This is a genomic window from Lysobacter zhanggongensis, assembly GCF_046638635.1.
GTDB classification, from domain to species: Bacteria; Pseudomonadota; Gammaproteobacteria; order Xanthomonadales; family Xanthomonadaceae; genus Novilysobacter; species Novilysobacter luteus.
In genome coordinates, this window is the sequence record NZ_JBJXHK010000008.1 from 1 (window position 1) to 54367 (window position 54367).

General features: G+C 65.9%; 53 protein-coding genes, 3 tRNA genes and 2 pseudogenes. 44 read left to right on the forward strand and 14 right to left on the reverse strand.

The features are described from left to right. The 4 genes from ACKVMH_RS02640 to ACKVMH_RS02655 all read right to left on the reverse strand — a co-directional run. Positions 1-809, reverse strand: an 809-nt coding sequence (locus ACKVMH_RS02640) for a lipoprotein N-acyltransferase Lnb domain-containing protein (protein WP_412699129.1), incomplete at its 3' end; no start/stop codon positions are given. Between the two features lie 55 nt (positions 810-864). Continuing rightward, complete coding sequence (locus tag ACKVMH_RS02645; protein ID WP_215219832.1) at positions 865-1758, reverse strand: HlyC/CorC family transporter; 894 nt, start codon at positions 1756-1758, stop codon at positions 865-867. Positions 1759-1839: 81 nt separating this feature from the next. Further along, entirely contained in the window at positions 1840-2313 is a 474-nt protein-coding gene (gene ybeY, locus ACKVMH_RS02650; RefSeq protein ID WP_215219833.1) for an rRNA maturation RNase YbeY, read from the reverse strand. A gap of 19 nt (positions 2314-2332) precedes the next feature. After that, entirely contained in the window at positions 2333-3316 is a 984-nt protein-coding gene (locus ACKVMH_RS02655) for a PhoH family protein (RefSeq protein WP_412699130.1), read from the reverse strand. Positions 3317-3404: 88 nt separating this feature from the next. Here ACKVMH_RS02655 and ACKVMH_RS02660 point away from each other — a divergent pair, with 88 nt between their 5' ends. After that, entirely contained in the window at positions 3405-5099 is a 1695-nt protein-coding gene (locus ACKVMH_RS02660; RefSeq protein WP_412699131.1) for an amidohydrolase, read from the forward strand. Positions 5100-5312: 213 nt separating this feature from the next. Here the strand turns inward: ACKVMH_RS02660 and miaB are convergent, their stop codons facing one another. Then, on the reverse strand, positions 5313-6698 hold the full coding sequence (miaB, locus tag ACKVMH_RS02665) for a tRNA (N6-isopentenyl adenosine(37)-C2)-methylthiotransferase MiaB (protein ID WP_412699132.1): 1386 nt from the start codon (positions 6696-6698) through the stop codon (positions 5313-5315). A gap of 157 nt (positions 6699-6855) precedes the next feature. Between miaB and ACKVMH_RS02670 the strand changes: the two genes are divergently transcribed. The 6 genes from ACKVMH_RS02670 (at position 6856) to ACKVMH_RS02695 (ending at position 11967) form a co-directional block, all read left to right on the forward strand. Continuing rightward, positions 6856-7761 carry a lytic transglycosylase domain-containing protein gene (locus ACKVMH_RS02670; RefSeq protein ID WP_215219835.1) on the forward strand — a complete coding sequence of 302 codons (906 nt, stop codon included), beginning with the start codon at positions 6856-6858 and terminating at the stop codon, positions 7759-7761. 163 nt (positions 7762-7924) lie between these two features. After that, positions 7925-8569, forward strand: a complete 645-nt coding sequence (petA, locus tag ACKVMH_RS02675) for a ubiquinol-cytochrome c reductase iron-sulfur subunit (protein ID WP_215219836.1) — start codon at positions 7925-7927, stop codon at positions 8567-8569. Positions 8570-8572: 3 nt separating this feature from the next. Then, complete coding sequence (locus ACKVMH_RS02680) at positions 8573-9832, forward strand: cytochrome b (protein WP_215219837.1); 1260 nt, start codon at positions 8573-8575, stop codon at positions 9830-9832. After that, positions 9825-10586, forward strand: coding sequence for a cytochrome c1 (locus ACKVMH_RS02685; protein ID WP_412699133.1), 762 nt, complete (start codon positions 9825-9827; stop codon positions 10584-10586). Before ACKVMH_RS02680 ends, ACKVMH_RS02685 begins: the two co-directional genes overlap by 8 nt. A gap of 161 nt (positions 10587-10747) precedes the next feature. Beyond that, entirely contained in the window at positions 10748-11383 is a 636-nt protein-coding gene (locus ACKVMH_RS02690) for a glutathione S-transferase N-terminal domain-containing protein (protein WP_412699134.1), read from the forward strand. A 71-nt stretch (positions 11384-11454) separates the two neighbouring features. Then, on the forward strand, positions 11455-11967 hold the full coding sequence (locus ACKVMH_RS02695; RefSeq protein WP_251370657.1) for a ClpXP protease specificity-enhancing factor: 513 nt from the start codon (positions 11455-11457) through the stop codon (positions 11965-11967). A 19-nt stretch (positions 11968-11986) separates the two neighbouring features. On the opposite strand, the gene ACKVMH_RS02700 is transcribed toward ACKVMH_RS02695, so the two are convergent. Genes ACKVMH_RS02700 through ACKVMH_RS02710 form a run of 3 tightly spaced genes read right to left on the reverse strand, consistent with a single transcriptional unit; the run spans position 11987 to position 13447 of the window. Further along, the gene (locus ACKVMH_RS02700; protein WP_215219840.1) at positions 11987-12310 is read right to left on the reverse strand and encodes a DUF3301 domain-containing protein; all 324 of its coding nucleotides are present in this window, start codon (positions 12308-12310) and stop codon (positions 11987-11989) included. Between the two features lie 4 nt (positions 12311-12314). Beyond that, positions 12315-13181 carry a carboxylating nicotinate-nucleotide diphosphorylase gene (nadC, locus tag ACKVMH_RS02705; RefSeq protein WP_412699135.1) on the reverse strand — a complete coding sequence of 289 codons (867 nt, stop codon included), beginning with the start codon at positions 13179-13181 and terminating at the stop codon, positions 12315-12317. Beyond that, the gene (locus ACKVMH_RS02710; protein WP_412699136.1) at positions 13178-13447 is read right to left on the reverse strand and encodes a Trm112 family protein; all 270 of its coding nucleotides are present in this window, start codon (positions 13445-13447) and stop codon (positions 13178-13180) included. Before ACKVMH_RS02710 ends, nadC begins: the two co-directional genes overlap by 4 nt. 75 nt (positions 13448-13522) lie before the next feature. Here ACKVMH_RS02710 and purE point away from each other — a divergent pair, with 75 nt between their 5' ends. Both purE and ACKVMH_RS02720 read left to right on the forward strand, forming a co-directional pair. After that, positions 13523-14026: a 5-(carboxyamino)imidazole ribonucleotide mutase gene (gene purE, locus ACKVMH_RS02715; RefSeq protein WP_215219843.1), complete on the forward strand. Its 504-nt coding sequence runs from the start codon at positions 13523-13525 to the stop codon at positions 14024-14026. Positions 14027-14036: 10 nt separating this feature from the next. Continuing rightward, positions 14037-15191, forward strand: coding sequence for a 5-(carboxyamino)imidazole ribonucleotide synthase (locus ACKVMH_RS02720; protein ID WP_412699137.1), 1155 nt, complete (start codon positions 14037-14039; stop codon positions 15189-15191). A 68-nt stretch (positions 15192-15259) separates the two neighbouring features. Here the strand turns inward: ACKVMH_RS02720 and ACKVMH_RS02725 are convergent, their stop codons facing one another. After that, on the reverse strand, positions 15260-15838 hold the full coding sequence (locus ACKVMH_RS02725; protein ID WP_412699138.1) for a superoxide dismutase: 579 nt from the start codon (positions 15836-15838) through the stop codon (positions 15260-15262). Positions 15839-15996: 158 nt separating this feature from the next. On the opposite strand from ACKVMH_RS02725, the gene grxD reads away from it, so the two are divergent. From grxD to ppnN, 5 genes are all read left to right on the forward strand, one after another. Then, a complete protein-coding gene (grxD, locus tag ACKVMH_RS02730) occupies positions 15997-16317 on the forward strand; it encodes a Grx4 family monothiol glutaredoxin (protein WP_215219846.1) in 321 nt (106 codons plus the stop codon). Beyond that, positions 16314-17063, forward strand: coding sequence for an SDR family NAD(P)-dependent oxidoreductase (locus ACKVMH_RS02735; RefSeq protein WP_412699139.1), 750 nt, complete (start codon positions 16314-16316; stop codon positions 17061-17063). The genes grxD and ACKVMH_RS02735 overlap by 4 nt, the downstream gene beginning before the upstream one ends. A gap of 15 nt (positions 17064-17078) precedes the next feature. Then, the gene (locus ACKVMH_RS02740; protein ID WP_412699140.1) at positions 17079-17678 is read left to right on the forward strand and encodes a YhgN family NAAT transporter; all 600 of its coding nucleotides are present in this window, start codon (positions 17079-17081) and stop codon (positions 17676-17678) included. 186 nt (positions 17679-17864) lie between these two features. Next, a complete protein-coding gene (locus ACKVMH_RS02745) occupies positions 17865-21041 on the forward strand; it encodes a TonB-dependent receptor (RefSeq protein WP_412699141.1) in 3177 nt (1058 codons plus the stop codon). Between the two features lie 109 nt (positions 21042-21150). Further along, positions 21151-22533, forward strand: a complete 1383-nt coding sequence (gene ppnN, locus ACKVMH_RS02750; RefSeq protein WP_412699142.1) for a nucleotide 5'-monophosphate nucleosidase PpnN — start codon at positions 21151-21153, stop codon at positions 22531-22533. Positions 22534-22546: 13 nt separating this feature from the next. Here ppnN and ACKVMH_RS02755 read toward each other — a convergent pair whose 3' ends face one another. Continuing rightward, entirely contained in the window at positions 22547-23566 is a 1020-nt protein-coding gene (locus ACKVMH_RS02755) for a sensor histidine kinase (protein ID WP_412699143.1), read from the reverse strand. Between the two features lie 139 nt (positions 23567-23705). Between ACKVMH_RS02755 and ACKVMH_RS02760 the strand changes: the two genes are divergently transcribed. The 7 genes from ACKVMH_RS02760 (at position 23706) to ACKVMH_RS02790 (ending at position 30190) form a co-directional block, all read left to right on the forward strand. Beyond that, complete coding sequence (locus ACKVMH_RS02760; protein ID WP_412699144.1) at positions 23706-24263, forward strand: GspH/FimT family pseudopilin; 558 nt, start codon at positions 23706-23708, stop codon at positions 24261-24263. Further along, entirely contained in the window at positions 24260-24760 is a 501-nt protein-coding gene (pilV, locus tag ACKVMH_RS02765; RefSeq protein ID WP_412699166.1) for a type IV pilus modification protein PilV, read from the forward strand. The genes ACKVMH_RS02760 and pilV overlap by 4 nt, the downstream gene beginning before the upstream one ends. After that, positions 24757-25731 (forward strand): PilW family protein, encoded by a 975-nt coding sequence (locus tag ACKVMH_RS02770; RefSeq protein WP_412699145.1) that lies wholly within the window; start codon positions 24757-24759, stop codon positions 25729-25731. The genes pilV and ACKVMH_RS02770 overlap by 4 nt, the downstream gene beginning before the upstream one ends. Beyond that, positions 25728-26267 carry a pilus assembly PilX family protein gene (locus ACKVMH_RS02775; protein WP_412699146.1) on the forward strand — a complete coding sequence of 180 codons (540 nt, stop codon included), beginning with the start codon at positions 25728-25730 and terminating at the stop codon, positions 26265-26267. The genes ACKVMH_RS02770 and ACKVMH_RS02775 overlap by 4 nt, the downstream gene beginning before the upstream one ends. 11 nt (positions 26268-26278) lie before the next feature. Continuing rightward, positions 26279-29626, forward strand: a complete 3348-nt coding sequence (locus ACKVMH_RS02780) for a pilus assembly protein (RefSeq protein WP_412699147.1) — start codon at positions 26279-26281, stop codon at positions 29624-29626. A gap of 5 nt (positions 29627-29631) precedes the next feature. Continuing rightward, a complete protein-coding gene (locus ACKVMH_RS02785) occupies positions 29632-30060 on the forward strand; it encodes a type IV pilin protein (protein ID WP_215219855.1) in 429 nt (142 codons plus the stop codon). Positions 30061-30113: 53 nt separating this feature from the next. Further along, positions 30114-30190: transfer RNA gene (locus ACKVMH_RS02790), tRNA-Asn, on the forward strand. 49 nt (positions 30191-30239) lie between these two features. On the opposite strand, the gene ACKVMH_RS02795 is transcribed toward ACKVMH_RS02790, so the two are convergent. Beyond that, the gene (locus ACKVMH_RS02795) at positions 30240-30788 is read right to left on the reverse strand and encodes a GspH/FimT family pseudopilin (protein ID WP_412699148.1); all 549 of its coding nucleotides are present in this window, start codon (positions 30786-30788) and stop codon (positions 30240-30242) included. A 154-nt stretch (positions 30789-30942) separates the two neighbouring features. Here ACKVMH_RS02795 and uvrB point away from each other — a divergent pair, with 154 nt between their 5' ends. The 23 genes and pseudogenes from uvrB (at position 30943) to ACKVMH_RS02910 (ending at position 50313) form a co-directional block, all read left to right on the forward strand. Then, on the forward strand, positions 30943-33018 hold the full coding sequence (gene uvrB, locus ACKVMH_RS02800; RefSeq protein WP_412699149.1) for an excinuclease ABC subunit UvrB: 2076 nt from the start codon (positions 30943-30945) through the stop codon (positions 33016-33018). An 83-nt stretch (positions 33019-33101) separates the two neighbouring features. Next, positions 33102-33176, forward strand: a tRNA-Val gene (locus tag ACKVMH_RS02805). Between the two features lie 293 nt (positions 33177-33469). Beyond that, entirely contained in the window at positions 33470-35371 is a 1902-nt protein-coding gene (thrS, locus tag ACKVMH_RS02810) for a threonine--tRNA ligase (protein WP_412699150.1), read from the forward strand. Positions 35372-35437: 66 nt separating this feature from the next. Continuing rightward, positions 35438-35962 carry a translation initiation factor IF-3 gene (gene infC / locus ACKVMH_RS02815; protein WP_251370689.1) on the forward strand — a complete coding sequence of 175 codons (525 nt, stop codon included), beginning with the start codon at positions 35438-35440 and terminating at the stop codon, positions 35960-35962. Between the two features lie 248 nt (positions 35963-36210). Further along, complete coding sequence (gene rpmI, locus ACKVMH_RS02820; RefSeq protein WP_036207173.1) at positions 36211-36408, forward strand: 50S ribosomal protein L35; 198 nt, start codon at positions 36211-36213, stop codon at positions 36406-36408. 13 nt (positions 36409-36421) lie between these two features. Further along, positions 36422-36781 carry a 50S ribosomal protein L20 gene (gene rplT, locus ACKVMH_RS02825; RefSeq protein WP_215219858.1) on the forward strand — a complete coding sequence of 120 codons (360 nt, stop codon included), beginning with the start codon at positions 36422-36424 and terminating at the stop codon, positions 36779-36781. Between the two features lie 213 nt (positions 36782-36994). Further along, positions 36995-38005 carry a phenylalanine--tRNA ligase subunit alpha gene (pheS, locus tag ACKVMH_RS02830; RefSeq protein WP_412699151.1) on the forward strand — a complete coding sequence of 337 codons (1011 nt, stop codon included), beginning with the start codon at positions 36995-36997 and terminating at the stop codon, positions 38003-38005. 24 nt (positions 38006-38029) lie between these two features. After that, a pseudogene (gene pheT / locus ACKVMH_RS02835) lies at positions 38030-39450 on the forward strand (phenylalanine--tRNA ligase subunit beta); the annotation flags it as partial. Between the two features lie 6 nt (positions 39451-39456). Next, positions 39457-40566 (forward strand): annotated as a pseudogene (locus tag ACKVMH_RS02840) (phenylalanine--tRNA ligase subunit beta); the annotation flags it as partial. A gap of 30 nt (positions 40567-40596) precedes the next feature. Continuing rightward, positions 40597-40902, forward strand: a complete 306-nt coding sequence (locus ACKVMH_RS02845; RefSeq protein WP_215219861.1) for an integration host factor subunit alpha — start codon at positions 40597-40599, stop codon at positions 40900-40902. Next, positions 40895-41251, forward strand: coding sequence for a MerR family transcriptional regulator (locus ACKVMH_RS02850; RefSeq protein ID WP_215219862.1), 357 nt, complete (start codon positions 40895-40897; stop codon positions 41249-41251). Before ACKVMH_RS02845 ends, ACKVMH_RS02850 begins: the two co-directional genes overlap by 8 nt. 71 nt (positions 41252-41322) lie before the next feature. Further along, a tRNA-Pro gene (locus ACKVMH_RS02855) sits at positions 41323-41399 on the forward strand. Positions 41400-41576: 177 nt separating this feature from the next. Then, complete coding sequence (locus ACKVMH_RS02860; protein ID WP_412699152.1) at positions 41577-42821, forward strand: tyrosine-type recombinase/integrase; 1245 nt, start codon at positions 41577-41579, stop codon at positions 42819-42821. A gap of 78 nt (positions 42822-42899) precedes the next feature. Continuing rightward, positions 42900-43679, forward strand: a complete 780-nt coding sequence (locus tag ACKVMH_RS02865; protein WP_412699153.1) for a hypothetical protein — start codon at positions 42900-42902, stop codon at positions 43677-43679. A gap of 93 nt (positions 43680-43772) precedes the next feature. Continuing rightward, on the forward strand, positions 43773-43982 hold the full coding sequence (locus ACKVMH_RS02870) for a helix-turn-helix transcriptional regulator (RefSeq protein WP_412699154.1): 210 nt from the start codon (positions 43773-43775) through the stop codon (positions 43980-43982). After that, a complete protein-coding gene (locus ACKVMH_RS02875) occupies positions 43979-44266 on the forward strand; it encodes a hypothetical protein (RefSeq protein WP_412699155.1) in 288 nt (95 codons plus the stop codon). Before ACKVMH_RS02870 ends, ACKVMH_RS02875 begins: the two co-directional genes overlap by 4 nt. Further along, positions 44263-44661, forward strand: coding sequence for a hypothetical protein (locus ACKVMH_RS02880; RefSeq protein ID WP_412699156.1), 399 nt, complete (start codon positions 44263-44265; stop codon positions 44659-44661). Before ACKVMH_RS02875 ends, ACKVMH_RS02880 begins: the two co-directional genes overlap by 4 nt. 19 nt (positions 44662-44680) lie before the next feature. Then, on the forward strand, positions 44681-45415 hold the full coding sequence (locus tag ACKVMH_RS02885) for a hypothetical protein (protein WP_412699157.1): 735 nt from the start codon (positions 44681-44683) through the stop codon (positions 45413-45415). 44 nt (positions 45416-45459) lie between these two features. Further along, the gene (locus ACKVMH_RS02890) at positions 45460-46770 is read left to right on the forward strand and encodes a replicative DNA helicase (RefSeq protein WP_412699158.1); all 1311 of its coding nucleotides are present in this window, start codon (positions 45460-45462) and stop codon (positions 46768-46770) included. A gap of 19 nt (positions 46771-46789) precedes the next feature. Then, positions 46790-47443, forward strand: a complete 654-nt coding sequence (locus tag ACKVMH_RS02895; RefSeq protein WP_412699159.1) for a helix-turn-helix domain-containing protein — start codon at positions 46790-46792, stop codon at positions 47441-47443. Between the two features lie 319 nt (positions 47444-47762). Continuing rightward, entirely contained in the window at positions 47763-48050 is a 288-nt protein-coding gene (locus tag ACKVMH_RS02900) for a hypothetical protein (RefSeq protein WP_412699160.1), read from the forward strand. 17 nt (positions 48051-48067) lie between these two features. Further along, entirely contained in the window at positions 48068-48619 is a 552-nt protein-coding gene (locus ACKVMH_RS02905; RefSeq protein WP_412699161.1) for a helix-turn-helix domain-containing protein, read from the forward strand. A gap of 905 nt (positions 48620-49524) precedes the next feature. After that, positions 49525-50313, forward strand: a complete 789-nt coding sequence (locus ACKVMH_RS02910; RefSeq protein ID WP_412699162.1) for a single-stranded DNA-binding protein — start codon at positions 49525-49527, stop codon at positions 50311-50313. Between the two features lie 263 nt (positions 50314-50576). Here ACKVMH_RS02910 and ACKVMH_RS02915 read toward each other — a convergent pair whose 3' ends face one another. The 3 genes from ACKVMH_RS02915 to ACKVMH_RS02925 all read right to left on the reverse strand — a co-directional run. Continuing rightward, positions 50577-52946 (reverse strand): N-6 DNA methylase, encoded by a 2370-nt coding sequence (locus ACKVMH_RS02915; RefSeq protein ID WP_412699163.1) that lies wholly within the window; start codon positions 52944-52946, stop codon positions 50577-50579. Next, entirely contained in the window at positions 52939-53706 is a 768-nt protein-coding gene (locus ACKVMH_RS02920; protein WP_412699164.1) for an IS1595 family transposase, read from the reverse strand. Before ACKVMH_RS02920 ends, ACKVMH_RS02915 begins: the two co-directional genes overlap by 8 nt. 253 nt (positions 53707-53959) lie before the next feature. Next, positions 53960-54367 (reverse strand): transketolase C-terminal domain-containing protein (locus tag ACKVMH_RS02925; protein ID WP_412699165.1); only part of this gene is annotated, 408 nt, incomplete at its 5' end.

A 54367-nucleotide genomic window follows, 5' to 3' on the forward strand; every position in this document is an offset into this window, starting at 1 on the left:
CGCGGCGCCCGCGCGCCGAGCCAGGCCAGCCCGGCGGCAACCAGCAGGCCGGCCAATGCCCAGCGCGGCCACCGTGCGGGAACGGTCTGTGGTTCCGGTGCAAGACGATGCGGCAGGATCTGCTGCTCACTGGCGACCAGCGGCCGGCCGTCGGGCAAGCGGGTCTCTCGCAGTGCGGCGGCGAGCCGCATCGGCACGAACGCCTCGGCCCAGCGTGACAGCGGCCGGTCGGCAGACGGCCCGAGCCCGATGTCGAAGCCCAGCCACATGGCCGGCTCCGGCGACGCCAGCCGCACGGCTTCCGTGCGGTAGGTGCTGCCTTGCGAGCGTCCCTCCATCTGCCGGCGCAGCGCACCACCGAGCGCGCCGTCGATCGCGTCGCGTACGCGCGTCGAGCAGTTGTCCAGGAAGTAGTCGTAGCCGTAGTGCGCGTTCTCGGGCAGCGCGTTCACCGCAAGCGAATCGGCCAGCTCCCGCGCGACGTCCGGGTCCAGGTCGAGCCACTGGATGTCGACCCCGCGCCCTTCGTCGCGGTAGATCGCCATGTCCTGCTCGAAGGGCAGGGCGGCCAACCGGTAGCGTGGTTCGCCACGGATGAACCGGCTGGCGAAATCGGGTTCGGTCGGGTCGAAGAAACCGTAGTTGTACGAGGTCGCCTCCCCACTGGCGGGATCGACCACCACCAGCGCGTTGTGGCCGAACCGCTCCCAGAAGATCTCGCCGGGTTGCATCGTGGCGACGCCGATGCGGGGCGCTGCCATCGTGGTGCCGACCAACAACGCCAAGACCACCAGTAGGCCTGCCTGCATCCATCGCCGGATGCGCGCTGCTCGCCGAAGGTGCGCACCCGCGCCCGCCATGCCGTCAGGCATCGCCGAGCACGCTCACGTGGAAGGCGTGCACCCGCCGCGCATCCGCGCTGGCGACCCGGAACACGAAGCGATCAAGCGTCAGCTCCTCGCCCGCTTCGGGCAGGTGGCCGATGGCGGCGATGACCAGGCCGCCGATGGTGTCGTATTCGTCGTCGTCGAAGTCGGCCCGGAAGCGCTCGTTGAAGTCCTCGATCGGGGTCAGGGCGTCGACCACGAACTGGCCGTCGGCCTGTGCGGCGATCAGCGCGTTCGGGTCCTCGGCGTCGTCGTGCTCGTCGTCGATCTCGCCGACGATCTGCTCCAGTACGTCCTCGATCGTGAGCAGGCCGGCGACGCCGCCGTGCTCGTCGATCACGATCGCCATGTGGTTGCGCGACTGGCGGAATTCGCGCAGCAGGATGTCCAGCCGCTTGGATTCGGGGATCAGCACCGCCGGGCGCAACAGCGCGTGGATGCTCGCCGGGCCGTCGTCGGCAACCACGCCGCGCAACAGGTCCTTGGCCAGCAGGATGCCGAGGATTTCGTCCTTGTCGTCGCCATGCACCGGGAAGCGCGAGTGGCCGGACTCGACCACCAGCTTCATCAGTTCCAGAAACGGCGCCTCGGCCGGCAAGGCGACCATCTGCGAGCGCGGGATCATCACGTCGCCCACGGTGAGGTCGGACACGGCAATCGCGCCCTCCATCATCGTCAGGGTGTCGGCCTCGATCAGCCCGTCGGCCTGCGCATCGCGCAGCAGCTCGACCAGGTCCTCACGGGTGGTGGGCTCGCCGGACAGCGCGGAGCTGATCCGGTCCAGCCATGAGCGACGCTTGTCACCGCCCCGGTGGTCGGGCGCATCGGTCGCTTGGGGATGGGCGTGGGTACTACTGTCGTCCTCGGACATTGAATGTGTTCATGAATACGCCCGGGGGATGGGCGTCTGGGCGAGTCTATCGCATCGGCCTTGCCGCCGAGGCCGCGCAGCTCACTCGGCGACGAGGTAGGGGTCGTCGATGCCGAGCGTGGCGAGGATCTCGCGCTCAAGCTGCTCCATGCATTCGGCCTCGCGCTCGTCCTCGTGGTCCCAGCCCAGCAGGTGCAGGGCGCCGTGGACCGTTAGGTGGGCGTAGTGGTCGGCCAGGCGCTTGCCCTGTTCACGCGCTTCGCGGGCGACCACCGGGGCGCAGATGACCAGGTCGCCCAGCACCGGCAGTTCGACGCCTTCGGGCAACTCTGCGGGGAAGCTCAACACGTTGGTGGCGTAGTCCTTGCCGCGGTAGTGGCGGTTGAAGGCGCGGCCTTCCTTGGCGTCGACCAATCGGATGGCCAGGTCGGCGCGCCGGATCCGTCCGTCCAGCGCTGCGGCCACCCAGCGACGGAAGCTGACCGCCGACGGGATGCCGGCCCGCGGCACGCCGTAGCTGATGGATACGTCCAGGAGGGTAGCGGGCTGGCTCATGGGGCGTCCTGCGAACCGTTCAGGCAGGGCCGGACTGCGCGTCCTGCGCATCGCGGGCGTCATAGGCGTTGACGATGCGTGCCACCAGCGGATGGCGCACCACGTCGCGCGATTCGAAGAAGGTGAAGCTGACCCCGTCGACCTCGCGCAGCACGTCGAGGGCGTCGCGCAGGCCTGACTTCTGGTGCTTGGGCAGGTCGATCTGGGTGAGGTCGCCAGTCACCACCGCCGTGCTTCCGTAGCCGATACGGGTGAGGAACATCTTCATCTGCTCGATCGTGGTGTTCTGCGCCTCGTCGAGGATCACATACGCGTCGTTAAGCGTGCGTCCGCGCATGTAGGCCAGCGGCGCGATCTCGATGACGTTCTTCTCCAGCAGCTTGACCACCTTCTCGACGCCGAGCATCTCGTACAGCGCGTCGTACAGCGGCCGCAGGTACGGGTCGACCTTCTGGGTGAGGTCGCCGGGCAGGAACCCGAGCTTCTCGCCCGCCTCGACGGCCGGGCGTACCAGCACCAGTCGCTGGACCCGCGATCCGTTCAAGGCCTCGACCGCACTGGCGACCGCGAGGAATGTCTTGCCGGTGCCCGCCGGACCGATGCCGAAGTTGATGTCGTGGGTGGCGATCGCGTGCAGGTACTTTGCCTGGTTGGCGCCGCGACCGCGGATCGTGCCGCGCTTGACCCGGATGGTGACTTCCTGCGGCTCGATATCGTCGTTGACCAGGGCATCGGCATCGATCGCCGCCAGTGCAAGGTGCACCGCCGGCTCGTCCAGCGCGTCCCCGGCCGCGTCTTCCCACAACCCGCGCAGCAGGGCCTCGGTCTTGCGGACCATCGCCTTGGGGCCGGTCAACCGGTAGACGTTGCCGCGGCTGGCGACCTCCACCCCGGTGCGCAGCTCGATCATGCGCAGATGGCCGTCGAACGGTCCGTTGAGGTTGGCCAGGCGCTCGGCGTCGGGCGGGTCGAGGGTGAATTCGGCAGTCGTGCGTGCAGCCATCGCAGTGGGGGTCTTCAATGGGCATCCCAGCTTGCGCCCGCTCGGGGTATTTCGCAAAGTGCGAGGGACTTCGACGCGGGGAACGGGCATGCGCAATACACGGGGACAGGCGCCGGCGGTGCTGCTGGCCGGCTTGATGTCGGTGGCGCTTGCCGCGCCGGTGTTGGCTAACGACGGCGTGACGTTGCTCAGCGCCGCGCGCATCCACACGATGGATCCCGCCCGGCCGCAGGCCGGGGCGATGGCCTATGACCGCGACGGCACGATCGTCGCGGTCGGCACGCGTGAGGACCTGCTGGCGCGCTACCCGGCGGCGACGCAGATCGACGCGGGCAACGCGACCGTGATACCCGGCCTGATCGACGCTCACGGGCATGTCGCCGGCCTCGGCCAATCGCAGATGCAGGCGGACCTGGTGGGTGCCGGCAGCAAGGAAGAGGTGCTCCGCCGGCTCCGCGCGTTTGCCGTGGACCTACCGGACGGCGCGTGGCTGCTGGGCCGTGGCTGGGACCAGAACGACTGGCCGGAACGTACGTTCCCTACCGCCGCCGATCTCGATGCCGCCTTCCCCGGACGCCCGGTCTGGCTGAGCCGTATCGACGGCCATGCCGGATGGGCCAACAGCGCCGCGATCGCCGCCGCCGAAGCCGCCGGTGGGCGCGACCTGTCCGGTGACTGGCAGCCCGACGGTGGTCGCATCGTCCGCGACGCCAACGGCCAGCCCAGCGGGATCTTCGTCGACGCCGCCATGGCGCAGGTCGATTCGGCACTGCCGGGCACTGATGCGGAGGCGGCCGAGCGTGCGCTTGCCGTGGGCATGCAACTGGCGGTCGAACACGGCCTGACCGGCGTCCACGACGCAGGGGTGTCATTGCAGCAGTTGCGCGCCTACCAGGCCCTGGCCGACCGCGGCGAGATGCCGCTGCGGGTGTATGCGATGGCCGACGGCGATGGCGAGGCGCTGGCATGGCTGTGCAGCAACGGCCCGTATGAGCACCCGGATGGCCGCCTGCAGATGCGCGCGGTCAAACTTTACGTGGATGGAGCGCTCGGCAGCCGCGGCGCGGCGCTGATCGAGGACTACAGCGACGACGCCGGCAATGACGGCCTGCTGCTGATGACCCCCGACCAGCTGGTCGATACCGCCGCGCGCGCCAAGGGGTGTGGCGTTCAGGTCGCAACCCACGCGATCGGCGACCGCGGCAACCGCGTGGTGCTCGATGCGTTCGAGCAGGTGCTTGGCCGCGACTCCGGCACCGATCACCGCTGGCGGGTGGAGCACGCACAGATCCTGACTGCCGCCGACATCCCGCGTTTCGCCGCGCTGGGCGTGGTCGCCTCCATGCAGCCGACCCATGCCACCTCGGACATGCCGTGGGCGGCCGACCGCGTCGGCCCGGATCGCATCCAGTGGGCGTACGCCTGGCGCAAGCTGCGTGATGCCGGCGCGCGGCTGGCGTTGGGCTCCGACTTCCCGGTGGAGTCGGTCGATCCGCGCCTGGGCCTGCATGCCGCGGTCACCCGCAGCAATGCGCAGGAGGCGCCGGCGGGCGGCTGGATGCCGCAGGAGAAACTCACCGCCTGGGAAGCCATGCGCGGCTTCACCCGTGATGCGGCGCACGCCGGGTTTGCCGAGGACCACGTCGGCAGCCTCGCGGTCGGGCAGCGTGCCGACTTCGTCCTGCTTGCGCAGGACCCGCTGGCGGTCGAACCGCGCCAACTGGACGAGCTCGAGGTGCTGGCAACCTACGTCGATGGCGAGGCGGTGTACCGGCGCCCGTAACCGTCCGATCCGCCCGGCGTCAACGGCGCCGGGCGCGGACCAGCAGGACCACGCCCACGCATGCCAGCACGCAGCTCCCGGCGAGCCAGACCCAGGCCACCGCCGTCGGGTCGAATACCCGGCCCTCGAAGGCGCGCATCCGGAACTGCAGCAGCCCGAGCGCGGCAATCGCGCAGAACCAGAGCCCGAGGGCGTAGCGGCGGAGCGGGCGGCTCAGGATTCGACGCCCGCGACCCGACCACGCAGCGAGTTGCTGAGCGCCTCGGTGATCACCACGTCGACGAACCGGCCGACCAGCCGCGGGTGCCCGGCGAAGTTCACCGACCGCATGTTCTCGGTCTTGCCGGTGAGCTCGTTCGGGTCCTTGCGCGACGGACCTTCGACCAGCACCTTCTGCACGCTGCCGACCATAGCCCCGGAGATCCGCCGGGCGTTGTCGTTGATCGCCGCCTGCAACCGCGACAGCCGTGCATGCTTTTCCCCGCTGCCGGTCGTGTCTTCCAGGTCTGCCGCCGGCGTGCCGGGGCGACGGGAGTAGATGAACGAGAAGCTCTGGTCGAAGCCCACGTCGGCGATCAGCTTCATGGTCTTCTCGAAATCGGCGTCGGTCTCGCCCGGGAAGCCGACGATGAAGTCCGAGCTGATCGAGATATCCGGCCGCACCTCGCGCAGCTTGCGGACCTTCTGCTTGAACTCCAGCGCGGTGTAGCCGCGCTTCATCGCGCTGAGCACGCGGTCCGAGCCGGACTGAACCGGCAGGTGCAGGTAGTTGGCCAGCTCCGGGACATCGCGGTAGGCCTCCACCAGCGAGTCGGAGAACTCCAGCGGGTGCGAGGTGGTGAAGCGGATGCGGTCGACCCCGTCGATCTCCGCGATGGTCCGGATCAGCAGGCCCAGGTCGGCGGTGTCGCCGTCGCCGAGCGGGCCGCGGTAGGCGTTGACGTTCTGGCCCAGCAGGTTGATCTCGCGCACGCCCTGGGCCGCCAGTTGCGCGACCTCCACGAGTACGTCCTCGAAAGGCCGGCTCACTTCCTCGCCGCGGGTGTAGGGCACCACGCAGAAGGAGCAGTACTTCGAGCAGCCCTCCATGATCGACACGAACGCGCTGGGGCCGTCGGCACGGGGCTCGGGCAGGCGGTCGAACTTCTCGATCTCGGGGAAGCTGATGTCCACCTGCGGCTGCCCGGAGGCGCGGCGGTCGCGGATCAGCTCCGGCAGGCGGTGCAGCGTCTGGGGTCCGAACACGAGGTCCACGTACGGGGCGCGCTTGACGATCGCCTCGCCCTCCTGGCTCGCCACGCAGCCGCCCACGCCGATCAGCACCGGCTTGTCACCGGCCTTGAGGGACTTCCAGCGGCCAAGCTGGCTGAAGACCTTCTCCTGGGCTTTTTCGCGGATCGAGCAGGTATTGACCAGGATCACGTCGGCTTCTTCGACGTTCGTGGTCAATTCGAGGCCTTCTGCGGCGGCCAGCACGTCGGCCATCTTGGCCGAGTCGTACTCGTTCATCTGACACCCGTGGGTCTGGATGAAGAGCTTGCCGGTAGGACGGGCCACGGCTTCGGCGGCCGGGAAGAGGGGGGCGGTGGATTCGGTCATGGGGCGGTCCGGGAGGGGCGGTGGTTATTCCGCGCCGGAGGTGGCTGACTGGGAACCCAACAGTCTAGCGCGCGACAACGGCCATCCCGCGCAGTCCGTCGCGTTTTGCGGAATGAGGGGGTTGGCAACGCCCGGGCGAAGGGGGAGACTCGCGGCCATGAGGGGGAGCATTGTGTTTCTGGGGCTCGCATGCCTGCTGGTCGCCACGCCTGTGGCCGCCGGCACCGTGTACCGGTGCGACAGCGCCGACGGGGGTCGCAGCTATGTCAGCAAGCGCATCCCCGGCGCCAGTTGCAGTGCCATCAGCAGCTACACCGCCAGCAAGTCGCCTCCGCCCCCGTCCCGTCCTGCGCCCTCCGCGGCCGTGGGCAGCGCTTCGCCGGCCAGCACCACCGCCGGTTCGCCGGTTTCGGTGGGCACGGCCGCCGGCACGTCCATGACCAATGCCGCGCCGGTGAAGTCCGTCCAGCCGGGTGCGAGCGGCTCACGGCTGGTCCAGGGGCAGGTGTACTCCTATATCAAGGACGGCGTCCGCCACTACACCAGCAGCCGTCCCAAGGGCGCCGTCGCCCGGGCGAGTTCGGTACGGACGATCAGCTACAGCTTCCTCGAGACCTGCTATGCCTGCGCCGCCAAGCCGGGGGTCAACTTCGGCAACGTACGGCTCAACACCGCGGCCTACCGCGACGAGATCGCCGCGGCTGCGAAGAAGCACGGCGTCGATGAAGCGATCGTGCGCGCGATCATCCACGCCGAGTCCGCGTTCAATCCCAATGCCCTGTCCCGGGTCGGCGCGCAGGGCCTGATGCAGCTGATGCCCGCCACCGCGAGGCGGTTCGGCGTGGGCAATGCGTTCGACGCCGCACAGAACATCCACGGCGGGGTCGAGTACCTGGCCTGGCTGCTCAAGCGCTTCGACGGCAACCTGACCCTGGCCGCCGCCGGCTACAACGCGGGCGAGGGCAACGTCGACAAGTACAAGGGAGTGCCGCCCTTCAGCGAGACGCAGCGCTACGTGCAGCGCGTCGGGGTGCTGGCCGAGCGGTACCGCGCCGCCCAGTAGCGTGGTGGGGGCGTCGTGGCGCCGGTCGCGGCGCGATGGCGTGCAACCGGATTGTCGGTTCGTTAACCGTTCCGTTACACTTCCCCGTCTTTTGAGCCGCCAGCCGTCGCCAGTGGTGCAGGCCGTGCGGTGAACGTCGAATTCAAGATTTGCGGAGTGCCGGATGGCCAACCAAGGGATCCATGATCCTCGCAGCGAGCACGCGGGCGAGCCCGTCAACCACGGTCGCCGCAGGTTCCTGACTGCGACCACCGCCGTGGTCGGCGCCGTAGGCGCGGGCTTCGTCGCGGTGCCCTTCATCAAGTCGTGGAACCCCAGCGAGCGCGCCAAGCTCGCCGGTGCGCCGGTCAGTGCCGACATCAGCACGCTCGAGGTCGGCCAGCGGCTGGTTTTGGAATGGCGCGGCCAGCCGATCTGGATCGTGCGTCGCTCGCCGGAGATCCTGCAGGCGCTGCCGACCCTCGACGACCAACTGCGCGACCCGATGTCGGAGAACCCCGAGCAGCAGCCCGAGTACGTGCTGGAAGGCGACGCGCACCTGCGCTCGATCAAGCCGGAAGTCTCCGTGCTGGTCGGCCTGTGCACCCACCTGGGCTGCTCGCCGGAAATGAAGGCAGAGATCCGGCCCGAGCCGTTCGACACGAACTGGAAGGGCGGCTACTTCTGCCCGTGCCACAAGTCCAAGTTCGACATGGCCGGCCGCGTCTACGCGGGTGTGCCCGCGCCGACCAACCTGGTCGTTCCGCCGCACCACTACGAAAACGACACCACCCTCGTCATCGGTGTCGACCCGCAGGGAGCCGCATAAGCCATGGCCAACATCTTCACCCGCAGCGCCAATGGCGTGATGGACTGGGTCAACGAACGCGCGCCCGCGCTTGCGCCGATGTACCGCAAGCACATGAGCGAGTACTACGCGCCCAAGAACTTCAACATCTGGTACATCTTCGGCGTGCTGTCGCTGGTGGCTCTGGTCAACCAGATCCTCACCGGCATCTTCCTGACGATGCACTTCAAGCCGAGCGCGGCGGAAGCCTTCGCCTCGGTCGAATACATCATGCGCGACGTGGAGTGGGGCTGGCTGATCCGCTACATGCACTCCACCGGTGCGTCGCTGTTCTTCGTGGTTGTCTATATCCACATGTTCCGCGGGCTGATGTACGGCTCGTACCGCAAGCCGCGCGAGCTGGTGTGGGTGCTCGGCATGCTCATCTACCTCGTCCTGATGGCCGAGGCGTTCATGGGCTACGTGCTGCCGTGGGGCCAGATGTCCTTCTGGGGCGCCAAGGTCATCATCTCGCTGTTCGGTGCCATCCCGGTCATCGGCAACGGCCTGACCGAGTGGATCATGGGCGACTACCTGCCCGGCGACGCGACCCTCAACCGGTTCTTCGCCCTGCACGTCATCGCCGTGCCGCTGGTGCTGCTGCTGCTGGTGGTCCTGCACCTGGGCGCGCTGCACGAGGTCGGTTCCAACAATCCCGATGGCGTCGAAATCAAGAAGGGCCCGAAGGGCAACCGCTGGTCGCCGACCGCGCCGACCGACGGCATCCCGTTCCACCCGTACTACACGGTCAAGGACACGGTGTTCGTCGGCTTCTTCCTGATGCTCGCGGCGTTCATCATCTTCTTCGCGCCGGCATTCGGGGGCTGGTTCCTCGAGCACGACAACTTCACCGAGGCCAACCGCCTGGTGACGCCCGCGCACATCAAGCCGGTCTGGTACTACACGCCTTACTACGCCATGTTGCGCGTCATCCCCGACAAGCTCGGCGGTGTGATGGTGATGTTCGGCGCGATCGCCATCCTGTTCGCTGTGCCGTGGCTTGACCGCAGCAAGGTGCACTCGGTGCGCTACCGCGGCTGGATCTCCAAGGCCATGCTGGCGCTGCTCGCGGTCTGCTTCGTGTGGCTGGGCAAGATCGGCGCCGGCCCGGGTACCGACCCGGTGGAGACGCAGATCGGCCGTGTCCTGACCTTCCTTTACTTCGCCTTCTTCATCACGATGCCGCTGTGGACCAAGATCGACAAGACCAAGCCGGTGCCGGAACGGGTGACGACGCATGACTAAGTCCAAGCGCTTCCGCAACCGCCTGTTTGCCTGTTTCACCACCGTCGTCGCCGGCGTCCTGGTGTCGGCCTCGGCGATGGCCGCCACCGGCGGCGACCTACAGCAGTCGGGCGTTGACCTGGGCGACCAGGCGTCCCTGCAGCGCGGCGCCCAGCTGTACATGAACTACTGCTCGGGCTGCCACTCCCTCAAGTACCTGCGTTACTCGCGCATTGCCGAGGACCTGGGCCTGACCGAAGAGCAGGTCATGGACAACCTGAACTTCACCGGCGCCAAGTTCGGCGAGCAGGTGATGGTCTCGATGCCGGAGGCCAACGCCACCGAATGGTTCGGCAAGATGCCGCCGGACCTGAGCCTCATCTCGCGCGTGCGCGGCAGCGACTGGATCTACACCTACCTCAAGTCGTTCTACCTGGACGAGTCGAGCACGCTGGGCTGGAACAACAAGCTGTTCCCGGCGGTGTCGATGCCGAACCCGCTGTGGGAGCTCCAGGGCCTGCAGCACGCGGAGTTCGGCGAGCCTGACGCAACCGGCGAGCGCCCGGTGACCGGCCTCAAGGTCACCCAGCCCGGCTCGCTGGACCCGCAGGCGTTCGACCAGTCCGTCCGGGACATCACCGCATTCCTCGAGTACGCCGGCGAACCGGCCGCCCTCAAGCGCCAGAGCATGGGCGTCTGGGTGATCCTGTTCCTCGCCGCGTTCACGTTCCTCGCCTGGCTGTTGAAGAAGGAATACTGGCGAGACGTGCACTAGGCGATCCCGGTGCAACGACCCGCACGCATGTGCGGGCTTTGCCATGCGGACCCGGTTGTCCCGGTGCCGTCGGGGCGACCAACTCGAGGCCGTGACGACCGCCCGCGCTGGGTGGGCGGCGTCTTGCGACCGGCGGATTCCGGTTGCTGGAGAGGTCGATGATGGCGGCGAGTCCACGCATGCGTAATGCCCTTACCCTGTTCTCCTCGAACGATTGCGTCCTGTGCCACCGCGTGCGGCTGGTGCTGGCCGCCAAGGGCGTCACCTACGACCTGATCCCGGTCGACCCGCAGAATCCGCCGGAAGACCTGGTCGACCTCAATCCGTACCACTCGGTGCCGACTTTGGTCGAGCGCGACCTGGTGCTGTACGCCGCCAGCGTGGTCAGCGAATACCTCGACGAGCGCTATCCGCACCCGCCGCTGATGCCGGTCGACCCGCTGTCGCGTGCCCGCCTGCGGCTGGCGATGCTGCGGCTCGAGCACGACTGGGTGCCGCAGGTGCAGGCGATCCAGCTGGGCAACAAGGCCCAGGCCGATGCCGGTCGCAAGCGCCTGAAGGAACTGCTCACCGCCTCGGTTCCGCTGTTCAAGGCGTTCAAGTTCTTCCTCAACACCGAAATGAGCCTGGCCGACTGCGCCATGGCGCCCATTGTGTGGCGCCTGCCGGCACTGGGCGTACCGCTGCCCAAGGACGGCAAGGCGATCGAGGACTACGGCAACCGGATCTTCCGGAACCCCGGCTTTACCCGCAGCCTGACCGAGCAGGAGCGCCGCCTGCGCGATCTGCCCGCGTAGGGCCTCGGGGTGGGCCGCGGTCCCGGCTCGGAAGCCGTCGCGCACGCGCGCGACTGCACTAGACTGCACGCATGAATGACAGCGCCACCCCGATGACCAGCCATCGCCCGTACCTGCTGCGGGCGCTGTACGAATGGATCGCCGACAACGACATGACCCCGCACCTGCTGGTCGATGCGACCCGGCCGAGCGTGCAGGTGCCGGCGCACGCGGTGAATGACGGCCGGATCGTGTTGAACATCGCCGAGCGCGCCGTGTCCGGCCTGCAGATGGACAACGAGCTGATCCGCTTCAGCGCCCGGTTCGGCGGGGTCAGCCAGTCGATCTCGGTGCCGGTGGGTGCAGTGCTGGCGATCTATGCACGCGAAACCGGGCAGGGCATGGCGTTGCCCGAAGAGGCCGAGGACGGTGACGGTCGCCATTCCGTCCAGGACGAGGGTGCCCGGCCGATCCTGAGCGCGGTCCCAAGCGAGCCGGGCGACCCGCAGTCCCCAGCGCAGGATCCTGACGTTGATGGTCCTGACGATCCGGACAGCGGGGGCCCCGGCCCGCGCCGCGGATCGCACCTGCGCGTGGTGAAGTAGTCCGCGCGCCAGCGCGACCCTACTGCAGGCGCGCCGGTTGCGGCGCCAGCGGCCCGGTGAAGGACACGAGGCGGTCCCCGCGCAGCACCAGCCGGCCGGCATGGCGGTCTTCACCGTTGCGGGAATAGTCGAAGCGGAACGTGCGCTCCCAGCCGAGCCAGCCGCTGTCCAGCCGGCACAGTTTCAGCCCGATCGCGTGCACGCTCTCGTCGAGCCACTGCACGCCGGCGGCACGGCAGGCGTCTCGGCCGACTGCTTCGGCCCGCTCGGCCGCGGCCCGGCCGGCGCTCCAGAACCCGAACGCGGCGGCACCCGCAATCATCAACAGCAGGAGCGTCGGCATCGGCTCAGGGTCCGGTCGGCGGCGGGCCGAGCTTGAGGGACAGGTCGATCGCGCGGACGTGCTTGGTCAGGCCGCCGATCGAGATGAAGTCGACCCCGTCGGCAGCAATCGCGCGCAGGCCGGGCAGGTCGACACCGCCGGACACCTCGAGCGGGACCGGGCGCGGATGGGCAGCCACTACCGCCACGGCCTCGCGTCGCGTCGCCGCATCGAAATCATCAATCAGGATGCGGTCGCAACCGACGGCCAGCGCTTCGCGCAGCTGGTCGAGCGTCTCGACCTCGACGATCAGCGGCAGGCCGGGCTGGGCGGCGCGCGCCGCTCGGATCGCCGCGGTGAGCGACCCCGCTGCGCGGACGTGGTTTTCCTTCAGCATCACCGCGTCGTAGAGGCCCATGCGATGGTTGCACCCCCCACCGACGCGGACCGCATACTTCTGCGCCTGGCGCAGGCCGGGGATGGTCTTGCGGGTATCGAGGATCCGCGCGCCGGTGCCGTCCACGGCGGCCACGTGCTCGGCCGTTGTAGTGGCGGTGGCGGACAGGGTTTGCATGAAGTTCAGCGACGCGCGCTCGGCGCTGACCAGGGCGCGGGCCCGTCCCTCGAGGGTGGCGAGTACGGTGCCGGCGGCGACTTGCGTGCCCTCTTCGACGCGCCAATCGATGCGCACGTTCGGGTCGAGTGCAAGGTGACAGGCGTCGAACCACGGCCGGCCACAGACCACGGCGTCCTCCTTGCAAAGCAGGTAGGCGCAGTCCGGCCCGTCGGCCAGCAGGGCGGCGGTGACGTCGCCGCTGCCAATGTCCTCGGCCAGCGCGGCGGCCACGTCGGCGGCAACCGCCTCCCCGGGGATCGCGAAAGCGGCCGTCATGTGGCGGGGAAGCCGTCGACCCCGGTGGTCACGATGGCCTCCTCGGCGAGCAGCACCGGGATACCGTCGTCGACCCGGTAGACGCGCTTGCGGTCCCGGGTGACCAGCGCCTCGCGCACTGCGGTCGCCTGGGGGCTGCCGTCCCCGCGGACGACGCTGCCGCCGGCAATGGCCTGGTTGAGCGCCTCCAGCCCCCGGCTGTCGAGCAGCGCCACGGGCTGGCGGGTGGCGGGGCAGACGAGCAGGTCGAGCAATTTGCGGTCCACGTGGGTGGCTCCTTGCGTGGCGGTGAAGCACCGGCGGAAGGTCGGTAGAATACCGTTTTGCCGCAGGCCTGGACCATGACAGACACCGCGCACGCGCCGCTCGTCGGCCTCGTGATGGGCTCCCGCTCGGACTGGGAGACGATGCAGCACGCGGCCGCGAGGCTGGAGGCGATGGGGGTGCCGCACGAGGTCCGCGTGGTTTCGGCCCACCGCACGCCCGACGTGCTTTTCGACTACGCCGCCAGCGCCGCCGGGCGGGGCTTGCGCGCGATCATCGCCGGGGCCGGCGGCGCCGCCCACCTTCCGGGCATGCTGGCGGCCAAGACCGCGGTGCCGGTGCTGGGCGTGCCAGTGCAGTCCAAGGCGCTCAACGGGATGGATTCGCTGCTGTCGATCGTGCAGATGCCGGCCGGCGTGCCGGTGGCGACGTTCGCCATCGGACAGGCGGGTGCGGCGAACGCAGCGCTGTTCGCGGCCGCGATGCTCGCCCCCGAATATCCCGCGGTTCGTGACGCGCTCGACGCCTTCCGCATCCGGCAGACCGAAGACGTGGCCGACAACGATGATCCCCGCAAATGACCCGCGCACGATGAGCACCGTAGGCATCCTCGGCGGCGGCCAGTTGGCCCGCATGCTCGCGCTGGAAGGTGCGCCGCTGGGCGTGCGCTTCCTGGTGATGGACGCGGTTGCGGACGCCTGCGCGGGTCAGTTCGCCCCAATGGTGGTGGGCGACTACACCAACCAGACCGCGCTTGCCGAGTTCGCTTCGCGTATCGACGTGGCCACTTTCGACTTCGAAAACGTGCCCGCCGCGTCCGCCCGCTGGCTGACGGAACGGGTCGCGGTCTACCCCAATCCGCGCGCGCTGGGGACCGCGCAGGACCGTTTGGCCGAAAAGACCTTGTTCCGGGAACTCGGTATTCCGGTGCCGCCGTTCGCCACGATCGACAACCGTGCGCAACTTGATGCCGCGATCGCCGAGGCGGGCACGCCGTGCATCCTCAAGACCCGTCGGCTCGGCTATGACGGCAAGGGCCAATTCCGTATCCGTTCGTCGGCCGACGCCGACGCCGCGTGGGACGCACTGGGTGCGCAGGCCGACAAGGTCGGGTTGATCCTCGAAGGTTTCGTCGCGTTCCAGCGCGAACTGTCCGTCGTGGCCGTGCGCGGACGCGACGGCGAGTTCCGTACCTGGCCGTTGACCGAGAACTGGCACGTCGACGGCGTGCTGTCGGCGAGCCTGGCTCCGGCGGTCCTTCCGCCGGCACTTGCGGAGACGGCATGCGCCTACGCCCGGCAACTGGCGCAGGCACTCGATTACGTGGGTGTCTTCGCACTGGAGCTGTTCTGCCGGGACGGCGAGTTGCTCGCCAACGAGCTGGCGCCACGCGTGCACAACTCCGGGCACTGGACGATCGAGGGCGCCGAGACCAGTCAGTTCCAGAACCATCTGCGCGCCGTGCTCGGCCTGCCCCTGGGCTCCACCCGGATGGTGGGCCACGCCTGCATGTTGAACTGGGTCGGAGCGATGCCCGATGCCGCGCCGGTGCTGGCCGAACCGGGTGGCCACTGGCACGACTACGGCAAGGAACCCCGTGAAGGCCGCAAGGTTGGCCACGCGACGCTGCGTGCGGAGTCGGTTGACGCCTTGTCCACCGCCTTGGAGCGGGTCGGAAATGCGCTCGGCCGCGAAGCGCAGGTCGCGCCGGTCATCACGCGCCTGCAGGACGCGACACCCGTCTAGGCGGGGCCGGCACAACGGAAAACGGCCGGGTCGCCCCGGCCGTTTCGTATCAGTCAACGCGGCTGCGATCACTTCATGTTCGAAGCGACGAACTCCCAGTTGACCAGGTTCCAGAACGACTCGACGTACTTCGGACGCGCGTTGCGGTAGTCGATGTAGTACGCGTGCTCCCAGACGTCGCAGGTCAGCAGCGGGGTGTCCTCGCCGGTCAGCGGGGTGTTGGCGTTGGAGGTGCTGACCAGTGCAACCGTGCCGTCGGGACGCTGAACCAGCCACGCCCAGCCCGAGCCGAAGGTCTTGATCGCGGTTTCGCTGAACTGCTCCTTGAACTTCGCGAAATCCCCGAACGCCTTGGTGATGGCGTCGGCGACCTTACCGGTCGGCTCGCCGCCGCCATTGGGCGACATGCAGTTCCAGAAGAAGGTGTGGTTCCAGACCTGCGCAGCGTTGTTGAACATCCCGCCCTGCGACTTGCGGATGATCTCCACCAGGTCCATGTCGGCGAACTCGGTGCCCTCGATCATCCTGTTGAGGTTGTCGACGTAGGCCTTGTGGTGCTTGCCGTGGTGGTAGTCGAGCGTCTCGGCGGAGATGTGCGGCTCGAGCGCGGCGCGGTCGTAGGGCAGGGGAGGCAGTTCAATGGCCATGGGCGGACTCCTTGTTGAGGCTGGCGGTGCCGGCCGGACCCGCGCAAGCGTCTGGCGATCGCGTGGGCCGGTCCGGCGGCTTACAATCCCCATTCTATCCCCACGCCTTGTTGGCTGGCCGCGAACGGCTGGTACAGCGCATCCCAGGAGCTACCCCAATGTCCGTGATTGAGCGGATCCAGGCCGAGGTCGAAGGCCACCCGATCGTGTTGTTCATGAAGGGCAACGCGCAGTTTCCGATGTGCGGCTTCTCCAGCCGCGCAGTGCAGGCACTGCAGACCGCCGGTGCAACGTCCCTGCACACCGTCAACGTGCTGGAAGACCCGGAGATCCGCGCCAACCTGCCGCGTTTTTCCAACTGGCCGACGTTTCCGCAATTGTTTATCCATGGCGAGCTGATCGGGGGCTGCGACATCACCATGGAGCTGTTCGAGTCGGGCGAACTTGCCCGCATGATCAGCGAAACCCAGAGCCAGTGACGCCCGGATCCAACGGCGCCGGTTCAGCCCTGGACGGGCGCGTCGTGCTGGTCAGCGGCGCCGCCGGTGGGCTCGGCTCGGCCGCCGCCCGGGCCTGCGCGCGGGCCGGAGCGACGGTGGTGCTGCTCGGGCGCAAGGTGCCGCGGCTCAACCGCGTGTACGACGCGGTGGCGGCCGAAGGGCCGGAGCCGATGCTGTACCCGCTGGACCTGGAGGGCGCCGGCCCCGACGACTACACCGAACTGGCGACGCGCCTGGAGGCCGAGCTGGGCCGCCTCGACGGCATGCTCCACTGCGCGGCCGAGTTCCGCGGCCTGACCCCGCTGTTGCAGACCGACCCGGCTGCGTTCGCGCGCGCGATCCACGTCAACCTGACGGCGCCGTGGTGGCTGAGCCAGGCCTGCCTGCCGCTGATGTTGCGCAGTGCCGACGCCGCGCTGGTGTTCGTGCTGGACGACACGGCACGGGTAGGCAAGGCCAACTGGGGCGGCTATGGCGTCGCCCACCACGGGCTCGCCGGACTGGTGGGGATGCTCCATGCCGAGTTGGCCAACTCGACGGTGCGGGTGTCGGGGCTGCGACCGGGTCCGATGCGGACCGGCCTGCGCGCCCGTGCCTACGTGGAGCAGAACGACCGCGTTGCCCGCGATCCGGCCGCGGCCGCGCAGGCCTGCGTGACCCTGCTGTCGGCCGCCGGGGCCGGGCATCGTGGCCAGGTGTGGTCACCCGCCGGGTCGGCGGACTGAATGGAAGGCACTGGAATGACGATCGCCTCGGCCGCCCTGCTGCTGTTCCTGATCCTGGACCCGCTGGGCAACATCCCGGTATTCCTGAGCCTCTTGCGGACGCTGCCGCCACAGCGCCAGCGGATCGTGCTGGCGCGCGAGTTGCTGATCGCGCTCGGTGTGCTGATGGCGTTCCTGTGGGGTGGCAAGTACTTCCTCGAGGTGATGCACCTGCGGCAGGAGTCGGTATCGATCGCCGGCGGCATCGTCCTGTTCCTGATCGGCATCCGGATGATCTTCCCGCCGCCGGAGGGGCTGATGGGCGAGTTGCCCGACGGCGAGCCCTTCATCGTGCCGATGGCCATCCCGCTGGTGGCCGGGCCGTCCGGCATGGCGGCGGTGATGCTGATGGGCAGCAACGAGCCCCACCGGCTGGGCGAATGGAGCCTGGCCCTGCTGATCGCCTGGGGCGCCACCGCGGCGATCCTGTTCTCGGCGACGGTGCTTTACAAATGGCTGGGCCGACGCGCGCTGACCGCGGTGGAGCGCCTGATGGGCATGCTGCTGGTGGCGATCTCGGTCCAGATGTTCCTGGACGGGCTCGGTGCCTACCTGCAGATCACCCCCGCCGTATGACAGCTGGAAGGCGACTGTCATGAAACCGTCAACCATTCGCACTAGTATCCCGCCGTGTTAAACTCACGTTAACCGGCGCCGACGCCGGTTTGTCGTGTCTGACGTGCCCGGCGGTCGTCCGAAGACCCCGGGGTCAAGTACCACTTCCCATCCCGAGGCCCACCCGCCATGAACCACCCCGCCCGCATGTCCAGGCTCACGCTCGGCCTGCTTGTCGCCCTTGCCACCGCTCCCGCATTCGCCCAGAGCACCTCTGCCGGTGTTGGCGGCCAGGTCGTCGGTAGCGACGGTCAGCCCGTCGTGGGCGCCGAGGTGACCATCGTCCACACCGAGTCGGGCACGGTCAGCCGCGCGGTCACGGACGCCGAGGGTCGCTACAACGCGCGCGGCCTGCGCGTCGGTGGCCCGTACTCCATCACGGTCACCAAGGAAGGCGTCGGCACGGACACCGAGGACGGGGTGTTCCTCTCGCTCAACCAGATCAGCAACATCGACGCGCAGCTCGCGTCCGGTGATGCCACCACGCTGGGCACGGTCGCCGTCACCGGCAGCCGCCTGCTGGCCACCTTCAATGCCGACAACAAGGGCATGGGCACCTCCGTCGCTGGCCGCCAGCTTGAGCTGGCGCCGCAGAGCAGCCGCTCGGTGGACGACATCGCCCGCCTCGACCCGCGCATCCAGGTGACCGACCAGGCGTCGGGCTCGATCTCCGTGGCCGGCATCAACAACCGCTTCAACACCATCTCCGTCGACGGCCTGTCGCAGGGCGACCCGTTCGGCCTCAACTCCAACGGCATGCCGTACACCGGTTCGCCGATCTCGGTCGACACCATCGCCGCCTACGACCTCAAGGTCTCGGACTTCGACGTCGCTTCCGACACCGTTGGCGCGACCGTCAACGCCGTCACCAAGTCCGGCACCAACGAGTTCCATGGCTCGGCGTACTACGTCTACAAGGACGCCGGCAGCATGGTCGGCGAGCGCGATGGCGAGGAGTACGCGCTGTTCGACACCGACACCACCGCCGGCGTGACCCTCGGTGGCCCGATCATCAAGGACAAGCTGTTCTTCTTCGGTTCGTACGAAGAGCAGACCATCAAGAACTTCGGCGGCTCGGCCAGCTCCGACGGCGTGGCCAACGGCGATGTCACCACGGCCGACGTCGAGCAGGCGATCGCCATCGCCAACGACCTGGGCCTGCAGCCGGGCACCTACGGCTCGACCGGCGTCAACCTGGACAACAAGCGCTACCTGGGCAAGATCGACTGGAACATCAGCGACAACCACCGCGCCAGCCTGACCTACCAGCAGACCGAGGAATTCCGCCCGTCGCCGTATGACGACCGCGCCGACTCGGTGGTCCTGACCAGCCACTGGTACGACATCGACAACGTTACCAAGAACACCTCGCTGCAGTTGTTCAGCGACTGGACGATGGACTTCTCCACCGAGGTGAAGCTGAGCCACCAGACGTTCGACCAGATCAACGGCAACGCGGTCAACCAGCCCGAGGTCGAGGTCGAGACTGCCAACGGTGGCTCGATCTTCATCGGCGAGGACAACAACCGCCACGAGAACCAGATCAACACCGAGCGCCTGGCCGCCACGATCTCCGGTACTTATTATGCCGGCGACCATGTCATCAAGGGTGGCGTCGACTACCTGCGCCACGACGTCTACAACCTGTACGGCCGCGACCTGCATGGCTCATACCGGTTTGCCAGCCTCGAGGATTTCGCTGCCGGCAACTACTACCAGTACGACCTGCGCACCCCGGCCCCGGGCTACGAGATCGACGACATCGCCGCCGCGCTGGTGTACACCCAGATCAGCCCGTTCCTGCAGGACACCTGGCAGGTCAACGACCAGCTGTCGCTGACCTACGGCGTGCGCGTCAACATCCCGAAGGCCGACAAGGCGCCGGAAGAGGCCGCGGGCTTCGAGGAAGCGTTCGGCTACTCCAACGCCTACCAGCTGGGCTCGGACAACCGCGTCATCCTGCCGCGCGTATCGTTCAACTACAGCTTCGATACCGAGCGCTACTCGCAGCTGCGCGGTGGCATCGGTGCATTCCAGAGCGTCCCGCCGTTCGTGTGGCTGGCCAACCCGTACCAGAACAACGGTGTCACCCTGCTGTCGTACCGCGAGGATGACCCGACGGCCGCGCCGTTCAGCCCGGATCCGTACAACCAGAACGTGCCCGCCGGCGGCCGTGGCTTCGCGATCGACACCATCGATCCCGACTTCAAGCTGCCGACCGTGTGGAAGATCAGCCTCGGCTACGACCACGAACTGCCGTGGTACGGCGTGATCGGCTCGGTCGAGCTGCAGTCCATTCGCGCCCGTGACGCCGCGTTCTACCAGGCAATCAACATCGGTGCCTATAACCCGGAGACCGGCCTGTACGACGCGCCGACCAGCCAGATGGCCGACGGCCGTGGCAGCTACTGGTGCTCGTTCGGCTCGATGTCGAGCTCGAACAAGAACTGCGGCCGCAACCCCGGCTTCAGCAACCAGTCGACCGTCCTGGGCAACACCGACGAGGGCTACTCCAACTCGCTGACCCTGTCGTTGAACAAGCCGCTGGCCAACAACTGGTACGGCAGCCTGAGCTACACCTATACCGACGCCGAGGAAGTCGGGTCCGACGCCAGCTCGCAGGCCTGGTCCAGCTATCAGTACGTCTCGCGGGTCAACCCGAACCAGGAGATCGCCACCCCCGCGAGCCGTGCGATCGAGAACTCGATCAAGGCTTCGCTGGGTTGGGAGTACGCGTTCTTCGGCGACTACAAGACCAGCATCACCGCGTACTACAACGGTCGTGACGGCCTGCCGTACACCTGGCTGGTCGACGGCGACATGAACGGCGACGGCATCTGGCAGGATCCGGCCTACGTGCCGCTGCTCAACGATCCGAACGTGAGCTATGGCTCGGCCACCCCGGAGCAGATCGCGGCGTTCCACGAGTTCATCTCCAACAACCCGTACCTGCAGTCGCAGCGTGGCCAGATCGCCGGCCGCAACGCCGACAACATGCCGTGGATCAACCAGCTTGACCTGGGCTTCCAGCAGGAGCTGCCCGGCCTGATGGATGGCCACAAGTCGATCGTCCGCCTGGACATTTACAACTTCCTCAACCTGCTCAACGACGACTGGGGCCACACCATGCAGATCGACGGGTTCGACACCCGTTACCTGGCGGCCCTCGATGGCATCAACCCGGACGGCAGCTACGTGTACGACCTGGGCAGCGACAGCAACCCGTCGTGGGATGAGCTGAACGTGTACGACGCCGACTCGCGCAATCCGTCGCGCCCGGTGTCGCGCTGGGCGGCGATGCTGACCCTGCGTTACGAGTTCTGATCCATCGCACCTGTGCAACACCGAAGACGGCCGGGGCAACCCGGCCGTTTTCTTTTGCCGGCCGCCGCTCTAGAGTCGTCCGGATAACAACGAGAAGAACGAGAGCCGAATGACTGAAACCGCCAACGCCACCCTGCCCACCGTCGACGCGCGCATCCACCCGCGCGGGGGGCTGGACATCCTTTCCCGCGCTGAAGTCGCCGAACTCGCGGACGCCTCCGCCGGTGGCATGCACGACCTGCTGCGCCGCTGCGCACTGGCCGTGCTCACCAGCGGCAGCCAGTCCGACGACCCGCGCGCGGCGCAGGAGCTCTATCCCGACTTCGACATCCAGGTGCACCAGCTCGACCGCGGGGTGCGGATCGACCTGCACAAGGCCCCGGCGATGGCCTTCGTCGACGGCGACATCATCCGCGGCGTCGCCGAACTGCTGGCGGCGACGGTACGCGACCTGGCCTACCGGGCGATCGAGCTGGACGAGGAGGGCGGACGCGACCTCGACACCAGCGAGGGCATCACCGACGCGGTGTTCGGCCTGCTGCGCAACGCGCGCGTGCTGCAGCCTTCCGACCCGAACCTGGTCGTCTGCTGGGGTGGGCACTCGATCAACCGCGAGGAGTACATGTACACCAAGGAGGTCGGCTATCAGCTCGGCCTGCGCGAACTCGACATCTGCACCGGCTGCGGCCCGGGCGCGATGAAGGGGCCGATGAAGGGCGCGACCATCGCCCACGCCAAGCAGCGCCGTCGCCGTGGCCGCTACATCGGCGTGACCGAGCCGGGCATCATCGCGGCCGAGTCGCCCAACCCGATCGTCAACCACCTGGTGATCATGCCGGACATCGAAAAGCGCCTGGAGGCGTTCGTCCGGCTCGGCCACGGCATCGTGGTGTTCCCCGGTGGCGTCGGCACGGCCGAGGAGATCCTGTATCTGCTGGGCATCCTTCTGCGCGAGGAGAATGCTGGCGTGCCGTTCCCGCTCATCCTGACCGGCCCGACCTCGTCGGCGCCGTACTTCGAGCAGATCGACCGGTTCATCCGGCTCACGCTGGGCGATGCGGCGACGGAGCGCTACGAGATCATCATCGGCGACCCCGCCGCGGTCGCGAAGCGGATGGCGGCGGGCGTGCGCAAGGTGCGCGAGCACCGGCTGGCCCAGCGTGACTCGTTCTTCTTCAACTGGTCGCTCAACGTGCCGCTGGAATTCCAGCGGCCCTTCGTGCCAAGCCACGAGGCGATGGCGGCGCTGGACCTGCACCACGGCCGCAAGCCGTTCGAGCTGGCGGCTGACCTGCGCCGCGCGTTCTCCGGCATCGTCGCCGGCAACGTCAAGGAAGACGGCATGCGGCGGATCGAACAGCACGGCCCGTTCCTGATCCACGGCGACACCGACATGATGCAGTCGCTGGATGCGTTGCTGCGGGCGTTCGTTGAACAGCGCCGGATGAAGATCGCCGGAGAATACCGGCCGTGCTACCGCGTGGTGGCGTAGCCGGTCCCGGGACTCAGGCCGGCCCGACCGGCAACCGCACCGTCGCCACGTAGCGTCCGCCGATTGTCTCGGTGCGGACGCTGCCGCGCCCGCCGGTCAGCGCCTCGATCCTCACCTGCGAGGCGTTGAGTCCCACCCGGTGCCCCGGCACGGCGGTCCCGCCGGCCTCCGGAAGGGGGTTGCTGATGCGCACGACGACCGTGTCCGGTGTCGTCGAGACGGCCACCTCCACATCGCCGCGCGCCATGCGCTCGGCGCCGTGGCGGATCGCGTTCTCGACCAGCGGCTGGATCGACAGCGCCGGCACGGTCACCCCGGGCAGCACCCGCGGCAGCTCCCAGCGGACCTGCAACCGCTCGCCGAAGCGCAGCGCCTCGATCTCGAGATAGCGCCGGGCGAGGGAGAGCTCGTCCTCCAGCAGGATCTGCCGCGGCCCGGCCAGTGCCGCCCGGAACAGGTCCGCCAGGTCCAGCAGAAGCCGCTCCGCCTCCTCCGGCCGCTGGTGCACCAGCGCCGCCCCGGTGTTGAGCGTGTTGAACAGGAAGTGCGGCCGGATGCGCGCCTGCAGCGCCTGCAGCTCCGACTGCTTGGCCCGCACCGCATGCAGCCGCCCGCGCCAGTGATTCTGGAAGGCCGCCAGGCCGAGGAAGCCGACGGCGAGGGCGATGCCGGTGAGGCGGGCAACCAATGCCGGCCAGCCGTCCGCGGCGACGGGCCATGCGTCACCCATGAGCCACCACGCCAGCCACGCCACCAGCCACGTATTGACCAGCAGCATGCCCACGGCCAGCCAGGCCAGCCGGAGGGGCCGAAGCCCGGTGAGCAGGTTGCGCGTCAGGTAAAGCGTGCCCAGCGTCAGCAACGCCACCCACTGAACGACCAGCGAGGCCAGTCCGAAATAGATCCAGCGGCTGCCGCTAATGCCGGGGGCGAGGGCCAGGATGCCGGCGAGGCATTCGCCGGCCAGCAGGACCCAGATGATCGCCGGTGCCTGCCAGAGGGCGTCAAGCGGGTGGGGCGGGTGCTCGCGCATAGTCGCCGCATGATGCACGATCGCGGCGGATCGTTGCCCATCACCGCTCGTCCCGTCTGTCGCACCATCCATCGGCGGCGGCTGGCTAGACATCGGCGGGTTGGCTAACTTGGCATCCGGAGCACCCTGGGGAGGGGCAATGCAATCCATTGATTCCAGTATTGGCATGCCTGCGAGCGGCCGGCGGCTTTCCGGCGGATTCACGCTGGTCGAACTGATGGTAACGGTGGCCGTCGCGGCCATCCTGCTGGCCATCGCCACGCCGAGTTTCACCTCGATCATCAACAGCAATCGGCTGGCGAGTGCGGCCAACGAGCTGGTCGCCACGCTCCAGTCGGCACGCATGGAGGCCGTGCGCAGCAATCGGCGGGTCAATGTGTGCCGCGGGTGCGATGGCAACGCCGGCTCACTGGTTGCGTTCGTCGACGCCAACGCGAACAAGGCCGCCGACGCCGGCGAGGTGATCCGTGCGGGTTTCCCGAACCCGTCGGTGGAGTTCTCGGGAGACCTTGATGTCGTCTTCGGCTCGGACGGTTTCGGCCGTGACGGCGACGCCCCGAACGGCGCATTGCTCGCGGCGTCCTATCGCTTCTGCATACCCACCACCTCGCCGGCGCAAAACGTGCGGGTGGTTTCAATCGGCGCAGGCAGCCGGATTTCCACGGACCCCGAGAACGGTGGCGGAGCATGCCAATGATCACTTTCCCGGCCGCCCGTCACAGGCGGTTTTCGCGCTCCCGCGGCCCGCGTAGCGCCGCGCGTGGCGTTGGCCTCATCGAGGTGCTGATCGCGGTGCTCGTCATGGCGATCGGTCTGCTGGGCATTGCCGCGATGCAGGCCACCGCGTTGCGCAACAGCCAGAGTTCGCTCGAGCGCAGCCAGGCGGTCATCCAGAGCTACGGCATCCTCGATGCGATGCGGGCAAACCTGGATGTCGCGCGCGCAGGTACCTACAACACCGCCGACTTCGTCTGTGATCCGCCTGCCGCTGCGGGCTCGCTGGTCGCGGCGGACCAGGCGCGCTGGCTGGCCTCGATCGAGGAAAGCATGGGCGAGGATGCCTGCGGACGGATCCAGTGCGACGTCATCGCCGGCAGCCAGTCCCGCAACTGCACCATCACCGTCCGCTGGGACGACACGCGCGGCACCGAAGGTGCGGAAGAACAGCAGATCCAGACGGTGACCCGCCTATGAAGACCATCCGTGATGTCCACATGCGCCATCTCCAGGCTGGCCTGAGCCTCATCGAGTTGATGATCTCGATGGTGCTGGGATTGCTGGTTGTCGGCGGGGCCATCGGCGTGTTCGTGTCGAACCAGCAGACCTATCGCACGACCGAGAGCCTGGCCCGCCTGCAGGAAAATGGACGGGTCGCCTTCGAGTTGATGGCGAGGGAGGTCCGGGAAGCGGCGGGCAACCCGTGCGCCGCTAATCTCCCGACCGCCAATGTGTTGGAGAGTCCTGGTGGTCTGTGGTGGGCCAACTGGGCCGCTGGGATACTCGGGTATGACAACGGGGCACTCGCGGGTACTGCCGCGGGGACGGATGCCATCGAGCTGATGTCAGGGACGTCGGGGGGCGTTACGGTCGTCGGGCATGACAAGAACTCAGCACAGTTCAAGGTCAATACCAACGACCACGGCATCGAGAATTTCGACATCCTGATGGTATGCGACTACGGCCAGGCTTCCATCTTCCAGGCCACCAACGTCAATGCGTCCAACGTCACGATCGTCCACAACACCGGCAACGTGTCGAGTGGCCCGGGGAACTGCACCAAGGGCCTGGGCTTGCCGGTGGAGTGCACCGCGAACGGCACGTTCAAGGAATATGGTGCCAAGTCGATCGTGGTGAAACTGCACGCCGCGCGCTGGTTCGTGGCGGACAACGGCCGCGGTGGTCGCTCCTTGTACCGGCAGCCGATGGACAAGGGTGTGGATGGCGCACGCGAGGAAGTCTCCGAAGGCATCCAGGACATGCAGATCCAGTTCCTGGTCGACGGCGCGCCCGACTACGTCGACGCGGCCGCCGGACTGGCATGGCAAAACGTCACCGCAGTGCGCATCACGCTCACCGTCCAGGGACGCGAGAACGTCGGTACCGACGGGGGCCAGCTGACCCGTGACATTTCCCACGTCGTCAACCTCCGGAACCGTACGTCATGAGCCGATTCCCGAACCCTGGCGCCCCGCGGCAAGAGCGCGGCGCCGCCCTGATCGTGGTGTTGATCCTGCTGCTGGTGATGACCCTGCTCGGACTCGCCAGCCTGCGCGGAACGCTCATGGAAGAACGCATGAGCGCAAACATGTATGACCGCAGCATCGGGTTCCAGGCCGCCGAGGCGGCGCTGCGCGAGGCGGAGACGCGGCTGCTGCAGCCCGGCACGCTCGCGGCGTTCCCGACCCTGGCCGATACCTGCAACCAGGGCCTCTGCGCGACGCCGGTTCCGGCCGAGAACAAGCCCGAGCGCGCGGACGATCCCAACTTCAATGGATGGGTCGACGCCACCCAGGTCAGCGTGCTCGGCGGCACCCCGCAGTACTTCGTCGAGTACATGGACGAGGCCCCCGGCTGGCCGCTGTGCGATCGCGAGATTCCGCGCCATCCCAGCTGCATGCGTCCCCGCTATCGCATCACCGCGCGCAGCACCGCGGAAGGACGGGCCACCGTCATCCTCCAGGCGAGCTTCGCCGGCTCATGAGCAGGACCCCCATGAAGACCAATGCCCGACGCCAACATCCGTCCCGCTGGAGCGCGCCGCTTGTCGCCGCACTCGCCACCTTCGTGGCCCTGCCCGCATCGGCCGGGCTGACGCTGCCCTCGACCCCACCGGGAGCCGGAAACGGGATCCCGCCGAACATCCTGTTCATCCTCGACGACTCCGGCTCGATGGTGTTCGATGCGATGCCGGGCGATTCGATCAGCGATTGGAAAGACCGGACATACGTCCACAACTCCGTCTACTACAACCCTGCGACCACCTACCTGCCTTGGAAGGGTGCCGACGGAAATCGTCTGACCGGTGGTACCACTTACGCCGCCGCATATGCAGATCTCAGTCGCGCCTCCGGCGGGACGATCAACCTGGCGAGTAGCGATAGTTGCGAATGGGTCGACCGGAACGGCGCAAACCGTGAAGTGTGTGGTGGCACCCAGACGTTCTATGTTCCAAAGGACCCGTCCAGCACGGATGCCACCTATCTCGCATCGCAGCGGAACTATTACCGGTATCAGTTACGCACTGGTGGGACCACGCGACGTTCCGAGCTCGTGCAACAGTGGGACGGTGACTGGGAATGGGGCAATCACACTGCCACAACGCCAACCAACCGGTCTGACACTGACGAACGCGGCAACTACGCGGTCTGGTTTTCATATCACCGCACCCGCATGAAGGCTGCGAAAGCTGGTGCCAGTGAAGCTTTTTCGGGCCTGGATGGGGAGAAATACCGGGTCGGTTTCACGACCATCTGGGGTCCCAACGGGGACGGATATGACAACGCGGAGTTCCTCATTCCGGTAGCGACGGACAACGGTCTGTTTCGCGGCAACAACCGGACGACCTGGTTCAGCCGGCTGTTCGAAGCACGCGGATACAACGGCACCCCGCTGCTTCCGGCGCTGCAGCGCGCGGGCAACTATTTCAGCCAGACCGGTGATACCGGTCCTTATGGCGGCACGAAGGACTCGTCCGGCAAGCAGTTCCAGTGCCGGCAGAACTTCTCGATCCTGACCACCGACGGTTACTGGAACTCAGGGACTTCCGGCGTCGGCAATGCGGACGCCAGCGCCGGGACGAAGATCTCCGCGCCGGCCAACGCTGATGGCTCGCCCGGCAAGACCTACACCTACGACCCCGTTGCGCCCTACAAGGGCAGTGCCTCGACGACGCTGGCGGACGTTGCGATGCACTACTGGAAGACCGACCTCCGGACCGATCTGAACAACATCGTTCCCACCTCGGCTCTCAACCCTGCGTTCTGGCAACACATGGTCACCTTCGGCATCTCGATCGGCCTGACCGGCACGGTGGACCAGTCGTCGGTCAAGCAGGTGATCGACAAGGGCGGTGTCAGCCGGAACGGCGCCGACCTGACCGACTGGCCCGATCCGACCGACACCGAGAACGACGAACGCATCGACGACCTCCTGCATGCGGCCGTCAACGGTCACGGCGAATTCGTAGCCGCGACCGACCCCAGCGCCTTTGCAAAGGCACTGGAAAGCGCCCTCGCCACGATCGGTGAGCGCGTCGGCTCCCGGTCCAACGTTTCGGCCAGCAGCACGTCCATCAGCACCGAGACCAAGCTGTTCCAGGCGAAGTACATCAGCGAGAGCTGGAGCGGCGACATCATCGCCTACCCGGTTACCGTGAGCGGGGTGAACGAGAACAGCCCCGTCTGGAAGGCCTCCGAGGAGTTTCCTGCATGGGCGTTGCGGAGGATCGTCACGACCGACGCCGCCGGTACCCGCGGCACCTTCCCAACGGCGGCCCAGGCGACTGCGCTGGGTACCAGCGCAGAGGGTTTCAGCATCGCCGACTACCTGCGTGGCGACGACTCGGGCGAGGAAGCCAATGGCGGCGACCTCAGGAACCGCCCGCATCTGCTGGGTGACGTGATCCACAGCTCGCCGTTCTATTCAAAGGATGCCGACACTCTCTATGTCGGTGCCAATGACGGCATGCTGCATGCCTTCAACGGGGCGACCGGCGCGGAAGTGTTCGCGTACGTGCCGCGTGGGGTGCAGATGGCCCAGCTCAAGGAGCTGAGTGCTCGCAGCTACACGCACCGCTATTTCGTCGATGGTCCGATCACGGTGTCCGATCGCAACATGACCCGGACGGTTACGTATCCGAACGGCAGGAACATCCTCGCGGGCACGCTGGGTCATGGCGGCAAGGGCGTCTTTGCCCTGGACGTGACCAATCCGGCCTCGTTCACCGCGACCAACGTCAAGTTCGACATCGCGGGTGACGCGGACATGGGCCTGGTGATGGGCGAACCGATCGTTGCCCGTCTCAACAACGGTTCCGTCAGCGTCATTTTCGGTAACGGCGTCAACAGCACCAATGACCGCTCGGTCCTCTGGATTGTCGATGTCGACTCCGGGGCGGTCACCAAGTTGCAGACCAGCACGGCCACCAACAATGGCCTTTCCGGCCCGCGTGGCTGGGACTCGGACGGCAACGGCACCGTGGATCTCGTGTATGCCGGCGACCAGCAGGGCAACGTCTGGAAGTTCAGCCTCGAGGGCACCACGGCATCCGACTGGGGCGTCGCAGGTGGGAACAACGCGAACCAGATCAACAACGCCAACAGCAACCACCACGCTCCGCTGTTCATTGCGACGGATGCCAGCGGCAACCGCCAGCCGATCAGCGGTGCGGTGTCGCTGGGCATCGATCCGGTCAACTACAAGCGCTGGGTGTTCTTCGGAACGGGCCGTCTGCTGACCAACGAGGACCTTTCGAGCAAGGCTGTGCAGAGCATGTACGGCATCATCGACGGAGACTCCATCGGAACTCGGGCAGCCAACGATGGTGCGAACGGCCTGCTGGTGGAGCGCACGATCACCGAAAGCGGGTCGATCGGCGGCAAGCCGGTCCGGGCGTTCGAGTCCTCCAGTGTCACGATGCCCGCCGGAAAGCGCGGCTGGCTGGTGGACCTGTTGACTCCGCCGAACCAGCTCGCCGAGGGTGAACGGATCATCGGCGATGCGCAGGTCGTGGGCCCGGTGTTCATCACCTCCAGCATCATTCCCAGCAGCGACCCTTGCACACCGGGTGGCCGTGGTTACATCAACGCGATCAATGCGTTCACCGGTGGCAGCGTTGGCGAGCACTTCTTCGACGTCGATGGAGACGGCTCGTTCAGCGACGACGAGATCAACGGCAAGGCGGTCGGTTCGATCGACCTCGGCGTGGGCATGAACACCGACAGCGTGCTGATCGACAAGCTGCTGAGCGCCGGCGGCTCCTCCGGCGGTACCGGCTCGGTCCGCATCAACCCGGACTCCTCGTCCGGCCGGGTTTCCTGGCGTGAAGTCCTGAGGAAGTGAATCAGATGATCAAGAGTTTTCGCACTCCGCGCCGCGCAGTCGCGGGCTTTACCCTCATCGAGCTGATGATCGTGGTGGCGATCATCGCGATCCTGGCGGGCATCGCGTATGCCAGCTACGACTTCGCGATGATCAAGAGCCGTCGAAACGCGGCAGCCGGTTGTGCGTTGGAGGGCGCGCAGTTCATGGAGCGCTACTACACCACGAACCTGACCTACGTCGGTGCCGCGCTCCCGGCCAGCGACTGCCAGAACGAGCTGCAGGGGCACTACGCCATTGCGCTCGCAGCGTCGGCGGCGCGGACCTACAGCATTACGGCGACCCCGCAGAACCACCAGGCCACCAAGGACACCAAGTGCGGGACCCTGTCGCTGGACCAGACCGGGACCCGTGGGATCACCGGCACGGCCGGATCGGCCTCCGAATGCTGGTAAGTCCACCCCGTCGGACTTGACCCGGACCACAGGCGCATTACAATGCGCGTCCCGCCCGAATAGCTCAGCTGGTTAGAGCACTTGACTGTTAATCAGGGGGTCGTTGGTTCGAGTCCAACTTCGGGCGCCAAGTTCTTCCAGAAGGCTCGCAGCGATGCGGGCCTTTTGCGTATGGGGCCTCAGAGCAGGTAAGGGCAGGGTTCTCCCGCGCCATAGCGCTCGCTCCGCGGCCGCCCCGCATTGTTCACCACCACCTTCCCCAGCAGCCGGCTCCCCTCGAGCCCGCACAGCCGCACGCTCAGGTTGCGGCCGTAGGACCAGCCGTCTGGGGTGAAGCGGACCCGTGTGCGCCCACTCGTGCTTCGCAGGGCCAATCCGGGGCCGATGCCTTCGACGTGCTGGAGTACCGCTCGGGCATCCCGCGGCTGGCCCTCGTCGCCCGGGTCGCTGTAGACGATCCAGCCACCTTCCCAGACCGCGTCGCCCCGACAGCGGGCGCCGTCGGGGCTCGGGCACACGGACACGGCGGTCCCGTCCTTCACCGCGGCGATCCGGGCGGCGGCCAAGGAGGCTGTCAGCAGGTGGTAGGCGTTCGCCTCCCGGGCGCGCTGGATGACGCCCGCAAACGCGGGCACGCCAATCGTCAGCGTCACCGCGAGCACCGCCAGCGTCACCATCAGTTCGACCAGGGTGTACCCGCCGGTACGTATGTGCGCTTCGTGCGCCATCGCCTCGCTCCATCCGTAAGCAAGGCGCCATCGTCAGGCGACAGCAGCTGAACCGCAGTCGGCGCCCGGCAATCGTCGGGGTAGGGAAACCCCGTGTCCGCCCCCATCCGGACGAGGTCCTACACTGGGCGTTTCGTCCCCCATTCCACGAGCGATGACCGACTCTTCGATCGACATCCCCGCCACGACAAGCCCGTCGCCGGACGCGCCGGCGCGCGAGGGTGTGTTCCAGCTCGTCTCGCCTTACCAGCCTGCCGGCGACCAGCCGCAGGCCATCGAGAAGCTGTCGGCCGGCTTCGAGGCGGGCCTGGCCCACCAGACCCTGCTCGGGGTCACGGGGTCCGGCAAGACGTACACGATCGCCAACGTGATCCAGCGGGTGCAGAAGCCGACCCTGGTCATGGCGCCCAACAAGACCCTAGCGGCGCAACTGTACGGCGAGTTCAAGCAGTTCTTCCCGCACAACGCGGTCGAGTACTTCGTCAGCTATTACGACTACTACCAGCCCGAGGCCTACGTGGCGTCATCGGACACCTTCATCGAGAAGGACAGTTCGGTGAACGAGCACATCGAGCAGATGCGGCTGTCGGCGACCAAGGCGCTGCTGGAGCGGCGCGACTGCATCATCGTCTGCACCGTTTCGGCGATCTACGGGCTCGGCGATCCCAACGAATACTTCCGGATGGTGCTGCATATGGTCCGCGGCGAGCGGATCGACCAGCGCGAACTGATCCGGCGCCTGACCGAGATGCAGTACTCGCGAAACGACACCGAGCTGCGCCGCGGCACCTACCGCGTCCGGGGCGAGGTGATCGACGTGCACCCGGCCGAGTCGGAGATGGAGGCCGTGCGGATCGAGCTGTTCGACGGCGAGATCGAGAATGTCACCGCGTTCGACCCCCTCACGGGCGAGACGCTGCGCAAGCTCCAGCGCTACACGATCTATCCCAAGTCCCATTACGTGACCACGCGCCGCACGGTGCTCGACGCCGTCGATGCGATCAAGGACGAGCTCCGGGTGCGGCTGGAGCAGCTGTATGCGCAGAACAAGCTCGTCGAGGCGCAGCGGCTGGCCCAGCGCACCCAGTTCGACCTGGAGATGCTGGCCGAGGTTGGCTACTGCAACGGTGTCGAGAACTACAGCCGCCACCTGACCGGCCACATGCCCGGCGAGCCGCCGCCGTGCCTGTTCGACTACCTCCCACCGGACGCGCTGCTGGTCTGCGACGAGTCGCACGTGACCGTTCCCCAGGTCGGTGCGATGTACAAGGGCGACCGCTCGCGCAAGGAGACGCTGGTGGAGTTCGGGTTCCGGTTGCCGTCGGCGCTGGACAACCGGCCGTTGAAGTTCGAGGAATGGGAGGGGCGCTCGCCCCGGGCGATCTTCGTGTCCGCCACGCCGGGGAAGTACGAACTGGAGCACTCCGCAGGCGAGGTCACCGAGCTGGTCGTGCGGCCCACCGGGCTGATCGACCCCGAGGTGGAGATCAGGCCCGTCGCGACCCAGGTCGACGACGTGCTCGGTGAAATCACCAAGCGCACCGCGATGGGCGACCGCGTGTTGATTACCACGCTCACCAAGCGCATGGCCGAGAACCTGACCGAATACCTCGGCGAGCATGGCGTCCGGGTGCGCTACCTGCACTCGGATATCGACACGGTCGAGCGCGTCGAGATCATCCGCGACCTGCGGCTCGGCAAGTTCGACGTGCTGGTCGGCATCAACCTGTTGCGCGAGGGCCTGGACATGCCCGAGGTGTCGCTGGTGGCGATCCTCGACGCCGACAAGGAAGGCTTCCTGCGCTCGACCGGCTCGCTGATCCAGACCATCGGCCGTGCCGCCCGCAACGTCCGCGGCAAGGCGATCCTGTACGCCGACCGGATGACCGACTCGATGAAGCGGGCGATCGAAGAGACCGACCGCCGTCGCGCCAAGCAGGTCGAATACAACGCAGAACACGGCATCACGCCGCAGTCGGTGAGCCGCCCGGTCGTCGATGTGATGGAGGGTGCGCGGGTCGATCCGGACTCGCTGAAAGGGCGTAACCGTGCCCGCAAGGCGGCGGAAGAGGCTGCAGAGTACGCGGCGCTCAGCCCCGGCCAGCTGGCCGCACGCATCAGGAAGCTCGAGCAGCAGATGTACCAGCACGCCCGCGACCTGGAGTTCGAGCAGGCGGCATCGGTCCGCGACGAACTGCACCGGCTCAAGGAGCAGGGTTTCGCCGCATAGTGGGCCGGCGTGCTCGCGGCTATTGCCGACGGTCCCGCCGCGGGCTAAACTGCGCGCCCTCTCGCCGGGTTGTTCAAGGCGAAGGGCGGTTAGCTCAGCGGTAGAGCACTACCTTGACATGGTAGGGGTCACAGGTTCGAACCCTGTACCGCCCACCAGAATGTTGCGAAAACGGCCGGGTCTGCCCCGGCCGTGGTTGTTTTCGCGTTTCGGTGCAAGCAAACGGCCACCTTGCCGCCGTTGACTTGCCGCGCCCCGTTCCGGACTATTGCGGGGTGCGGCCGGCCCGGTCGCCCCGACCGAGGTGGCCCGCGCCGACGCGCCGGCCGAGCGTGCGACATGGACACTACCACCGGCCAACGCTGACACGCCCCGAGGCTTCCGCATCCGCAGGCGCCCTCGTGGCGCTTTTTGTTTGCCCGCTCCTACAGAAGCCCGAACCCTGATCCCCATGATTGCAATCACGCTCCCCGACGGTTCCCGCCGCGAATTCGACCACCCCGTTTCCGTCGCCGACGTCGCCGGCTCGATCGGCCCCGGCCTGGCCAAGGCCGCGCTGGCCGGCAAGGTCGACGGCAAGCTGGTCGACACCGGCTTCCGGATCGACCACGACGCCGCGCTCGAGATCGTTACCGACAGGCACCCCGACGCGCTCGAGGTGCTGCGCCATTCCACCGCGCACCTGCTGGCCCAGGCCGTGCAGCGCCTGTTCCCGGGCGCGCAGGTGACCATCGGCCCGGTCATCGACAACGGGTTCTACTACGACTTCGCCTACGAGCGCCCGTTCACGCCCGAGGACCTGCCGGCCATCGAGGCCGAGATGCAGAAGATCGTGAAAGAGGCGCAGCCGGTCAGCCGCAGCGTCAAGTCGCGCGACGAGGCGGTTGCGTTCTTCAAGGGCATCGGCGAGCACTACAAGGCCGAGATCATCGAGTCGATCCCGGCCGACCAGGACCTTTCGCTCTACAGCCAGGGCGAATTCACCGACCTGTGCCGCGGCCCGCACGTGCCCGGCACCGACAAGCTGCGCAGCTTCAAGCTGATGAAGGTCGCCGGCGCCTACTGGCGCGGTGACCACAACAACCAGATGCTCAGCCGCATCTACGGCACCGCCTGGCTCAACGACAAGGATCTCAAGGCCTACCTGCACCAGCTGGAGGAAGCCGAGAAGCGCGACCACCGCAGGATCGCCAGGCAGCAGGACCTGTTCCATCTGCAGGAAGAGGCGCCCGGGCTGATCTTCTGGCACCCCAAGGGCTGGTCGATCTGGCAGGTGGTCGAGCAGTACATGCGCAAGGTGTACCGGGATTCCGGTTACGACGAAGTGCGCTGCCCGCAGATCCTCGACGTGTCGCTGTGGCAGAAGTCCGGCCACTGGGACAACTACCAGGAAAACATGTTCTTTACCGAGTCGGAGAAGCGTACCTACGCGCTGAAGCCGATGAACTGCCCGGGCCACGTGCAGGTGTTCAACCACGGCCTGCACAGCTATCGCGACCTCCCGATCCGTTATGGCGAGTTCGGCGCCTGCCACCGCAACGAGCCGTCGGGTGCGCTCCACGGCATCCTGCGCGTGCGCGGGTTCACCCAGGACGACGGCCACGTGTTCTGCACCGAGGGGCAGATCGAGTCCGAGGTGACCGCGTTCCACCGCCAGGCGATGGCGGTCTACGCCGATTTCGGCTTCACCGACGTGCAGGTCAAGCTCGCCCTGCGTCCGGAACCGCGCTTGGGCGACGACGCGACCTGGGACAAGGCCGAGGACGCGCTGCGCTCGGCGCTGCGTTCGGCCGGGGTGGAATGGGAGGAGCTGCCCGGCGAGGGCGCGTTCTACGGCCCGAAGATCGAGTACCACCTGCGTGACGCGATCGGCCGCACCTGGCAGCTGGGCACGATGCAGGTCGACTTCATGATGCCGGGCCGCCTGGGCGCCGAGTACGTCGACGAGCACAGCCAGAAGCGCCACCCGGTCATGCTGCACCGCGCAATCGTGGGGTCGATGGAGCGTTTCATCGGCATCCTGATCGAGCACCATGCAGGCCAGTTCCCGGCCTGGCTGGCACCGGTCCAGGCGGTCGTGATGAACATTACCGATGCCCAGGCCGACCACGTCGAGGAGGTCCGGAAATCCCTTGCAAATCAAGGGTTCCGGGTCCAAAGCGATTTGCGCAACGAGAAAATCGGCTATAAGATTCGCGAGCACACGCTGCAGCGCGTGCCGTACCTGCTGGTGGTCGGGGACCGCGAGAAGGAGAACGGCATGGTTGCGGTGCGGACCCGCGGGGGGGAGGATTTGGGGTCGATGACCACCGCCGAGTTCGCCGCGCGTTTACATGACGAGGACGCCGGCTGAGGCAGCGTCCACCAGAGACCCGGCCGCACCGATGCGGCCGGCACGATTGATACCGGAGATTGCAATATCAGTACCCCCGACAAGCGGAACCGCAAGAACCAGGAGATCCGCGTCCCGAAAGTGCGCGTGATCGGCAGCGACGGCGAGATGGTTGGCGTGCTCTCGCGCGACGAAGCCCTGAGCCTTGCCCAGGAAGAAGGACTCGACCTGGTCGAAATCCAGCCGCACGGCGACCCGCCGGTCTGCCGCGTGATGGATTTCGGCAAGTTCATGTTCGACCTGCAGAAGAAGGCCAACGCGGCCAAGAAGAAGCAGAAGCAGGTCGAGATCAAGGAGGTCAAGTTCCGCCCCGTGACCGACGAGGGCGACTACCAGATCAAGCTGCGCAAGATGCGCGGGTTCCTGGAGGAAGGGGACAAGATCAAGGTCAACATCCGCTTCCGTGGCCGCGAGATGAGCCACCAGGAGCTCGGCCGCGAGATGGCCGCCCGGATCGAGGCCGACCTCGGCGAGGACATCGTGATCGAATCGCGCCCGAGGCTCGAAGGGCGTCAGATGGTCATGATGATCGCGCCCAAGAAGAAGGTCTGAGGTCCGCGCTCCGGGCTGGCGCCCGAAGCGACTGATTTCGAAGAAGTATTTGCAACCCCGGCAGGCGGACGGCATAATGGCCGGCCCGGTTCGCCGGGGTTTGTTGTGTGTTTGAAGTTGAAATGCAGCCAGGACCTGTCGTGGATCCCTTTCGGATCAACGACTTACAAGCCGGTGTTGGGCAGGAAGGAAAGCGTGGCGCGAGCCACCGCCCAGGCCAGTGACAAGAACCCGTAAGGACATTCGCAATGCCCAAGATCAAGACCCACCGCGGGGCGGCCAAGCGTTTTCGCAAGACCGCGTCCGGCAAGTTCAAGTGCGGCCACGCCAACCGTAGCCACATCCTCACCAAGAAGGCGACCAAGCGGAAGCGCAACCTGCGGCAGACGAACCACGTCCGCGCCGAGGATGCCGGTCGTATCACCCGCATGTTGCCGTACGCCTGAGGAGGACTGAGAAATGGCACGAGTCAAACGTGGTGTCCAGGCGCGTCGTCGCCACAAGAAGATCCTCAAGCAGGCCAAGGGCTACTACCACGCCCGCCGCAAGGTCTTCCGCGTCGCCAAGCAGGCGGTCACCAAGGCGTTGCAGTACGCCTACATCGGCCGCAAGCAGAAGAAGCGCAATTTCCGTTCGCTGTGGATCACCCGCATCAATGCGGCGTCCCGCGCCAACGGCATGAGCTACAGCCGCTTCATGAATGGTCTCCTGAAGGCCGGCATCACCCTCGACCGCAAGGTGCTGGCGGACATCGCCGTGCACGACGCGGCGGGTTTTGCCGCGCTGACCGAGAAGGCCAAGGGCGCGCTCGCAGCGTAAGTGTGTCGCCCGCCGGCAGGGGGCCATGTGGTCCTGTAGGCGGACGTACATCGCAGTAAACGCATGGGGAAGGGCGCAAGTCCTTCCCCATGTTCGTTTTTGGAATGGGCTCCCCGTAGGAGCGATGCCAGTCGCGACCTGCCTCAAGCGTTCGGCGGGTGGCGACAGATGTCGCTCCTGAGACGGAATGGTCCGGTGACATCGGGATTGCGCATGAGTGAGATCGAAACCCTGACCCGCCAGGCGCTGGCGGACATCGCCGCGGCCCATTCGCCGGCCGCCATCGAGGCCTTGCGGGTCGCGCTGGTCGGCAAGTCCGGCACCATCACCGGCCAGCTCAAGCAGCTGGGCAAGCTGCCGGCGGAGGAGCGCAAGGCGGCCGGCGCCGCGATCAACGAGGCGCGCGACACCGTGTCTGCGGCGCTGGGCGAGCGCAAACAGGCGCTCGAGTCCGCCGCGTTGGATGCCCGGCTCGCCGACGAAACCATCGACGTCACCCTGCCGGGCATCGACTCCGGCCGCGGCGGGCTGCATCCGGTGAGCCGAACGCTCGAGCGCATCGCCGACATCTTCGGGCGGCTCGGCTTCGAGCTGTCCGACGGCCCCGAGATCGAAGACGACTGGCACAACTTCGAGGCACTCAATTTCCCGCCACACCATCCGGCGCGGGCGATGCACGACACCTTCTACTTCGATGACGGGCGGCTGCTGCGTACCCACACCTCGGGTGTGCAGGTGCGCTACATGCAGGACCTGCTGGCAACCGGCGGCCAGCCGCCGCTGCGGATGATCGCCGCGGGCAAGGTGTATCGCAGCGACAGCGACCAGACCCACACGCCGATGTTCCACCAGGTCGAAGGCCTGCTGGTCGACGAGCACGCCAGCTTCGCCGACCTCAAGGGCACCCTGGCCGAGTTCGTGCGTGCGTTCTTCGAACGCGATTTCAAGATGCGGTTCCGCCCGAGCTATTTCCCCTTCACCGAGCCGTCGGCCGAGGTCGACATCGCCTGGCAGCAGCCGGACGGGTCCACGCGGTGGCTGGAGGTGCTGGGCTGCGGGATGGTCCACCCGAACGTACTCCGCAACGTCGGCATCGACCCGGAGAAGTACACCGGCTACGCCTTCGGACTGGGTGTCGAGCGCTTCGCGATGCTGCGCTACGGGGTCGACGACCTGCGCAGCTTCTTCGAGAACGACGTGCGCTTCCTGCGCCAGTTCGCCTGACGCCACCGGGAAAGGACGACAACCATGAAGTTTTCCGAGAATTGGCTGCGCCAGCACGTGCCCACCACCGCCAGCCGCGAGCAACTGGTCGCGACGTTGACCGCGATCGGGCTGGAGGTCGAAGAGGTGACCGACCTCGGCGGGGCGCTGGACGGGGTGGTGGTGGCCGAGATCGTGAGTGCCGAGAAGCACCCCGAAGCCGACCGGCTGCAGGTGTGCACGGTCGACGCGGGTGGCGGCGAAAGCGTGCAGATCGTCTGCGGCGCGCCCAACGCCCGTGCCGGGCTCAAGGCCCCACTCGCGAAGGTCGGCGCGGTGCTCCCCGGCGGCATGGCGATCACGCCGGCCAAGCTGCGCGGTGTCGAGTCCTTCGGGATGCTGTGCTCGGCAAAGGAGCTGGGGACAGACGTCGATGCCTCCGGTCTGCTCGAGTTGCCCGCCGATGCGTTGGTGGGCCAGCCTATGGCTACCCTGCTGGGCCTGCCCGACGCCAGCATCGAGATCAAACTGACGCCCAATCGCGCCGACTGTTTCGGCGTGCGCGGAATCGCGTTCGACGTCGCCGCCGCGTCCGGCAGCGAAGTCGCTTCGTTCGAACTCGAACCGGTGCCGGCCGTGTCGCAGGCCAGCCTGCCGATCGAGCTGCAAGCCGGCGCCGACGCCCCGCGCTATTGCGGTCGCGTGATCGAAGGCGTCGACGCGTCCGCGCCGACCCCGTGGCGCATCGCCGAGCGCCTGCGCCGCAGCGGCGTCCGCCCGGTCTCGCTGCTGGTCGACGTGACCCAGTACGTGATGCTGGAACTCGGCCAGCCGATGCACGCGTTCGACCGCGACACGCTGACCGGTCCGGTGGGTGTACGCCGGGCACGCGCGGGCGAATCCCTGAAACTGCTCGATGGACGCGACGCCCAGCTGGATGCCGAGTTCCTGCTCGTCACCGACGCCGACCGGCCGGTCGCGCTGGCCGGGGTGATGGGTGGTTTCGACACCCGCGTGACCGAGGCCAGCCGCAACGTGTTCCTCGAGTCGGCGCACTTTGCACCCGAGGCGATCATCGGCCGCAGCCGCAAGCTCGGCCTGCACACCGACGCGGCGCACCGGTTCGAACGCGGTGTCGACCCGGAGCTGCCCCGGATCGCGCTCGAGTACGCCACCCGGTTGATCCTTGACGCGGCCGGCGGCGTGCCCGGGCCGGTGGTCGAGGCCGCGCTCGAGGCGCATCTGGCGCCGCCGCGACCGATCCTGCTTCGGCGTGACCGGCTCGCACGGGTGCTCGGCCTCACCGTTGCCGACGGCGAGGTGGCGCGCATCCTCGGGGCGCTGGGCCTGGCGGTGGAGTCGGATCCGCTGGGCTGGCGGGTGACGCCGCCAAGCCGCCGCTTCGATCTTGCGATCGAGGAGGACCTGATCGAAGAGGTGGCGCGGATCCACGGCTACGACGCCATCNGGCGCGCATCCTCGGGGCGCTGGGCCTGGCGGTGGAGTCGGATCCGCTGGGCTGGCGGGTGACGCCGCCAAGCCGCCGCTTCGATCTTGCGATCGAGGAGGACCTGATCGAAGAGGTGGCGCGGATCCACGGCTACGACGCCATCCCGACCACCTTACCGTCGGGTGCCGCGCGGCTGGTCGCGCCGAGCGAGACCCGCGTCGACGGCGGGGTGGTGCGCCGCCAGCTCGCGGCACGGGACTTCCTGGAAGCGATCAACTACGCCTTCGTCGATGCCAGCCTGCTGCAGGCGTGGGGGTCAACCGGGCAAAGCGTCGCGCTCGCCAATCCGCTCAGCGCGGAGCTGGGCGTCATGCGCACTTCGCTGCTGCCGGGACTGGTGTCGGCGCTGGGGCGCAATACCGCGCGCCAGCAGTCGCGCGTGCGGATGTTCGAGATCGGCAACGTGTTCACCGCCCAGGCCGGCGCCGCCCCGTTGCATACGCTCCGTGTCGCCGCTGTCGCCTGTGGCAACGCCGGCGCCGAGCAGTGGGGCGCGCCCTCCCGACCGGTCGGCTTCCATGACCTGAAGGGTGACCTGGAGAGTCTGGCGGCCCTGTCCGGTGCGCGGCTCGAGTTCCGTCCCTCAACGCCCGACTGGGCCCATCCGGGACGTTCAGCCGACGTGTTCCGCCACGACAGCAACGGCGAGTCGACGCGGCTGGGCTGGGTCGGCCAGGTCCATCCGCGGCTGGCGCGCGCGCTGGAAATCGATGTCGACGTGGTCGGGTTCGAACTCGACCTCGAGCCGCTGGTGACCCGGCCGCTGCCGAAGTCCGGCGCCCGCTCGCGGTTCCCCTCGGTCCGCCGCGACCTCGCCTTCGTGGTGCCCCAGGACGTCACTTGGCAGGCCTTGTCGGCAAGCGTCCGGGAAGCGGCCGGAAGGGTCCTGCGCGACCTCGTGCTGTTCGATGTCTACCAGGGCAAGGGCGTGGAATCTGGATGCAAGAGTCTCGCTATGGGCTTGATTCTGCAGGAAGAATCACGCACCCTGACCGACCAGGACGTGGACGCGGCGGTTGCCGCGGTGACCACGCGGTTGCAACAGGCGCACGCGGCCACGATTCGCGGCTGACGGTTAGGCAGGCAGGGCAGGAACCACACGATGGCATTGACCAAGGCTGAAATGGCCGAGCGCCTCTTCGACGAGGTCGGCCTCAACAAGCGCGAAGCGAAGGAATTCGTCGACGCGTTTTTCGACAGCCTGCGCCAGGCGCTCGAAAGCGGCCGCCAGGTCAAGCTGTCGGGCTTCGGCAACTTCGACCTGCGCCGCAAGAACCAGCGTCCGGGCCGCAACCCGAAGACCGGCGAGGAGATTCCGATCTCCGCACGCACCGTCGTGACCTTCAAGCCCGGCCAGAAGCTCAAGGAACGCGTCGAAGCGTATGGCGGGGGCGTGACCCATGCTTGACCCCGGCAGCAACCGCGAACTTCCGCCGATCCCGGCCAAGCGGTATTTCACCATCGGCGAGGTCAGCGAGCTGTGCGACGTCAAGCCGCACGTGCTGCGCTACTGGGAAACCGAGTTTCCGTCGCTTAACCCGGTCAAGCGCCGCGGCAACCGCCGTTACTACCAGCGGCATGAAGTGCTGATGGTGCGGCAGATCCGCGGGCTGCTGTACGAACAGGGGTACACGATCGGCGGCGCCCGGCTGCGGCTGGAGGGCGAGGCGGCGAAGGACGAATCCGCGTTGAGCTCGCAGATCATCCGGCAGGTCCGGATGGAGCTGGAAGAAGTCCTGCAGTTGCTGCGTCGCTGACGCGAAAGCCGTGGCGGTGGCAGGCAACTCGGCTATAATCACCGGCCGCCTGCTGGCGGATGCAAGACACTCGGGGCGTAGCGCAGCCTGGTAGCGCACCTGTCTGGGGGACAGGTGGTCGTCGGTTCAAATCCGGCCGTCCCGACCAATTAGACACTCGGGAACTTCCCGAAAAGTCCCTGAAACCCCGTTCTTACGGGGTTTTTTTCTTGTCTGGCGTCCTGTGACGTACCGGCTGATATCTGGAAGTCCCCCAAGTTTGGCGGTAGCTTTGGCGGTACAGGGGGCTCGAGAGCACCCCGTACCGCAAACCGGATACCGCCAAATGCCGAAACGCATCGCACCTCTGACAGCCAGCCAAATCCAGAACGCCAAGGCGACGGACAAGCCGTACAAGCTGCGCGACGGCGGCGGTCTCTTCCTGCTAGTGAACCCGGACGGGGCAAAGCTCTGGCGCTGGGACTACCGGCGCCCTGCCATCGGCAGACAAAACACCATCGGGTTCGGGGCATTCCCCGCCGTGAAGCTGGCGGAGGCGCGGGAGCGGGTGCGTAAGGCGCGCGAACTGCTGGCCGCCGGGATCGACCCGGGCGAGCAGCGTAAGGCGGAGAAAGCGGCCACGGTGGAGCGGGTGGCCAACACCTTCGAGGCGGTGGCTGAAGAGTGGTGGCTTCGGCGGATGAAGGACATCGTGGCCGGTACGGCGAAGCGTGAGCGGCGAATGCTGGAGAAGCGCCTGTTGCCGTACATCGGGCAGTTGCCCGTTGGCGAAGTTACGGCGCCGCAACTGCTGGCCGCACTGCGTAAGCCGGAGGCGGAGGGCAAGATCGAGACGGCCCATCGCGCCCGTTCGCTGGCAGGGCAAGTGTTCCGATATGCGATTGCGACGGGCCGTGCTGAGCGAAACCCTGCGGCTGATCTGGCCGGCGCGTTGGAGACGCCGAAGGGAGAGCACTTCGCCTCCGTGACCGAGCCGAGCCAAATCGGGCCGTTGCTGCGCTCGCTATACGGCTACGACGGCTCGCCGATGGTGGCTGCGGCGTTGAAGCTCGCGCCGTTGGTGTTCGTCCGCCCGGGCGAGCTGCGTCATGCACGCTGGGCCGACATCGACCTCGAAGCAGCGGAATGGCGCTACGTGGCGAGTAAAACCGGGCAGGCGCACATCGTGCCCTTGTCCATGCAGGCGGTTGCCATCTTGCAGGAGCTGCAGCCGCTTACCGACCGTGGTGGAGCGGGGTACGTCTTCCCAAGCCATCGCGGCGGGGGGCGCCCCATGAGTGATGCCGCGATGGTGGCAGCGATGCGGCGTATGGGGATTGCGGGCGACACCATGACGGCGCACGGCTTCCGGGCAATGGCGCGTACGGTATTGGACGAAGTGCTGGGCTACCGGCCGGACTACATCGAACACCAACTGGCGCACGCTGTCCGCGACCCGAACGGCAGGGCATACAACCGGACGGCGCATCTGGTGGAGCGCCGGAAGATGATGCAGTCGTGGAGCGATTACCTCGACAACCTGCGCGAGGGCGGCAACGTTGTGGCGATCAACGCGCGCCGGAGTGCGTGAGGGGGCGTCATGGCCGGGAAGGTTCTATTCGAGGAAGGCCCTCACGCTTCGCGAACCGGGTATCGCGGGGAGGTCACCGTGGCCGACTGGCAGCGGCTAAGGGAGGCGGCACCTGCCAGCGTGCCGGACGATGCCCTTGTCGAGTTGGTCGAAAAAATAGTTTTTGCTGGATCGGACGCCATGCGCTGCGCGTCCCACGTCCCCGCGCGCGACCAGCTTGCGCAGCTCAAAAAGCTCAAGCGCCGCGCGAAGCAAGCGATCCGTGGCGGTGATGTCGTCATCGACGCCGACGGTCGCGAACATCGCTTCGTCAAGCTGGCGGACAATCTCGCCAATCTGGATCAAGTGACGTTCGAGCGCATCAAGGCTGTCGAGCACGAAGCTATGAAAGCGGCACTCGAAAGCGATGGCGTCTTCATCGACGCGGATGGCGCCGAATACCATTCCAACCCGCCCACTATTCAGGTCGTGAGGCCGTACGCGAGGCAGCAAGCGGTGCTGAGCAACCATTCTGCTTGCCGTGGCGTTGTGGCAGCACCCAGAACACCAGCGTCCGTTTGGTTTCCTCGCGGCGTCGAGGAATTCATGAAATCCGTTGAGCACGTCATCGGCGCCGTGGAAGGTGAGCAGGGCGAGGCCGGCAATCGTGAGAAGCCTTGGCAGGGCGAGCTGGCCGAGGTGGTGATCGAGTTCTGGCGCACACATTGCCCGGGCGAGTCGCAGTCGGCGAACCGTAACAGCAAGACGGGGAAGGCGTCATCGCTTGTCGTCTTTGCAGGGGTCGTCTTTAAGGCGGCCAATCCTCGACAAATCCTGTCCTACGGCACGCTCGCGAACCTGCTGAATACCTGCAAGTAATTCGGTCAAATTGAAGTGGACCCTATTTTTTTAGAGGTCTATCACCATGCCTCCAAGCACTGCGGCACCCGCAGGGGAACTTGGAGATACATCGTGACCACCAGCAAGAGCTACGCACCCAGCGATCTGCTCGACACCAGCGAAGTGTCTGACTACGCGAAGATCGCGGTATCGACTTTGGCCAACTGGCGCGTTTCCGGTCAGGGTCCGGCATTCTGTCGTATCGGAAAGCGGGCTATCAGGTATCGCTTCAGCGAGGTTGAGAAGTTCATCGAAGCCTCGACGGCGGCGGTGGCCGCGTGATCGCCTTCGACTACGCCGCCGCCAAGTTCATCCAGTCCGATGACGGCCAGTGGCGGCTCGACCGCAATTGGACCGCCCATCCGGCGACGCAGCTCGAAGTGGAGGCGCTGTTCGCCCACACCGTCCGGCAGAACCGCATGCTGGCGGCACCCGTGAGTTCCGTCACTGCCGGCGAGTTGGTCGTTGCCGACGGGCACGACACCTCCGCCACCGCGAATATCACGCACTACCTGAGCGCGGTCGGACACATTGCGGGCTCGGTCCCTGCTGGGGTGGTCGAGTGATCGCGGCCATGACCGATGCTCGCCTTCTGGCCGATGTTGGTAACGCATTGTGCGGCCAGTTGCACGCGCTGGCCCTTGACCCGACCAGCGGCCGCGCAGCCGATGTCGCCGCCAACCTCGACGGTGCCCGCCATGCCGTGTTGCGCCTGCGCGAGACCGCGCTGCGTACTGTGAATGAAGGCTCCGGTGCAACTTCGTTGGTGGAGGTGGCCGGCAAACACTTCGTGTTCTTCCTGCATAACGGCCGCGAGGTCTGGTCCTGCATTCCGCTGGATGCCGGCGACGCGGAACGCATCGTGGTCGAGCAGCTGTCCGAGAAGAACTGGTTTACCGGCAGCCACCGCGAACAGTTCGCCGCACTGGTGGCGGACCGCTTCGGCGTGGGGGACCGCTGATATGGCCCGCATCCGAACCGTGAAGCCCGAGTTCTGGTCCAGCGAGCAGGTCATGGAGCTGACCATTGCCGCTCGCCTCACCTTCATCGGGCTGTGGAATTTCTGCGATGACCGTGGCGTCTATACCGCCAGCCCCAAGCGTCTGAAAGCCCAGCTGTTCCCGTCAGACAACATCACGAGCGAGGGGGTCGCGGCCCTCGTGGCCGAACTGGTCCATCACGGTCTGGTCGGCGAGTTCGAGGCCAGCGGGCAGCGGTACTGGCACGTCACCGGCTGGGCAAAGCACCAGCTCATTCGGAAGCCGACTTATCGCTATCCCATCCCTCCGGGCTGGGTCGCACCGGACCAATCTTGCCCCAATTGGTCCGGCACCCACGCGGAACTGGTGCCGGACCAGTGCGGCACCGATGCGGAACTGGTCCCGGACGAGTACACCCCGGAAGGGAAGGGAATGGAAGGGAAAGGAGAGGAAGGGAATAAGTCGCCGCGCAAGCGCGCCGCACGCCCCCAGAAGACGAAAATTCCCGAAGGCTTCGCAGTAAGCGCCAAGGTCCGGCAGTGGGCGTCCGATAAGGGCTACCAGAATTTGGACGCCCACTTTGAATCGTTCGTCAGCAAGGTCGCCGCCAACGGTTACCTCTATGCCGACTGGGACGCTGCCCTGCAGAACGCCATTCGCGACGACTGGGGCAAGCTGCGGCAGCCGGGTCGCGGTACGGACGCAGCCCCAATGCGCCAGCGGGTGGACCTGTGAGTGTCGCCGCCATGCGTGACCGACTCCGGGTGCCGCCACAGTCCGTGGAAGCCGAACAGAGCGTCTTGGGCGCGCTGATGTTGGTGCCCGCTGCGTTGGCGCAGGTGTCGGATCTGCTGACAGCCGATGACTTTTACCGCCGCGACCACCAGCACATTTTTAGGGCTATCGAGGAGCTGGATTGCAAGGGCAAGCCGTTCGACGCGGTGACGCTCGGCGAATGGTTCGAGTCGCGTGGCATGTCCGAACAGGTCGCCAACGGCGCCTACCTGATCGAGCTGGCCAGCACGACACCGAGCGCGGCTAACGTGCGCGCCTACGCCGACATCGTTCGGGACAAGGCGATACTGCGGAAGCTGGTCGAACTGGGAACAAGCATCGCCAACGACGGCCTCCAGCCCGACGGCCGGGACAGCGCCAGCATCGTTGACACCGCCATCGCCGACTTGATGCGGATGCAGCGGTCCACGCAGGAGTGCGAGTTCACCATGAAGCAGGCCGTCGCCCTTGCATGGGATGACGCCAGTGAGGCGTACACGGCGCGTGGAACGATCCGTGGTGTTCCGACCGGCTACAACCGCATGGACAAGCGACTCGGTGGTTGGCACAAGGGCGACTTGATCCTGATCGGCGCCCGTCCGTCGATGGGCAAGACGGCGTTGATGGTGAACCTCGCCCTCAACGCGGCAAGCGAAGGTCACGCGATCGGGATCATTTCCGGCGAGCAGTCGGCAATGCAAATTGGCCAGCGCAGCATCGCTGCTCACGCACAGGTCGGCGCCGAGCAGCTCCGCCACGGCAACATCGACGAAGAGTCGTGGTCGAAGCTGGGCGCGTCCGTGAGCCGCCTACGTGACGGAAAGGTTCGAATCTACGATCGCAGCGCACCGACTCTGGACGAGCTGTGTCGCGTCGCACGCCGCTGGAAGCAGGAGTTCGGCATCGATGTCCTGTTCGTCGATTACCTGCAGCGCATCCGGGCACCCAAGGCCGGCAACCGCATCGACGAGGTAGCCGAGGTTTCGCGCGGTCTGAAAACGCTTGCCCGCGACCTCGATATCCCGGTGATTGCACTCGCCCAAGTGAAGGCCGAAGTGGACAAACGACCGGGCGATAAGCGGCCGAGCCTTGGCGACGTTGCCAACTCCGATGAGGCAACGCGGGAAGCGGATTTGATCGGCTTTCTGTACCGCGACGCCGTGTACAACGACGAAACCGACGATCGCGAGGTCGCCGAATTGAACTTCGAGAAGAACCGCCATGGTCCAACCGGGCGCTTCAAGCTGCGGTTCGACGGCGCCACGATGAAATTCTCCGACCTTACCGGGGCTTCTGACCATGGGCCCCACATGTAAAGACAGCAGCGAGGCACCAATGACCTACGACCCCATGATTGCCGACCCGATTAGCATCGAAGCTGCCGATACCATCGGCGTGATCGAAGTCCTAGACTTCTCGGACCCCGTCGCCGCGAACTCGCCGGTCCTGCTGGGCAAGCATGGGCAAGATCGGCTTGTGCGGACCATCGGCGAGCGGATGCGTCAGGCGCGCGAGCTGTGCAACCTGTCCCAGTCGGAGGCCGCCAAGCGGCTCGGATACGCGAACCCTAGCAAGTTGTCTAAGGTTGAGGCGGCCACAGACACCAACTCGGTGCCGCTGTGGCTGATATGCGGGGCGGCGAGTTTGTACGAGGTTAGCGTGGACTTCCTGTTCGGTTTCACGGATGACTTTGAAACGGGAGTGCCCCGTGGAACGCAGGCTTGGATGCTCGACGCATGGGATCGGATGCGCCAGCGTGATTTGCTTGCGCTGGACTGGGTACATCGGGAAGTCGCGGCAGTTAGCGGCGGTATCGGCGGGATGCTCAGCGCCGTGTCGGAATTGTCCGCAGCCATCAGCACCTATTGCACCCGCAATCCCGAGTTCGAGGAAACGCTCGGGTCAGCAACGGTGATCCACCGACTGGGCAAGCTCGAAGCGGCGGCGAGCACCGCCGAGGTCAGTCTGCGGAAGCTGCGGCTCTCGTGAAAGGAGCCCGCTTGACGACCAACGCGACTCAACCCGCCCCGGTGTCTAGGATGCGGCGCCGAACTTCCCAGCTACGTCTGAGCTGGTGAGCGGCCACGACGCAGGATTCGTGGACTCGGAAGACCTCGATGCCCGCACGTTTTTTGAGGTTGAACGAATCGGCTAAACGCGGAAAACAGCCCGCGTAGACAGCAGCGGCAAGTACGTCGAACTGCTGGTGCCAATGACTCTTTGCACGCTGACCGCCATCGATGCCGTGGACCGGAAGCGCGTTGCAGGCGGCTGAGTGGCGCAAGAAACGTAGAAATGGGGAATAAAAATGGCGACAAACGAAGCAATTGAAGTTGAGACGTTGGAGTCGAACCCGCACCTACACGAGTTGCTGGCGCTGCAGCAGGGCGTGCGCATGTTCCGGGCTGCGACGCCTGCCGACCTCTCCGGGTTCAGTAACGAGACGGTGCTGCGGATGATCCGGGCAACCTGCGGCGGCGGTGAGCCTTGCGCCAACCTCGCCGAGCGGATCGACGCCGACCACAAAGCGATTCTGCGCGCGCTGAACGCCGTCGGCGAGCCACTGCGCGAAGCCCACGCCGGCAACGATCACTGAGGGCCGCACCGATGGCAATGAAAAAGACGACGAATAAGGCCAGCAAGGCGAAGGCTACGAACGTTGGCGGACGCCCAAGCAAGTACAAACCGGCTTATGCCGAGCAGGCGCGCAAGCTGGCGCTACTGGGCCAGACAGACGAGCAGGTGGCGGAATTCTTCGGCATCGGAAAGGCCACGCTGTATCGGTGGCAGGCCGGCCACGAGGGGTTTCGAGACTCCATGCTCGCAGGGAAGGAACGGGCTGACGCCGATGTTGCTGAGAGTCTGTACCGGACCGCCCTCGGCGGCAGCACCGTGACCGAAGTACGGGAAGAGCCGGACAGCGAAGGCAATATCATTCGGAAGAAGGTCACCCGGGAACTGCCAGCTGACGTGCGGGCACAGCGGTACTGGCTGGGCAACCGTCGGCCGCACCAGTGGCGGGACAAGGTCGTGGTCGAGGACCAGACGCCGCCGGAAGCCATCGCCGAAAAAGCCAACGAGTTCGTTGCGCTCATGGCCGCAGCGCGCGAACGTCAGCGGCAAGTACTGATCGAGCGCGGCATCCTGCCCCCTGAAGAAGCCTGAGCGATGAAGTCCAAGCCCACTACGCAATCGACCGCGGTTCGACACATGCAACTGCGGAAGTCGTTGTCGATGATGCGAACCAACATCATCGCCGCTGGCGACATGGCACCGATGCAGAGGCTCCGAACTGCGCAGCTGGCGAACGAGCTGGCGGCGAGGCTGCGGCACTCCTGAAAAGCAAAAGCCCGACCTAAGCCGGGCTTCCTGAGAGTGCTGGCAATCGGCGCGACGGTTGGCGCCGCCGATTCAAGGGGCTTGGGCGGTCGCCAAGCCAGCCAGCAGGGAGAATTCTAGCGCGCCTCAAGAGGCGCCACACGCCCGAACGGGGATCCACCACTGGCAGCGCCCTCGCGCGCTGCAGCGGCCAGCGGGGCGTCGCAGATGTAGATCTGTGACGCATCGAGCTTAATGTTGGCCACAGCTGCGAGCTGCATTATCGCGTGGAGAGCGTGCTAGGCATGGGTCCGCCGCGTCCTTCACCTCGCTTTCGAGCGCCTGCTTCGCTAGCTTGGCAATGACGAGAACCTGCCACTTATACGGGATCAACAGCTAACTGGGTGTCCGTCTCACGACAAGAGACGGTGCCATCTATCATTGCTTAGTGGCAGTGGTGACCAGTAAGCGGATCCCGCCGCTTAGTCGAGCGGGTAACATCAACCTCGTAGGATCAGGGTATGAAACTCAAGGGCGCTAGACGTCTCACGGTGCCATTCGGCCTTCGCGACGGCCGCTTCTTGTTCATCAACGAGGTGCCGCCCGGTAAAGGATGTGGATGCGTTTGCACAGAGTGTGGGATGCCCTTAATTGCACGCAATAGAGACTTTGAAGGTCGACAGCGAGCGAGACATTTCCAACATGCCCGGCCCACTTCCTGCCGAGGCGGATGGGAAACTGCTGTACATCGAATGGCCAAGGCAGTTCTCGCCGATGCAGAATCAGTCATGTTGCCTCGATGGGCAAGTGGCGATATCGAGATCGAGTCATCGCCGTTGTCGATTGCGACTTCGCAACTAGAGGTCTCACTGCTTGGCGGCGCTGTGCGTGCTGACGCGGTACTTCATGGCGTTGTTGATGGTGTCGAGTTGAGCAGCCTGTGCGTAGAGGTTCGCGTTCATCATGCAGTCGATAGCACCAAACGCGCGGTCCTGAGCCAACATGGCGTCGACGTTATCGAGATCGACCTTTCTGGGCTCGATGAAGGGGCGGTCTCAGATCCGCTCGCCTTTCGAAGGCATGTTCTTGAGGACGCTAACAATCGCCACTGGATCAATCTGGCGACAGCTCGGTATGTTGCTGAGGGCGCAGAGACGGCTCTTTTCGAGGTCGAGGATGTCTCCTTAACTGAGCGAGTAATCACGACCAAAGCTGGGCGACCCTTCACGATCCGTGAGCAATGGGCCTATTTGGTCAAGCCCGGGTCTCGCGAGCCGGTCCGGTTACAGATCCCAGACGAAACCGTAGGGGAAAAGGCCCTCCCATATCCGCGCGGACTGCACGCCATCTCAGCTCGGTCCCTTACGGTAGACCAGTGGGGAAGACTTCGCCTGCGTTACAAGATTTACCTCGATCACATCGAGATGAACCCGCCAGATACCGAGGACAAGCAAGTCGGCTTGTTCGACCATCAGAGCACAATAGGCGGGCCCGGTTTTCGGGTTCGTCCGCGTGATTGGAAAGGTTTGCCGGGACGGTAGACGGGCCCACCCATGCCCCGTGGAGTCCTCGCGACGGGCTCCTACAATCTGGGGCAAGGCTGGCTATAAATCGTGGAGTTATATACGAACCTAGACGAAGCCGACCCTAATTCGGCTTCGCCTTGGACATTTTTAGTCTTCTTGTCCGTCACCTTGAAGATAGCCTTGGCAATCTTCTCCGCCGACGCGGGAATACGCTTGATCTTGTTCGTAATCGGGCGACCTCGCCCCGCCTTTTCGCTGTCTGTCGTGGTGACCTATGCTCACAGACTCGCGCTGTAGGGGAGCGCCTTGATGTAATTTTCCATATAGGCAAAATCCGGCTTGCCGTTGGCGGACGCGGGCAACTTTATACTGAGCGCGTTGATCCTGCCCGTTCCCATCTTCCGGCTATAGTTGAAACGGTATTTTTCCCGTTCGATAATGACGGTTAGGAATAGCGCGATGAATTTGTTCAAAGAGAATTTTGGCTTCAGGATTCGCACGTCAACCGGCGTCGCCAAGAAACTGTCCGCCTGATAGAACGTCTTGCCGACTGAGCCGCCCCGATTGACGGTCAAGACATTCCCTTGGTTGGCGGGGGGTAAGTCAACATAAGCGGACACGCCATTGTTAAACTCGGTGGATGATACGTAGGGCGTTTTCCCCTCGCTCAACAGGTTGACCAACGGATCTCGGCTCGAAGCAACCTTGAACAGTTCGCTCATCGGAAAAGCCTGCCAAGTCTTGAAGTTCAGGGCAACTTTTTTGTTCTGCATCGCACCGGATGAGGCGCTGTTCCGGAGGCCGGTCAGGAACTCAAAGCCGACATATTTCCTCACTGAATCGACGAAATTGGCCTCGGTGAAAGTCGAGATGTCAGTTTCCATGTAAGCTTCGGCGCACCATTCGTCGGAAGCTGTCACTGATTTCAGGACGCTCAGCCCGGGAATGTTTTCGCGGTTGATGTAGGCGCTCTGCCATTTGGCCTTGATCGTGGCCCAGTCGCCCTGATCTACCCGACCCATCGTCTTCGTTTTCCGGAAGCCATCATCCTTGAAATAACCGAAGAACGTCTTGAAGCTCGCCGGGTGCGGGCTGTGCGCCTCAAATACCATGATGCACGTTACGACCCCGACCGGATGAAACAGGTCGTCCGGCATCGAGAATACACCCGTCAGCTTGTGGCTCTTGAGCAACCGTTCCCGGACCAGCACTGCCGCCTTTCCGGTCGATGTGGCACAGCTCATTTGAACGACCGCCGCGCATCGCCCGCCGGGCTGCAGACGTGAAAGCGCCCCTTCGATAAACTCCAACTGGCCGTCTTCGCCAACATCGTAGGGCGGATTCAAGAACGCCACGGTCGGCTTGAGCTCCTCAATGAGCGCCGCGCTTTCGGTCGAGAATGAGTCCCCCTGATAAATGTGAGACTTACCATCGCCGCTCATCATCATGTTGGAGCAGGCGAACGTGAACATGTCGGTGCGCTTCTCGATGCCGACCAGTTGGTTCTTCTTGATCTCGCCCTTCTTCTTTGCGTCGTTCCCTGCCAGCAGCAGCATTTTCTTCATTGCGGCGATCAGGAATCCGCCGGTTCCGCAGCATGAATCATAGACCACGTCATTCACATTGAGGTGCACAACGTCACCGAAAAATTCGGTGATGTGCTGCGGGGTCAGCACCAACCCGGTCTTCTGATCGGTTCCGGCGTAACGGATGAACTCGCGATAGAAGCGGCCCAGTACGTCATAGCCCTTTTCACCCAACGAGATCAGCGGCAGGATGGATGTTTCGAGGCGCTCAGTCAGGTCGCGAAGGACGTAATTGTCTTCCTCGGCAGCCGCTTTCTTCTTCTTGATTTTAGCCGACTTCGAGATAGGGTGGTTCTTGATTTTTTGGAACTCGCCGAGCATTGATTTGACGCGCTGAGCATCGATTTCATTGTCTTCAAGGACGTTGCCGATGCCGGTCAGAATTGCTTTGGCCACACGCTCCGGGGTTGGCGTCAGTTCCTTCGAGGTGGCGATATTCTTGTAAGAACCTTTGAACGCCTTGTTCTGAAGGGCCAATAGAATGGCGCTGATTAAGGTGCATCGTTCGTATTCAGCAATCGAGTAGGTGTTCAGGTCGTTATTCAGGTCGATGGCGGTTTTCGTAATTTCCGCACTCTCGATATTCTTGGCCTGAGTGTCACCGGCAAACCGCTCGATGTAAGAGAAAATGCCCAACAGTTTCTCGTCTTCTTCCAAGACGGTTGTGCTGCCCTTGCTCTGATAGAACGTTGAGATTTTCAGGCTCTTGAGATCACAGCCGCTGACAGCGATCGAAATCACATTGTATTGTTGCGCGAGGCATGCAGAATAATGGAGCGCGCCGTCAACCGCATAGCCGACTGGGTCGTCGCCTAGGTTGCTCCGATGGAGCTTGGCGTCCGCTTTACATTCCACCACGATGATGGCGTCAGGCAGGGCGGGGAAGCTAATAATGAACTCGGGGGACCCCGCCTTTCCCGTGAGGCTCTTTGACGCGGTAGACAGGCACGCCTTCGCTTTGCTCAGCGTGGTCTTCTGCTCATCAAGCCGTACCGCTCCGAACAGGGGGTCGCACTTAAAATGCTCCCTGACGAAGTCCTCAGTGATCCGCTCGTTAGCCATGATGGGCAACCATATCGTCATAGCGCAGCCGCTTGCCGTCGAGCCCCTTCACCAGCACGGTCATCTGGGCGATGGTGTCGAGGTCGCGAACGTTGTGGCGGCCCGCAAATTCAATTGCGTAGCGCGACAGATGCTTTGCGATCATTTGGTGGTAGGTGCCTTTGTAAGTGCGCTTGAGCATCGCCCAGAAGCTTTCGATGCCGTTCGTGTAGGTCATGCCGTTGACGTTTTCGCCAACGCTGTGCCGGATTGAGTGGTGGACAAAAGACCCCGACAGGCGGCGACAGCCGCTGTGTTCGTCCGTGAAGACGGCCGCGCCGATTTCAACGTTGTCCACGACGAACCCTTTAAGTGTCGCGGAGTCGGTCCTTGCGATCAAGTTCGCCTTGCTCTTCCCTTTGCGCTCTTCGGCTCCAATCACCGCAGTCTTGCCCGCGGCGCCCCTAGCAGCATTCAGGCGCTTGTTCCGGTGCTTGTTGCGCTCTTCCCCGCCAACGTAAGTTTCGACCCACGGAGTCGCCCTACCGATTTCCAATCTAAGCTGTGCCTCCCACCGGCGTGACCACGACTCGACATACCGAATCGCCATCTCTCGGCTGCTCAGCTCCACCTTGCGGAGAACACAGCTCATGCGGTGCAGGCCGATGCAAACGACCCAGCAGCGGCCGCCCTCCTGATAGTCAGCTAGCTTGTGGTGGCGGCAGTAATGAGTCGCACGGCCAAGGTGCTCGCCCCATCGAAACTGATTGGGCATGGTCATAGGGGGAAGTCTAAGGGGTTCTGTCTCATTGGATGCGAACGCCCGGCTCCCCCTCTTTTTGCGCAGTGCTGTCGTCGCGATGCTATGGCGGTATTTTTGGCGGTACGGACGACGGAGCTCTCACATAGGTCCGCGCAGATCGGTGCTTATATGGGGCTATTCAGTAGAGGCCGTCCGACCAATTCGAAAGACGAGAACGCCCGGTTTGCGCCGGGCGTTTTCTGTTTGGGGATTGGACGTTTCGCGGCCGCTGTCAGGCCGTACCGGTTGCCGGACGCGCGCCCAGCCCGGGCCAGCGTGCTTCGACCGCGCGCTGGATCCCCGCCGCGTCCAGACCGGCCTCGGCGAGAAGTTGCTCGCGGCTGGCGTGGTGCTGGAACTCGTCGGGCAGGCCCAGGTGCAGGATCGGCAGGACGATCCCTTCCGCGGCGAGCAGCTCGGCCACGCCGCTGCCGGCGCCGCCTGCAACCACGTTGTCCTCGATCGTGACGAAACCCTCGTGGTCCCGTGCCAACTGCAGCACCAGAGCGCTGTCCAATGGCTTGACGAAGCGCATGTTGACCACGGTCAGCCCGAGCGCGACGCCGGCCTGTTCGGCCGCGGCCGCCATCGCGCCGAACGCGAGCAACGCCACCGGGCCGCCGCGGCGCCGCACCTCGGC

Excerpts from the sequence above, each read along its gene's own strand:
- ACKVMH_RS02850 (WP_215219862.1), top strand. The coding sequence starts at position 40,895 with ATGCTTGACCCCGGCAGCAACCGCGAACTTCCGCCGATCCCGGCCAAG.
- purE (WP_215219843.1), top strand. The coding sequence starts at position 13,523 with ATGACAGACACCGCGCACGCGCCGCTCGTCGGCCTCGTGATGGGCTCC.
- ACKVMH_RS02680 (WP_215219837.1), top strand. The coding sequence starts at position 8,573 with ATGGCCAACATCTTCACCCGCAGCGCCAATGGCGTGATGGACTGGGTC.
- ACKVMH_RS02770 (WP_412699145.1), top strand. The coding sequence starts at position 24,757 with ATGAAGACCATCCGTGATGTCCACATGCGCCATCTCCAGGCTGGCCTG.
- miaB (WP_412699132.1), bottom strand. The coding sequence starts at position 6,698 with ATGACCGAATCCACCGCCCCCCTCTTCCCGGCCGCCGAAGCCGTGGCC.
- ACKVMH_RS02900 (WP_412699160.1), top strand. The coding sequence starts at position 47,763 with ATGGCGACAAACGAAGCAATTGAAGTTGAGACGTTGGAGTCGAACCCG.
- ACKVMH_RS02780 (WP_412699147.1), top strand. The coding sequence starts at position 26,279 with ATGAAGACCAATGCCCGACGCCAACATCCGTCCCGCTGGAGCGCGCCG.
- uvrB (WP_412699149.1), top strand. The coding sequence starts at position 30,943 with ATGACCGACTCTTCGATCGACATCCCCGCCACGACAAGCCCGTCGCCG.
- rpmI (WP_036207173.1), top strand. The coding sequence starts at position 36,211 with ATGCCCAAGATCAAGACCCACCGCGGGGCGGCCAAGCGTTTTCGCAAG.
- ACKVMH_RS02860 (WP_412699152.1), top strand. The coding sequence starts at position 41,577 with ATGCCGAAACGCATCGCACCTCTGACAGCCAGCCAAATCCAGAACGCC.
- thrS (WP_412699150.1), top strand. The coding sequence starts at position 33,470 with ATGATTGCAATCACGCTCCCCGACGGTTCCCGCCGCGAATTCGACCAC.
- pilV (WP_412699166.1), top strand. The coding sequence starts at position 24,260 with ATGATCACTTTCCCGGCCGCCCGTCACAGGCGGTTTTCGCGCTCCCGC.
- ACKVMH_RS02645 (WP_215219832.1), bottom strand. The coding sequence starts at position 1,758 with ATGTCCGAGGACGACAGTAGTACCCACGCCCATCCCCAAGCGACCGAT.
- ACKVMH_RS02785 (WP_215219855.1), top strand. The coding sequence starts at position 29,632 with ATGATCAAGAGTTTTCGCACTCCGCGCCGCGCAGTCGCGGGCTTTACC.
- ACKVMH_RS02695 (WP_251370657.1), top strand. The coding sequence starts at position 11,455 with ATGAATGACAGCGCCACCCCGATGACCAGCCATCGCCCGTACCTGCTG.
- pheS (WP_412699151.1), top strand. The coding sequence starts at position 36,995 with ATGAGTGAGATCGAAACCCTGACCCGCCAGGCGCTGGCGGACATCGCC.
- grxD (WP_215219846.1), top strand. The coding sequence starts at position 15,997 with ATGTCCGTGATTGAGCGGATCCAGGCCGAGGTCGAAGGCCACCCGATC.
- ACKVMH_RS02670 (WP_215219835.1), top strand. The coding sequence starts at position 6,856 with ATGAGGGGGAGCATTGTGTTTCTGGGGCTCGCATGCCTGCTGGTCGCC.
- ppnN (WP_412699142.1), top strand. The coding sequence starts at position 21,151 with ATGACTGAAACCGCCAACGCCACCCTGCCCACCGTCGACGCGCGCATC.
- nadC (WP_412699135.1), bottom strand. The coding sequence starts at position 13,181 with ATGACGGCCGCTTTCGCGATCCCCGGGGAGGCGGTTGCCGCCGACGTG.
- ACKVMH_RS02910 (WP_412699162.1), top strand. The coding sequence starts at position 49,525 with ATGGCCAAGGCAGTTCTCGCCGATGCAGAATCAGTCATGTTGCCTCGA.
- ACKVMH_RS02690 (WP_412699134.1), top strand. The coding sequence starts at position 10,748 with ATGGCGGCGAGTCCACGCATGCGTAATGCCCTTACCCTGTTCTCCTCG.
- ACKVMH_RS02845 (WP_215219861.1), top strand. The coding sequence starts at position 40,597 with ATGGCATTGACCAAGGCTGAAATGGCCGAGCGCCTCTTCGACGAGGTC.
- ACKVMH_RS02745 (WP_412699141.1), top strand. The coding sequence starts at position 17,865 with ATGTCCAGGCTCACGCTCGGCCTGCTTGTCGCCCTTGCCACCGCTCCC.
- ACKVMH_RS02775 (WP_412699146.1), top strand. The coding sequence starts at position 25,728 with ATGAGCCGATTCCCGAACCCTGGCGCCCCGCGGCAAGAGCGCGGCGCC.
- ACKVMH_RS02660 (WP_412699131.1), top strand. The coding sequence starts at position 3,405 with ATGCGCAATACACGGGGACAGGCGCCGGCGGTGCTGCTGGCCGGCTTG.
- ACKVMH_RS02655 (WP_412699130.1), bottom strand. The coding sequence starts at position 3,316 with ATGGCTGCACGCACGACTGCCGAATTCACCCTCGACCCGCCCGACGCC.
- ybeY (WP_215219833.1), bottom strand. The coding sequence starts at position 2,313 with ATGAGCCAGCCCGCTACCCTCCTGGACGTATCCATCAGCTACGGCGTG.
- ACKVMH_RS02795 (WP_412699148.1), bottom strand. The coding sequence starts at position 30,788 with ATGGCGCACGAAGCGCACATACGTACCGGCGGGTACACCCTGGTCGAA.
- ACKVMH_RS02700 (WP_215219840.1), bottom strand. The coding sequence starts at position 12,310 with ATGCCGACGCTCCTGCTGTTGATGATTGCGGGTGCCGCCGCGTTCGGG.
- petA (WP_215219836.1), top strand. The coding sequence starts at position 7,925 with ATGGCCAACCAAGGGATCCATGATCCTCGCAGCGAGCACGCGGGCGAG.
- ACKVMH_RS02760 (WP_412699144.1), top strand. The coding sequence starts at position 23,706 with ATGCAATCCATTGATTCCAGTATTGGCATGCCTGCGAGCGGCCGGCGG.
- ACKVMH_RS02905 (WP_412699161.1), top strand. The coding sequence starts at position 48,068 with ATGAAAAAGACGACGAATAAGGCCAGCAAGGCGAAGGCTACGAACGTT.
- ACKVMH_RS02920 (WP_412699164.1), bottom strand. The coding sequence starts at position 53,706 with ATGACCATGCCCAATCAGTTTCGATGGGGCGAGCACCTTGGCCGTGCG.
- ACKVMH_RS02725 (WP_412699138.1), bottom strand. The coding sequence starts at position 15,838 with ATGGCCATTGAACTGCCTCCCCTGCCCTACGACCGCGCCGCGCTCGAG.
- ACKVMH_RS02915 (WP_412699163.1), bottom strand. The coding sequence starts at position 52,946 with ATGGCTAACGAGCGGATCACTGAGGACTTCGTCAGGGAGCATTTTAAG.
- ACKVMH_RS02895 (WP_412699159.1), top strand. The coding sequence starts at position 46,790 with ATGACCTACGACCCCATGATTGCCGACCCGATTAGCATCGAAGCTGCC.
- ACKVMH_RS02755 (WP_412699143.1), bottom strand. The coding sequence starts at position 23,566 with ATGCGCGAGCACCCGCCCCACCCGCTTGACGCCCTCTGGCAGGCACCG.
- ACKVMH_RS02720 (WP_412699137.1), top strand. The coding sequence starts at position 14,037 with ATGAGCACCGTAGGCATCCTCGGCGGCGGCCAGTTGGCCCGCATGCTC.
- ACKVMH_RS02685 (WP_412699133.1), top strand. The coding sequence starts at position 9,825 with ATGACTAAGTCCAAGCGCTTCCGCAACCGCCTGTTTGCCTGTTTCACC.
- ACKVMH_RS02740 (WP_412699140.1), top strand. The coding sequence starts at position 17,079 with ATGACGATCGCCTCGGCCGCCCTGCTGCTGTTCCTGATCCTGGACCCG.
- rplT (WP_215219858.1), top strand. The coding sequence starts at position 36,422 with ATGGCACGAGTCAAACGTGGTGTCCAGGCGCGTCGTCGCCACAAGAAG.